The organism is Mucilaginibacter panaciglaebae (assembly GCF_039539265.1).
Lineage (GTDB): Bacteria > Bacteroidota > Bacteroidia > Sphingobacteriales > Sphingobacteriaceae > Mucilaginibacter > Mucilaginibacter panaciglaebae.
This window is the reverse complement of sequence record NZ_BAABCV010000017.1, coordinates 1-53630: the sequence shown is the minus strand read 5'-3', so window position 1 is coordinate 53630 and position 53630 is coordinate 1. Positions and strand designations below refer to the sequence as shown.

The 53630-nt window shown below is 41.8% G+C and carries 37 protein-coding genes and 1 riboswitch; of the genes, 8 read left to right on the top strand and 29 right to left on the bottom strand.

Annotation, left to right across the window (positions count from 1 at the left end):
• Positions 1-202: 202 nt before the first annotated feature.
• Positions 203-1543, bottom strand: coding sequence for a sensor histidine kinase (locus ABD772_RS17315; protein ID WP_345107421.1), 1341 nt, complete (start codon positions 1541-1543; stop codon positions 203-205).
• On the bottom strand, positions 1533-2891 hold the full coding sequence (locus ABD772_RS17310; RefSeq protein ID WP_345107418.1) for a sigma-54-dependent transcriptional regulator: 1359 nt from the start codon (positions 2889-2891) through the stop codon (positions 1533-1535). Before ABD772_RS17310 ends, ABD772_RS17315 begins: the two co-directional genes overlap by 11 nt.
• Before the next feature lie 263 nt (positions 2892-3154).
• Here ABD772_RS17310 and ABD772_RS17305 point away from each other — a divergent pair, with 263 nt between their 5' ends.
• The 5 genes from ABD772_RS17305 to ABD772_RS17285 all read left to right on the top strand — a co-directional run bounded on the left by ABD772_RS17305 (position 3155) and on the right by ABD772_RS17285 (position 9902).
• Positions 3155-4411: an efflux RND transporter periplasmic adaptor subunit gene (locus ABD772_RS17305; protein WP_345107415.1), complete on the top strand. Its 1257-nt coding sequence runs from the start codon at positions 3155-3157 to the stop codon at positions 4409-4411.
• A gap of 39 nt (positions 4412-4450) precedes the next feature.
• Positions 4451-5128 carry an ABC transporter ATP-binding protein gene (locus ABD772_RS17300; protein WP_345107412.1) on the top strand — a complete coding sequence of 226 codons (678 nt, stop codon included), beginning with the start codon at positions 4451-4453 and terminating at the stop codon, positions 5126-5128.
• 101 nt (positions 5129-5229) lie between these two features.
• Positions 5230-7641 carry an ABC transporter permease gene (locus ABD772_RS17295; protein ID WP_345107409.1) on the top strand — a complete coding sequence of 804 codons (2412 nt, stop codon included), beginning with the start codon at positions 5230-5232 and terminating at the stop codon, positions 7639-7641.
• A gap of 138 nt (positions 7642-7779) precedes the next feature.
• Positions 7780-8457, top strand: a complete 678-nt coding sequence (locus ABD772_RS17290) for an ABC transporter ATP-binding protein (RefSeq protein WP_345107406.1) — start codon at positions 7780-7782, stop codon at positions 8455-8457.
• On the top strand, positions 8457-9902 hold the full coding sequence (locus tag ABD772_RS17285) for a TolC family protein (RefSeq protein ID WP_345107403.1): 1446 nt from the start codon (positions 8457-8459) through the stop codon (positions 9900-9902). The genes ABD772_RS17290 and ABD772_RS17285 overlap by 1 nt, the downstream gene beginning before the upstream one ends.
• Positions 9903-9969: 67 nt before the next feature.
• Here the strand turns inward: ABD772_RS17285 and ABD772_RS17280 are convergent, their stop codons facing one another.
• The 13 genes from ABD772_RS17280 to ABD772_RS17220 all read right to left on the bottom strand — a co-directional run bounded on the left by ABD772_RS17280 (position 9970) and on the right by ABD772_RS17220 (position 32275).
• Positions 9970-11550, bottom strand: a complete 1581-nt coding sequence (locus ABD772_RS17280) for a CotH kinase family protein (protein WP_345107400.1) — start codon at positions 11548-11550, stop codon at positions 9970-9972.
• A gap of 282 nt (positions 11551-11832) precedes the next feature.
• Positions 11833-13038: a DUF4185 domain-containing protein gene (locus ABD772_RS17275; protein WP_345107397.1), complete on the bottom strand. Its 1206-nt coding sequence runs from the start codon at positions 13036-13038 to the stop codon at positions 11833-11835.
• Between the two features lie 83 nt (positions 13039-13121).
• The gene (locus tag ABD772_RS17270; RefSeq protein WP_345107395.1) at positions 13122-14204 is read right to left on the bottom strand and encodes a PKD domain-containing protein; all 1083 of its coding nucleotides are present in this window, start codon (positions 14202-14204) and stop codon (positions 13122-13124) included.
• Positions 14205-14243: 39 nt separating this feature from the next.
• Positions 14244-15722, bottom strand: a complete 1479-nt coding sequence (locus ABD772_RS17265) for a carbohydrate-binding protein (protein WP_345107392.1) — start codon at positions 15720-15722, stop codon at positions 14244-14246.
• 75 nt (positions 15723-15797) lie between these two features.
• Positions 15798-17651 (bottom strand): DUF4983 domain-containing protein, encoded by a 1854-nt coding sequence (locus ABD772_RS17260; protein ID WP_345107389.1) that lies wholly within the window; start codon positions 17649-17651, stop codon positions 15798-15800.
• A 105-nt stretch (positions 17652-17756) separates the two neighbouring features.
• Complete coding sequence (locus ABD772_RS17255; RefSeq protein WP_345107386.1) at positions 17757-19379, bottom strand: DUF5008 domain-containing protein; 1623 nt, start codon at positions 19377-19379, stop codon at positions 17757-17759.
• A 54-nt stretch (positions 19380-19433) separates the two neighbouring features.
• Positions 19434-20246 (bottom strand): fasciclin domain-containing protein, encoded by an 813-nt coding sequence (locus ABD772_RS17250; protein WP_345107383.1) that lies wholly within the window; start codon positions 20244-20246, stop codon positions 19434-19436.
• Between the two features lie 13 nt (positions 20247-20259).
• Positions 20260-21888, bottom strand: a complete 1629-nt coding sequence (locus tag ABD772_RS17245) for a RagB/SusD family nutrient uptake outer membrane protein (protein ID WP_345107380.1) — start codon at positions 21886-21888, stop codon at positions 20260-20262.
• A gap of 22 nt (positions 21889-21910) precedes the next feature.
• On the bottom strand, positions 21911-25075 hold the full coding sequence (locus tag ABD772_RS17240; protein WP_345107377.1) for a SusC/RagA family TonB-linked outer membrane protein: 3165 nt from the start codon (positions 25073-25075) through the stop codon (positions 21911-21913).
• Positions 25076-25102: 27 nt separating this feature from the next.
• The gene (locus ABD772_RS17235; protein ID WP_345107374.1) at positions 25103-26293 is read right to left on the bottom strand and encodes a DUF5007 domain-containing protein; all 1191 of its coding nucleotides are present in this window, start codon (positions 26291-26293) and stop codon (positions 25103-25105) included.
• A 5-nt stretch (positions 26294-26298) separates the two neighbouring features.
• Positions 26299-27579 (bottom strand): hypothetical protein, encoded by a 1281-nt coding sequence (locus ABD772_RS17230; protein WP_345107372.1) that lies wholly within the window; start codon positions 27577-27579, stop codon positions 26299-26301.
• Positions 27580-27600: 21 nt separating this feature from the next.
• Complete coding sequence (locus tag ABD772_RS17225) at positions 27601-29196, bottom strand: RagB/SusD family nutrient uptake outer membrane protein (protein ID WP_345107370.1); 1596 nt, start codon at positions 29194-29196, stop codon at positions 27601-27603.
• Positions 29197-29245: 49 nt separating this feature from the next.
• On the bottom strand, positions 29246-32275 hold the full coding sequence (locus tag ABD772_RS17220) for a SusC/RagA family TonB-linked outer membrane protein (RefSeq protein ID WP_345107367.1): 3030 nt from the start codon (positions 32273-32275) through the stop codon (positions 29246-29248).
• A gap of 843 nt (positions 32276-33118) precedes the next feature.
• Between ABD772_RS17220 and ABD772_RS17215 the strand changes: the two genes are divergently transcribed.
• Positions 33119-35863 (top strand): carboxypeptidase regulatory-like domain-containing protein, encoded by a 2745-nt coding sequence (locus ABD772_RS17215; RefSeq protein ID WP_345107363.1) that lies wholly within the window; start codon positions 33119-33121, stop codon positions 35861-35863.
• Between the two features lie 56 nt (positions 35864-35919).
• Here the strand turns inward: ABD772_RS17215 and ABD772_RS17210 are convergent, their stop codons facing one another.
• The 12 genes from ABD772_RS17210 to ABD772_RS17155 all read right to left on the bottom strand — a co-directional run bounded on the left by ABD772_RS17210 (position 35920) and on the right by ABD772_RS17155 (position 49604).
• Positions 35920-36096: a hypothetical protein gene (locus ABD772_RS17210; protein WP_345107360.1), complete on the bottom strand. Its 177-nt coding sequence runs from the start codon at positions 36094-36096 to the stop codon at positions 35920-35922.
• A gap of 93 nt (positions 36097-36189) precedes the next feature.
• A complete protein-coding gene (locus tag ABD772_RS17205; protein ID WP_345107357.1) occupies positions 36190-36417 on the bottom strand; it encodes a hypothetical protein in 228 nt (75 codons plus the stop codon).
• 70 nt (positions 36418-36487) lie between these two features.
• Positions 36488-37909: a glycoside hydrolase family 125 protein gene (locus ABD772_RS17200; protein ID WP_345107354.1), complete on the bottom strand. Its 1422-nt coding sequence runs from the start codon at positions 37907-37909 to the stop codon at positions 36488-36490.
• A 343-nt stretch (positions 37910-38252) separates the two neighbouring features.
• A complete protein-coding gene (locus tag ABD772_RS17195; protein WP_345107351.1) occupies positions 38253-40397 on the bottom strand; it encodes a glycoside hydrolase family 31 protein in 2145 nt (714 codons plus the stop codon).
• Between the two features lie 296 nt (positions 40398-40693).
• Positions 40694-42040 carry an alkaline phosphatase family protein gene (locus ABD772_RS17190; RefSeq protein WP_345107349.1) on the bottom strand — a complete coding sequence of 449 codons (1347 nt, stop codon included), beginning with the start codon at positions 42038-42040 and terminating at the stop codon, positions 40694-40696.
• Positions 42041-42052: 12 nt separating this feature from the next.
• Positions 42053-43258 (bottom strand): metabolite traffic protein EboE, encoded by a 1206-nt coding sequence (gene eboE, locus ABD772_RS17185; protein WP_345107346.1) that lies wholly within the window; start codon positions 43256-43258, stop codon positions 42053-42055.
• 191 nt (positions 43259-43449) lie between these two features.
• Positions 43450-44616: a 3-dehydroquinate synthase gene (locus tag ABD772_RS17180; RefSeq protein WP_345107343.1), complete on the bottom strand. Its 1167-nt coding sequence runs from the start codon at positions 44614-44616 to the stop codon at positions 43450-43452.
• 336 nt (positions 44617-44952) lie between these two features.
• A complete protein-coding gene (eboC, locus tag ABD772_RS17175) occupies positions 44953-45843 on the bottom strand; it encodes a UbiA-like protein EboC (protein WP_345107340.1) in 891 nt (296 codons plus the stop codon).
• A gap of 3 nt (positions 45844-45846) precedes the next feature.
• Positions 45847-46833, bottom strand: a complete 987-nt coding sequence (locus ABD772_RS17170) for a TatD family hydrolase (RefSeq protein WP_345107337.1) — start codon at positions 46831-46833, stop codon at positions 45847-45849.
• A gap of 14 nt (positions 46834-46847) precedes the next feature.
• Positions 46848-47678 (bottom strand): EboA domain-containing protein, encoded by an 831-nt coding sequence (locus ABD772_RS17165; RefSeq protein WP_345107333.1) that lies wholly within the window; start codon positions 47676-47678, stop codon positions 46848-46850.
• A gap of 9 nt (positions 47679-47687) precedes the next feature.
• Entirely contained in the window at positions 47688-48065 is a 378-nt protein-coding gene (locus tag ABD772_RS17160) for a transmembrane 220 family protein (protein WP_345107330.1), read from the bottom strand.
• Positions 48066-48215: 150 nt separating this feature from the next.
• Positions 48216-49604, bottom strand: coding sequence for a voltage-gated chloride channel family protein (locus tag ABD772_RS17155; RefSeq protein WP_345107327.1), 1389 nt, complete (start codon positions 49602-49604; stop codon positions 48216-48218).
• Between the two features lie 53 nt (positions 49605-49657).
• Positions 49658-49724: riboswitch (Fluoride riboswitch) on the bottom strand.
• 110 nt (positions 49725-49834) lie between these two features.
• On the opposite strand from ABD772_RS17155, the gene ABD772_RS17150 reads away from it, so the two are divergent.
• Positions 49835-50812 (top strand): alpha/beta fold hydrolase, encoded by a 978-nt coding sequence (locus ABD772_RS17150; protein WP_345107323.1) that lies wholly within the window; start codon positions 49835-49837, stop codon positions 50810-50812.
• Between the two features lie 84 nt (positions 50813-50896).
• Here ABD772_RS17150 and ABD772_RS17145 read toward each other — a convergent pair whose 3' ends face one another.
• Positions 50897-51664: a GDSL-type esterase/lipase family protein gene (locus ABD772_RS17145; RefSeq protein WP_345107320.1), complete on the bottom strand. Its 768-nt coding sequence runs from the start codon at positions 51662-51664 to the stop codon at positions 50897-50899.
• A 198-nt stretch (positions 51665-51862) separates the two neighbouring features.
• Positions 51863-52846 carry a pyruvate dehydrogenase complex E1 component subunit beta gene (locus tag ABD772_RS17140; protein WP_345107318.1) on the bottom strand — a complete coding sequence of 328 codons (984 nt, stop codon included), beginning with the start codon at positions 52844-52846 and terminating at the stop codon, positions 51863-51865.
• 123 nt (positions 52847-52969) lie between these two features.
• On the opposite strand from ABD772_RS17140, the gene ABD772_RS17135 reads away from it, so the two are divergent.
• A complete protein-coding gene (locus tag ABD772_RS17135; protein ID WP_345107315.1) occupies positions 52970-53488 on the top strand; it encodes a hypothetical protein in 519 nt (172 codons plus the stop codon).
• Positions 53489-53630: the final 142 nt, after the last annotated feature.

The following is a 53630-nucleotide window of genomic DNA, read 5'->3' as shown; positions in this document are numbered from 1 at the left end:
AAAACTGGCTTTAATCGCAGTAGCAAACAAGTTAATTAAACAGGCTTTTGCTATCGCTACACAAAAAACAAAATACAACGAAAATTATTCAAATTATATTTGCTTTTAAACACAGTTCATTGCGAGCGTAGCGTGGCAATCGCAAGGAGGACAATACGCGTGCGATTGCTTCGTCGTACCACCTCGCAGGTTCTTGTCTTATTTAAAAAGACAGTATAAACACTGACCCCTCACTCTCTACCGACTGCACCTGGATATTCCCCTTATGCAGCATCATGATCTGTTTACAAAGGCTCAGGCCTATCCCACTCCCCGATTTACGGGTGCTAAAGAAAGGAATAAATATCTTCTCGATCAGATCAAGTGGCATACCTACACCATTATCCGCAATCTTTAATATGGGTTTGCTATGCGATGACAGCTCGGCGCTCAGGGTAATGGCAGGTTCAGGGCAGTCCTTAACCGCTTCAATGGCGTTAACCAACAGGTTGATCAGCACCTGCTCTATCAAATTCAGATCCACCTCTATAGCCAATTGCATATCGCGCAGCACAACGTTAAGCTCAATATTCTTTTGCGCCAGTGTGGGCTGCATCAGATTGTTGAGGTTCTCGAATAAGTCGCGCACCAATATTTTCTTCAAATTGAGCCGGGTTATTTTATTGAGATTGCGGTAGCTTTCGGTAAACTTCAGCAAACCTTCGCTGCGGCGCTTAATGGTGTCTATACCCAGCTCCAGGTCGTCCAGGTCGGCACTACCGCTGGTTTCAGCACTGTAGGCCTTCAGCCGATTTTTTAGCGTGTCGGCTAACGACGATATTGGCGCCACAGAGTTCATGATCTCGTGGGTCATTACATTCAGCAGCTTTTGCCAGGCTTTTGATTCGGTTTCGTCCAGCGCCTCACTGATGTTCTGGAAAGCCAGCAGGCGATACAATTTATCATCGCTACGGATGACGCTTAACGTTAGCAAAATTTTAACAAGTTGCTTGTTGCGTTGTATAGAAACCACCTTGCTGTCGCCCGGCTTCAGTTTCGTGATTTCATTATACAAGCTCTCGTCGCGTTTTTGTAACGAGTCGATGGTTTTGAGGTAAGGGATACCAAATATCTTTTTAAACGATTCATTCATCCAGCCTATCCGCCCGGTTTCTTCTTCGTACGATAAAATGCCGGTGTCTACCAATTCCAGTATCTTTTGCAGATAGTGGTACTGTGTCTCTCGTTCGCGGCTTATCTCTTTAAAAGTGGTATTGATCTCGTTAAAACCTATACGCAGCGGCTTCAGCTCGGTAGGTGCGCGGCCAACGTCAAAATGCCGCGAAAAATCGCGATAATGTACCGACTCGGCAAATTGCTTAACCTCTGTGTGTGCTTTTTTTTGATAACGTAACAGATCGGCCACAACAAGGCCCACCAGTGGAAGGCCTATTAACAGATACTCATACAAATGCAAAACTATTATGAAGGCAACGGCCAGCAATGTCAAAAACAACAGTGCTATCCTCAGGATAATGCGTAGCTCATAACCTTTAAATATCATACTTACTGAGCCTGCGGTAAAGGGCGGTACGGGTTAATCCAAGTTCTCTGGCGGCGCGGGTGATATTACCGCTATGTTTTTCGATGACCCGCAAGATGGTAGTTTTTTCTAACATGCTCAGCGGCATATCATCCATTGGTTCCAGGGCTGCAGGCGCAGTTTCTATCGACGAAAATATAAGGTCGTTAGCATGCAGCACATTGCTGTCGGCCATAATTACGGCGCGCTCCATGGTATATTGCAGCTCGCGTACATTACCCGGGTAATGATATGTGTTAAGCTTTTGCAAGGCGCTGTCATCAAAAGTTATGGCCGGCTTTAAATACTTGGCACTGTACACCCCGGCGAAATGTCTGGCCAGCAGTTCAATATCATTACCACGTTTGCGCAGCGGGGGCATAGTTACCTCCACAGTATTGACACGGTAGATCAGATCTTTCCGAAAACGGTTATCATTAGCCAACTCCTGCAAAGGCAAATTGGTAGCGCAGATAAGGCGGATATCAATATCCACCGGTTTATTATTGCCCAGGCGTGTTACCTGCCGATTTTGCAGCGCAGTAAGCAGCCTGGCTTGTTGCCTCAGAGAGATGTTGCCTATCTCATCCAAAAACAAAGTGCCGCCGTTAGCATCCTCAAAACGTCCCGGCCTATCCTCGCGGGCGTCTGTAAAAGCCCCCTTTTTATGGCCGAATAACTCGCTTTCAAACAGCGTTTCAGTTAATGAGCCTACATCAACCTTAATAAATGGCTTGCCAGCCCGCAACGAGCGCTCATGTATAGCTTTTGCAATGAGGTCTTTACCGGTACCGTTCTCACCCAATATTAATATGTTGGCATCCGTCGGTGCGATCTTGTTTACTTTCAAAAAGATGTCCTGCATTAAAGGCGAGTCGCCATGTAAGGTGGTTGAAGAGGCGCTGCTTTTTGGTAATGATGATCTGGCCGACCTGTCGGTATCTTTTTTATCCAGCAGATCTTTAATTACCTCTATCAGCTTATCGTTATGCCAGGGTTTTACCATAAAATCGGCCGCGCCTTCTTTTAAAGAGCGCACCGCCAGGTCAATATCGCCGTAAGCTGTGATCATGATCACTATGGCATCCGGCTTCCATTCGCGTACCTTACGCAGCCAGTATAACCCTTCGTTGCCGGTATTAATGGCGCTGTTAAAGTTCATATCCAGCAAAATAATATCAACGGTATTACGCTGCAGCAAGCTGTTCAGGTTCTCCGGGTTTTTCTCGGTAATTACCTCTTGTGCTTCGGTTTTAAGTAGAAGCTTTACAGCCGTCAATACATCCGGATCGTCATCAACAATTAATACAGTGGCTTTTTTCAGTAACATACAATACGTGAAAATACAATTAAATATAATAAGTATATTATGTTGGCTTTTGACAATAATGTAACCATAAACCGTAATCAACTGTAAAACAATTTTTTGCAACCAAACCCCCAAAAATCACTGTATCAAAACCGAACACATGTTGTGTCATAAACGAACGTAAATAGTTTAAAACCGCCTGGCATACAATTGATTTACAGCTATTTATACCATGGCACGTAGTTGTATTGACATAGCATGTATAAAAGAATCTGAATAACACTGTGGATAGAAAAATTGAAAAGAAAAAGTGGAGCACCAAGCGTCTGTTAACCATAGGCGGCATTGCCGGCCTTGTATTGTTAATAGGCGGAAGCATTTATTTTACCTCCGGAAAAAGCAAACTTTCTGTAGATACCGAACGCCTTACTATAAGCGAAGTTACTAAAGGCCCCTTCGTGGTCACCATACCCGTAAACGGTGTGGTGACACCTATAACCACCATATATCTCGACGCTGTTGAGGGGGGATTGGTAGAAGCAAAATATGTTGAAGACGGCGCCAATTTGAAAAAAGGCGACCCGATACTAAAACTATCAAACACCGACCTGGAGCTAAACCTGGCCAACCAGGAAACAGCCGTTTATGCCGCGCAAACCCAGATGCAGATATCGCAAAACAATGCGGTATCAAACACTATCAACAAACTGAACCAGATGGCCGATGTGGACAATGCCTTTAAAGAAGCAGAGCGCATTTATAAACTGGATAAACATTTGTATGAGCAAAAAGCGCTGAGCCAGCAAGATTATCAATCGGCGCTTAATACCTACGAGTATCAATTGAACCGGCGCAAGCTGACGCAACGCATTTTGAAGCAGGATACCGCGCTGGTTAAGCAGCAAAACAAACAGGCTCAGGAGCAATACGCCCAAATGAAAACCACGCTGACCCTGATGCGTAAAAAAGTAGCCGACCTGACTGTCCGCGCGCCTATAGACGGACAGCTAACCTCAATGGATTCGGAAGTTGGACAGAGTAAAAATAAAGGTGATCGCTTAGGACAAATTGATGTCTTGTCGGGATATAAGGTAAGGGTTGATGTGGATGAGCATTATATTTCGCAGGTGTACATCGGCCTTACCGGAACCTTTCAATTTGCCGATAAAACCTATACACTAAAAATTAAAAAGGTATTTCCGCAGATAACTAACAGCAAGTTTCAGGTGGATATGCAGTTTGTGGGCACAGCACCTAAGGGTATTCGCCGCGGACAGACTTTGCAAATATTACTGGCGCTTAGCGACGAAACCAAGCAAGTTCTTTTACCTAAAGGCGGCTTTATTGAAAAAACAGGTGGCAACTGGGTGTTTAAAATGAGCGAAGATGGCAAAACAGCTTATAAAGTTGCCGTGCAGTTGGGCAGGCAAAGCACCGATTATTATGAAATATTGGGCGGACTAAAACCAGGCGATAAAGTGATAACCTCAAGCTATGATACTTTTGGCGACATACAGGAACTCATATTGAACAAAAACTAAACACGAAACTTAAACGCCTTTAATGGGTAGGAGGATAAAATGATAAAGATTACCGATCTGCAAAAATATTACCGCACTGAAGAAGTGGAAACTGTTGCGCTGAACAAACTATCGATCGAGGTTAAAGAAGGCGAGTTTGTGGCCATCATGGGGCCATCGGGCTGCGGCAAGTCAACCTTGTTAAACATCCTGGGGTTGCTTGACGACCCGGACGGCGGCAGCTACCTTTTTAACGGCATCGAGGTGGCCGGTTTTAACGAACGCAAACGCGCCGACCTGCGTAAGCATAATATCGGTTTTGTGTTCCAAAGTTTTAACCTGATTGACGAGCTGACGGTTTTTGAAAACGTGGAGCTTCCGTTGATCTACACCGGCGTCCCTGCCTCAGAACGTGTTAGCCGCGTAGAAAAGGTGCTGGACAAAATGCAGATCATGCACCGACGCAATCACTATCCGCAGCAACTGTCGGGCGGCCAGCAACAGCGCGTGGCGGTGGCCCGAGCCGTGGTTAATAACCCTAAGCTCATCCTTGCGGATGAGCCCACCGGCAACCTGGACTCAAGCAATGGTAACGAGGTTATGGAGTTGTTGACAGACCTCAATGAGCAGGGCACTACCATTATCATGGTAACACACTCTGAGCATGATGCCCGTTACAGTCACCGTATCATCCGCCTGTTAGACGGGCAAACTGTAATGGAAAATATTATGATATAAGACCTTACCATACCTATTTACAATTAGTTAGTTAAGTGCTCTTCCCGGTTCTTTCCCTTTATTGGGACGGAACCACCGGAAGGGTTTAAAAGCAACCTGTCATGATAAAGAATTATTTTAAAATTGCGTGGCGGAACCTTTGGAAGAACAAAGTATTCTCGGCCCTGAACATTGTGGGGCTGGCTGTGGGTATGGCTGCCTGCATCGTGATCATGCTGTTTGTGTTTTATGAGAAAAGCTTCGATAACTTTCATACCAAAAATATTTACCGCTTAAATGAAGTACAAAGCTTCCCAGGTATGGCGGCTCAAAAGGTTGGCTTAAGTATGCCGGTAATGGGGCCAACGTTAAAGCATGAGTTTCCGCAAGTAAAAAACTTTACGCGTGTAAGATGGCGCAATAAATACACCTTTACCCATAACAATAAAAGATTGTATCTGCCGCAGGTTTTTGCAGTCGATTCAACGTTCCTTCAAATATTTGATTTTGCCTTATTGAGCGGCGACCGGAAATCGGCTTTAGAAAAACCAAACAGCGTTTTGTTAACCGAATCTACCGCTAGAAAGATCTTCGGCACTACAAATATTGTGGGCAAAACTATTCCGCATTACGGCGACAATAAGGGTGATACGATCAATTTTGTGATTACTGGTATTTTAAAAGATGCGCCCAAAAACTCGCAAATGCAATTTGACGCAGTTTACTCATTAAGTACAAATTATAAACCCACCGATTTGCAGGCCTGGGGCAGCAACTGGATCGATACCTATCTCGAACTGGCGCCCGGCACCAATGTAAAAGCGCTGGAAAGCAAGTTACCCGCATACCTGGTTAAATATTCAGGCAACCAGGATATGAATAAGTATTACGCTTTATTTTTGCTGCCTTTAAAAGAAATTCATGCAGGCGCTTCTGATATCGGGTTGGATTATATCAACTTCAGAAAGTTCGATCAAAAATCAACAAATCTGTTTGCCATTATTGCAGTCATTGTTTTGGCTATTGCCTGTATCAACTTCATGAATCTATCCACTGCACGCTCGGGCGAGCGTGCCAAAGAGGTTGGCGTACGTAAATCTATCGGTGCCGAACGCCATGAATTGGCCATACAATTTTTAGGCGAAACCGTTATGTTGGCGCTTATTGCTATGGTTATAAGCCTAATGCTGGTTTGGGTATCGTTACCTTATATTAATCAGCTAAGCGACCGCGAACTCAGCCTTAACTTTATCCAAAACCCTATGCAGGCCGTGGCTGTAGTTGGGTTCACCATTTTGGTTGGCTTAATTTCGGGCATTTATCCGGCCGTTTATTTGTCGTCCTTCCAACCTATTAAAGTATTGAAAGGCAGCATTGAAAGCGGTAAGAACAAAGGCCGTTTTAGAAACGTGCTGGTAGTTGGCCAATTTACCAGTGCCATTTTCTTGATGATAGCTACCATTTTTGTGGTTAAGCAATTGCATTTTATGCAAAAGCAAGATCCCGGCTTTACGCGCGAGCAGATAGTCACCGTACCAATGAATGGCAACACCGATGCTAAGTATGACCTGCTTAAGCAAGAATTAATGGCTAATTTATTAATAAAAGATGTCACCGCTTCGCAAGATGTATTAGGGAGCCACCTGGATCAAACCGGAGCCAGCTTCAGGCCGTCAAACGGGCCGGCTAAAGACTTTGGATTAACGCGTTTAATAGTTGACAATAACTACTTGAAACTATTCAATATTAAAGTATTGGAAGGCCGCAATTTTTCGCCTGAAACAGGTGCTGCCGGTCGCGAGTACATCATCAATGAACAGTTAGCACACGAGTTATTGAAAGACATGCCCAAAAACACACCAATGTCGGTATTGATTGGTCAACGGTTTGGTATGGACTCATTAGGAACTATTACAGGTATTTGCAAAAATTTCAACTTCAATTCGCTGCATTATAAGATAGAAACTTTGTTTATAAACTATAGGCGTGACTGGGGTTATAACCAGCTATCGGTAAAAATAAATGGCAACAAAGCCAGCGAGGCTGTAGCTTTCATTAAATCGATATGGGATAAAAATTTCCCTGACCGGCCATTTGAATACCAATTCCTGGACGACCACTTTAACGATGTTTACAAAGCAGATAATCAGGTAAGTAAAATTGTGGGCATACTGACCGGCCTGGCCATTATGATATCATGTTTGGGCTTGTTTGGGCTGGCCTCCTACTCGGCCGAGCAGCGGGTTAAAGAAATCGGCGTGCGTAAGGTATTAGGGGCGTCGGTGCAAAATATTGTAGTGCTTTTATCCGGTAGGTTTGTGAAACTTGTGCTGATTGCCAATCTGCTGGCCTGGCCATTGGCCTGGTATGCTATGCATAAATGGTTAGAGAATTTTGCTTACAGAACAGATATCAGGCTTAATGTATTTGTGTTTACTGCGGTGTTGTCTATAGTCATCGCATTAATGACAATCAGCTTTCAATCTGTCAAAGCAGCCATTAGTAACCCGGTTAAAAGTTTAAGAAGTGAGTAATAAAATCAAATAAAAAATATTGTATCGAAACCGAACACCTACAGTGCAATAGCGAACGAGCAATTGGTTTTATACCTCGAAAACAAACTACAAATCAACAACTTAGCTAATTGGTACGCTAATTAATATATTGGCATCATGTTATCACTTAAAAATATATCTAAACATTATAAGGCCGGCAACCTTAAAACCAGCATACTTAATAACATTGATCTGGATGTTGATGCCGGCGAATTCGTGTCCATTATGGGCCCTTCCGGTTCGGGCAAATCAACCTTGCTTAATATAATAGGTATGCTTGATGAGCCATCAGAAGGATATCAGTATTTCCTGAATGAACCTATCCATCAGTTAAAAGAAAAACAACGCCAGGCGTTATACAAACAAAACATTGGGTTTGTGTTTCAGGCTTATCATTTGATTGATGAACTGAATGTATATGAAAACATTGAAACCCCATTACTTTATCACGATATTAAAGGAGCCGAGCGTAAGGCTCTGGTAGCTGATATGCTGGATCGTTTCCAGATTGTGGGTAAGAAAGATCTGTTTCCGTCGCAATTATCGGGCGGGCAGCAGCAGTTGGTAGGTATAGCGCGGGCGCTAATTGTAAGCCCTAAATTATTGTTGGCCGACGAGCCTACCGGCAATCTAAACTCAAAACAAGGCGACGAGATCATGGAGCTATTCAGAAAGCTAAATAAAGAAGAGGGCATGACCATTATACAGGTAACGCACTCCGAGAAGAATGCCGGCTATGGCACGCGTATTATCAATTTGTTAGATGGCAGGATAGAATCATCTAAAAATATTTAATGATGAAGCGGCTATTTAAATGGTTTTTGGTGCTTACCGTTATGCTGTTGATACGTGAGATGGCGAGCGCGCAACAAGTAGTTACCGACACAGTACTTACGTTGCAGCAATGCCTCGACATCGGTATCAAAAACAACTTACAGATTAAAAGAACCGAGGCGCAGATGGAGGCCAGCCGTATTTACTGGCAACAGGCCCGCGAACATTTATTGCCCGCAATAAATGGATCTGTGAATCACAGTCTCAGCGAAGGACGCAGTTTGAATCCGTTTACCAATGGCTATTTAAATCAGCCTATAACATCAGCTAACTATAACTTGTCGGGTAGCCTCATATTATCAAGTGGGCTGACACTTCAAAACAGTATACGCCAAACCGCCCTGGACTATCAAGCCGGACAGATGGATTTTGAACAGGCAAAAAATGATATCACATTAAACCTTATTATCGCTTATCTGACGGTATTAAGTAACGAAGATCAGTTAACACAAGCTAATACTCAGGCGTTATTAACACAAAAACAAGAAGAACTTACCGAAACAAAGAGTAAAGACGGCGCTGTGCCACCATCGCAATTATATGATCTGAAAGGCCAACTGGCTAACGATCAGATCGGGGTGATAAACGCGCAAACCGCATTAACGGTAGCCAAACTTGATTTGCTGCAAATAATGAATGTTAATTACCGTAAAGATATACGCTTTCAGCGTCAGGCCGCCGACGCAGCAACTACCGTTTATTCGCAAAGCATCGAGGATGTTTATAACACCTCATTAAATAATTTTGCCTTCGTCAAGGCCGGAACTTTACGTCGTCAAAGCGCAGAAAAGAGTTTGCAGGTAGCTAAAGGAGCATTGTTACCTACGTTATCATTATCGGGCGGGTTAAGTACTAACTACTCAAGTGCCGCACAACGCTCGCTGTTTGTTGACTCAACCGCAGTTCTAACCAATCAGTTTATCCAGACCACATCGGGGCGGCAAGCGGTATATACGGTTCAGCCAAACTATACTAACCAAAATATAGGTTATAGCGAGCAGTTCCGGAACAACTATAGTACTGTAATAAGCTTGGGTTTAAATATCCCTATACTGAACTACTTTCAAAATCGTAACAGGGTAAAGCTGGCTAAGATCGATTTGCAGACCACGCGCTATGAAGAACAAGCTAATCAGGTACAGCTAAAAGTAAATGTAGATCAAGCTTATGCTAACATGACGGCCGCCTACAACCGATACCAGTTACTTACCAAGCAGGTTGACGCTTATGCTGAATCATATCGAATAGCTGAGATACGTTTTGAAGCCGGCGCCTTAACTTCTGTAGAGTTTATAATTGTAAAGGGCAATTTAGATAAGGCCAAAGTAAACCTTATAAATGCCCGCTATGATTACCTGGTACGCACCAAGATACTGGATTATTATCAGGGTAAGCTGTCGTTGTAGCTGCCCTTTTTGTTAGCAGATCGGTCAATATTAGTTCAGGAGCAGCCTGTACTGGTTATTGAACAGCTTACAGGCTATTCACGTAGTTGTCAAATTGGTCGTACTGTGCACTATACCAATTGGTCATATAGGCCGCTTCTGTATTAACATCCTGAGTAATGTTGGTCCAGATCTGGCGCTCGCGGGTAAACGCATTGGTATTATTTAATAATTTACGATAAACATCTATACGCGCTTCAACGGTAGCCTTACTTAATTGATTGTCCTTTAACCTGTTCCACCGGGCCTTAATCAGCCCTTTAAAATCAGCCGTATTTAAATTCATCAAACGCTGGAATAAATTGTTATTTGCAGCGCCGATTATCTCATTTGATGTCACGGTACCTCCGGCACTGCGGCCCATGGTGCCATCCAGGTCCCAGGGCGAGTAAAAAAAGTAACTGGCACTGCGGATATCATAAAAACTAAAAAAAGTGTTTTTATTCTCGTTATCCATTGCTTTGAGGATATTGATAAAAATAAAGTAATCAACCATATTATTAATATCCACTTTCGAGGTTATTTGCCTGTTAAAATCAGCATCGGTTGAAGCAGAAATAAAGTTGACCTCATTGTACAAATAATTCCAATCGGGCGCAGGCGTATCGCCCAGGCCGGGGTATTCCAGTTCCCACCCACCCCAGGTACTGCTGTTGTTGTCAAATGGCGATATGCCTTGAAAGGCCGTTTCATTGGTCCAATAGTCAGCCTTATACATATCGCCATATTGCTTATTAATTTTTAATTGTTTGCGGTCAAGCTTCTCTGTCAGGCAATAAATACCATGGTACTTACCGTTTAAAAACACTTCGGTCATATAACCACGGGTGCCATTTAAAGCGGTAGGTTCCTGGTCGATGTAGGGTACGTTATTAAAGGTATTCCAAAGGTCAGTACAAAGACGGTTGCGCATACGTGACTGATCGATATACATAGCATCCAATATCCAGCTGTTATCGCTGCGCAAACCTAAAAGTGAAACGTTAGAGTCATTATTAGAGTCGTCAACCAAATGCACTTTAAAGCTCTTTTTGGGATAAGCTCGTGATGTACCGCCTCGTATAGCTATGTTTATATTAGACGCTATTTCAAGTTGGCTGTGTTGCGCCAGGTAATCAGGATCAACCAAATCAAACTTTGCGCCGATATCATTATCGCCAATCTCGCCGCCGGTAGTAAGCATTACTATAGGCATACCGGTAACTATCAAATGATAGGTGGTGGTAATATTCACTGCATTAACAGCTGTTATAACTAAATCGTCATTGGTGGCTATTACGGCATTTACCACTTCTCCATTTTTAATACGCACATTGTTAATGTAAATGGCTGTTGTTGCCGTTGTATCGTAATTAACAGTAAAACCTGTTAATGGTGTACCTGCAGCAACGGGGTAATAGTAAGAAACGCTTAGCGAATCGTATGCACAGGGTGCTCCATTTATTTTGAAGTTAAGCAGTTGAGGGGCGGTAGTCGGCAATATTGGGTTTGATTTGCCATTGCCATTTTTCAATGTGGTTTTTACACCATTCTGGCCAATATCATTCTTTTTGCAACCGGCTACCAGCAGCATAAAAATTGATACGTAAACCAGGCAAGACAGCTTCATATATAAGGATTTATGTACTTTATTTATTGACACGAATTATTGCAGATTGATTAATAAACGTTTTTTTTATGCTAAAATGTTACAAGCATAGGGGCTTTGCTTACAACTATCGTTGGTAACATGTTAAGATGCAAATTATCTGACTATCAAATATTAAAGTCAGATTAGAAAGCAGCTAAGAGGCAAGCTCTAAAAAGTTCTTCTTAATCAGGGAGATTGGTACAAAGTTAACTACCAAACAGTTACAGATTTGAATTAGCACAAAAACGTTACTGTAACAAATTAGTGCTTATTAAATTTAAGTTTGATAAAGCGCGGACGATAAAGATTAGGGTCTGTCGCAAGGTCTTTCAAAAACTGGGTAGAGTTTATATTATAAGAGATAAGAAGCTCATCAGCGGCCGACAAGCTGGGATGGGCTTTGGCATTATAAACCATATAGGTTTTCTTTAACAGGTCTTTACTACAATCCCATATCTTAATTGCCGGGCCAAAAGGGCCATAAGGCGTTTCACCTATTCGTAAGCCTATATCCCTGGTTATAGTACCAATTTGAAATATCAAAGCATACCTGCCGTCAGGCATTGGGCTAACGCTTAATTCGTTAGATACCCAATCGGCTATTTTTGCCGCCTTTGTTATATTACGGCTCCATCCCTTACCGTCCCAGTAGGCCCATTTATTGTAGTTTTCGAAATCTGTCGGTTTAACGCGGGCAACCAGCAAATTCTTGTATTTGCCTACAACGCCATAAACATAAATATAACCGTCTGGATTCGGCGCAGATGCCCACCTGGTATTAACATATATCCCAGCGCCAAAAGAGCCTGTATTGCCGTCTTTACCGTCTATATAAAAAGGTGTATCATATTGCTGTTGCAATTTGTAGGGCGGTTTATCGTGAGCCGGAATTTTAATCAGAACATTACCAACTTCTTTGAACCCAAAAGCAACAGTGTCGATATTATGGATACGATAACCAAATATATAGAGGCTATTATTAAGTTCGCGATTTACAAAACCATCGCCTAACCAAAAGTAATCACCCGTTTTTGTTTTGGGCGTTTGAGGTATAAACAATGATACCGGTTTACCCGACTGAGTGGTATCCCAAGAAAACCTCATTTTATCCTTATTGGGCTTATTACCGGTTAAAATGGCCGCTGAATTATGGATCATCTCTGATCCCGGCATCAAAACATTGTCCTTAATATTGCCAATCATAGTGTCACTAAAAATAAAAAGGATTTTGTCCTTAGCAGTAGTCGGCCTGTGTTCTACGCCATTAAGTGGTATGGTAAATATGCCGTCGCCACCAAACCAACCGGCAGAGCGTTTAAGCAATGCGGTCCATTCGGGAGCAAGTTCCACGGTATAATTTAGGGTGGTTAGATCCGTAGATGGCAATGCCATAGGGCTTTGGGCATAACCATAAGAAGCTATACTCAGCAGTATTGATATTGCTATTATTTTATTTACGGCCGTCATGAGGCTAAGCCTAAATCTGCTTAAAATAAAAAGGCAATTTTCAATATTGAAAATTGCCTTTTTATAAATATTCAGTTTGGAAATTATTTATACAATCTAAACTCCTCTATCTGGAAAGCGGTTTGGAAAGTACTAATAATATGCCATCTGTACCAAGAATATGGTTTTGGATTAGCTATCGGATAGTAGAAAAATCTCTTATACTTGGTAGCGCCTTGACCTATTGAGTTCAGGTAATCAGCAAAACCAATCGTAAGTAACTGGTGATCAATTATATCCCAAGTTTGTCCGTCTTGCGATGCTTCCAAATTCCACTCTTTAGGGTCACGAGAACTATTCGAGTCATTACCGTTTTCAATTGCGTATAATTTCACAGTAACCGCTGAAGCAAATTGCAAAGTGAAAATCTCAGGAACCGGGAATGCTGAATAAAATCCGAATTTAGTATCCGGGTTACCATCAATCAGCTTAGCAGCACCTTCGTTTGGACCTTGAACTGTGTTTTCGTTAGTTGAGTTCCACGCTATACGAGACTGGGTAATATCGGTAGCGATACCGTCAGGAGTAATGTTACGTGAAATAGTAGCAGTTGAACCTTTATCTGAGGTAACAGTTACGCTGAAACTGTTAAAACTACCGTACAAAAAGGTACGGGTAACAGTTTGCTGATCTGTATATGTCACCTTGGTAGTTTTGCTATTGGTTGGATCCACATCATTAAATGTCCAAGTAGAATGTGCAGCGGTACCTTTAAAAACAAATGACACTTTAAGCTCCAGGGGATTCCCTGTTTTTTCCGCAGTTACTTTAAGTACGCTATCAGGTACAATGTTGATATCAACGTACTTGTGCGAAAAAGTACCTGTGCTTGAAAAAACTTTCAAGTCGGTTGTAAACTTTCCGGTAGTCAGGAAAGTATGCGTAGGGCTATCTGTTGTATTTAAAGTATCGTCACCAAATCTCCACTCTAATTTACTAAAGTTTTTAGACAGATTATTGTATTTAAAGGTAAAGCCGTCATTAGCATCCGGAGTAACTGTGTAGTCGGCAAGCGGGTTTACAATAGTCGTCTCTTGTTGCACGGGATCAACCTTTTTTGAACAAGATGCCAACACAAGCGCTCCCATGCAAAATAAAAGTCCAAAAGGGTTTGATAATTTTCTCATAATACCAATAGTTTAAATATAATTAGGATTTTAAATTTATTAGTTGGCTAATCTGGTAAATATCATACCACGAACGTCATAATCGGCATTATCCCAATATAATTTAATAATGTGATAGCCTTTAGTCAGCTGGATAGTGGTGTAATTTGGTCCCTGGTTGTTATAGTTAGTGGTATAAGTCACCGGGTATGGCGTTTGGTTATAACGCACACCATCAACAAACACTGAATACGTACGATTTTGTGAGTTACCACCAATCACGGTATTCAATTGATATGTACCGGTTTGCTCAACATTAACACTATAGCTTAACCACTCGCCGCTTGAAGTCCAACCAACTACCGATCTTGGGGTGTAGTCTGGATTTACGTCAACATAGTCAGGAGTTCTCCAACCGCCATCACCACTCTTACTGTTATCGTCATGGTAAGCAACACCTTCGCCACCAAAGTCGTAGTAAGCACAATAAATAGGATCTGATACCGCACCTACGGTACCTTTAATCAAGAAAGGTGTACCGTAATATGGTCTGAAGTAATTCGGTTCTATTACAACATAAACGGTTCTGATCTTGGTTGTAGTAATTTGATATTTAGAAGAGCTTGTTAATGTTAACGCTATAGTTGGCGATTTAACTGAAGGCGTAGCAGGTGCAGGTTGCTGAGCTAACAAGTCGTTGATTTTCAAATTCACAGTAAGCAAAGCCGTATTTGTACCGTTTTGGATAGTTACTGTTGGCGTTACAACAGAAATTTTAGAATCCGGATACAATACCGAGTTAGGCAATAAACCACTGGCAATACCATTAGTTACACTATCTTGTACCGAAGCCACATTAACATTAAATTCTGAACCTGGCTCGCCATTAAGCACCACCGGAATGCTTACAGTAAGGTATAATGAACCCAAACTATAATACGTTGAACCCGCAAGGTTTACAATTTTATTTGTCACACCAAACGAAATATCATGTATTGACTCTGCAGTTATAACATCAGCTGTTTTCACCGTAACAATCATCGCTGCTTTAGCATTGTCAATTTTATTTCCTTTGGTTGGTGTAGTAGCCTTGATTACAGCAGCTAAAGTTTTGCCAAATCCTAGTTCCAGCGCAGAACGGCTGATAACAACATTAAAGCTAAAAGAAGTAACACCTGCAGGAATAGTAATTTGCGGCGTAACAGCAGCAGCGCCAGTTGCAAACGCAACGGTACCAGGTGCTAACACACCCGAATTTACCAGGCTAGCAACGGTATCGGTATTAGTCGCTAAATCAATAGTAAACGCACTACTGGTAGCTGACGAAAAATTAATGGTTGCAGGTACAGTTAACTCAGCACCCGTAAGGGTGTAAGTGCTGCCTTGTGCAACATCTATCCTGGCAGGCAGTGTTGCCTTCACCGTTGCAAAAGACTGCTCTTTTACAACTTCATTCAGCTTTTCGTGCTGACAAGAAGTGGCACAAATAGCAATTAGTCCAACAAATGCTATTTGTAGGGGAGTAAAAATTCTTTTCATTTCTTTCTTTGAAATTAATAATATTTTATGAGCAAGAGTCGGTACATCACATTCCAACTCTTGCTTATCTTTTCTTTAGTTTGTAATCCAAACTTTGCCATCTAAGCCCCATGCAGACTGGCGAGGGATATTCAACCAGCTCAAAATTTGGGTAGGGATGTCAGAGTTTTTAGGAACTAATAACGCCAGGTTACTTGAAACAGGCGAACAGATCAAATCTGAGAACGTTTGCCATGAATAACCACCTGCTTGAGCTTGACTTAAAGTAAAGTCAGCAGCAAGAGGGCCTTTATCAGCGATGGTAGTACCAGAACCTTCATCCATTGGCCAATATCCAATTAAGTAAGCGTAGTATGGATGGCTTTGGTCGATAGATTGGTCGCAAGCATATTCTTTAACGATAGCATCAGGTATTGCGGTTTTAAAGATTTTTAACTCCTTAAGTTCTACGTCAATTTTACCAAATGTATGTAATGTGTTATCGCCATCCATCTGGCCAGGAACATAGCCTATACGCAACGGTGAGGCGTTATCCAGATTAACATCTGTGCCGGTTGTAGCTAAAGTGTATGGCGTCGTTGAATAAGGACCCGTGGTTATAGCGCCGCTCCCATTGTTGTTGCCAAAAGCCATGACACCGTCTGTATATACCCTTACTACTTTACTGCCATCCGGCTTTCTTTCAACCACAGCAGTCAAATCATGCCAGGTGTCACCAGTAAAGTTAAGCCCTGCCATCTCTTTACCACCTTTAAAACTACCTACACCAGATAAAAAGAATCTCCATCCATTTTGGAACAAGGCAAAATCCCAACCGGGACCGTTATCGTTACCCCAACCAGTCGCAGGAGTCGAATTGGTAAGACTTGTACCTTTTTTACCTACAAATGCAGGCCATTGATAGTAATAATCGCCACGCGACACGTTAATCGGATTCTTGTGTTTTTTAACTTTAACAGAGATTGTAAAACCAGAAGTATCGCCAAAATTAAAGAAGGTAGATTTTGCAGGACTTACCTGGCCTATACCTTTTTGAGGGTCACCAATAAATCTGATAGCCTTACCAGCATACTGATTGCCCAAAAATGGCTTAGCTAAAAAAGTTTGATTGTAAGTGTCTGCAGCAATTATGGTAAACGTATTAGAGTTTGCATTACTAAAAATTGTTCTGTCGTCTTCAGCAAGAGGAATTGTATATGCACCACCTCTGTTAGAGGTTACTATGATCATCCAATTCTCTTTTCCATAAGTTGGCCTTGATTTAATTGCAGTTAAAATAGCGCCTACTTGCGTATCAAAAGTCTCTATAGCTGCTTTATAGGCAGGATATTGATTATCAAAACCTACTGCTTTACCTGCTGCCTCAATACCTGCAAATTCGCCAACCACCACTTGAGCAGTATCTGTTTTCAGGAAATCAACCATACGGCTTTTTAAAGCGTCGTCGCTTGAAAAGCCTTCTGAAACAGCTGCGCCGGTAGACAAATTATTTTTAAACGCAGCAGATGCTGAAAATACTGCTGTGCGGAAATTTGGTCTTACTGATTTTATCCGCTGGAATATCGGAGGATAACTTGCCAAAGCATTACCTGCAAAATCTTCAGTTAATACGTTGTGTTTTTCTTTCTTAACACCAGTAATCATATCAGCCCAGTTAGACGCGTCAGTCTGAATAGTATCAGACAGTGACGTCCAGCTGTAAATAGCATGAGGAAGCAGGCTCTTAAGATTTGGAATATTCGCGTCTCTAACTGATACACCTCTCGCCCCATCTGCGATAATGTATAATACCTTCGGTGTTTTATACACCACTTTGGCTGTATCTGGCTTCAGTGGTGGTACCATTTTGCCGTAGTCATGCTTACATGACGAAGCAAAAGCCAATAGAAAAAGTGATGCACCAAATAATTTGGTTTTAAAATTTTTCATATTTTATATTCTAAATTAAGTTCGTTCGGTTTATAAAGGGTTATCTATACTCTTGCAGCACAATAACTTACTAATATTACTAACACAAATGTAACAATATTATTATTATTCAAATGTAACTCTAACAATATTATTTTTTGGCTGGTTATCAAACAATGAAAACGATCCCATAATTAACAAAGCTCGTTTGTTATCTGCCGATTTTGTTTCGTAAATATCTAATATTACACCATCTACGTTACCAGTATTATTATATAATTCTTGCAGTCCACCAGTGGAATTGAGTACGGCAAAGCCATTACGTATTACACCATCATATGATCTGAAGCTACCGTTAATTACTGCTAAGCCATCATCCAACAATTTAGCAAAAACCGGGATACCGCCACCAAACACTTTAGCCGTGAAAGTATCGTCAATAGATCCGTCATAATTTAAACGAACCATATATTGGCTGGCTTTGCCATTAAAATTATTAAACGCACCAACAACAAGATATTTATTTAAAACAGCATTGTAGCTAACGAATGCGATTGGCTGATCTGGGCCCGTACCTATATTAAAGGAATTATCCCTTGTTTTTCCGTCAGGGTTTAATCTGATCATAGCGGGAGCTGCTGCATCATCGAAAGTAGTAAATCGGCCATATACCAAGATCTTACCATCAGCGTGCATTATCGTGTTAATAGGACCATTTGCCCCAGATAAACTTGCGCCAGGATGATTTTTATAACCAGGTTTGTTTTCATCAAATCTCCAGGTTTTATCTAAAGTACCGTCATCATTAAGACGGGCCAACTGGCGAACTGCCGTACTATCAACTACAGTACTATCTTTAGCATCATAGGTGTTAGCGGCATAATTACGCGTAGTAAGGTATTCAAAATTACCGGTGACAACCATTTTGTTTGTACCTACCGGATATATGTGTGTAACCGTACCACCAGTAAAGCCAACGTTAAATGTTGGAACGTATTTGGTTCTCAACAAATAAGTTGTAACCTGCATAGTATCAATCAAACCATTGGTTTGAATTTTTGCTATACGGCTAACGTTACCGCTTTGCTGTGCATAGGCAGTAAAGTCGCCAACTACATAATAATAAGGGCCAACCTGCGCTATGTCGTAAATAGGAGCGTTTGCACCAGCACCTACCTGGAATGATCTATCCCAAGAACCGTCAGCAAATGTTCTAACAATACGGTTTGTCTTAATTACTAAGCCTTGATTATTATAGTTATCAAAGTTGCCGACTATTATCATCTGAGTTGTATTTGGAACCGGGAATGCTTTTACTACGAAAGCGTTTGCTCCTGTTGCTCCGGTCGGGTTGTTATAAGTAGGGTCAAGATTAACCTTCCCTAATACTGTAAACCTCGGGCCGAAAACCAATTGACCATCAACAACAAACGCAGTAATACCAGAGCTTGCATTGCCAGGAACCTCCACCTTAATACCGGTAGATGTTATTTCTTTTATTGTTCCCTTCTGTCCGTTAAACAAGAAATCCAATTTGCCTTTGTATGCTTCTAAGCCGGTTGCAGCTATGCTTACTATAGTGCCGGGGCTGCCAGATGAAGGTACCGGAATTTGTTGAGGGTCTGTTGATATCCCAAGTGGAGCCTTCGCATCAGCATATGGATTGTTAAAAATCTGCTGTGGTTTTTTACAGCTGCTAACAAACAAGCCCGCAGCGATCATCAATAAACCTGTATATTTAAGTTTCATATTTTTTATTTTAATTTCAAAACATCTTAAAATAGGACTTTCTTCTTCCTCCTCTTATCTGCTCAAAATAACCTCATCCGAAAAGTCAAAGGACATTCCAAACTGATCCATCATAGTCTCATTCATTCTAAGTTCACCGGTGGTATTAGGGTTCGACTTAGGATCGCTGGCTCCCGGATACCAAACCGCCAAAGTGTGTACAACACCATTGGTAGGATGTATATCTGATGACGCAACGGCAGCTGCACCACCATAAAAATATGATGGGTTTGATGGATCTGTCACACTTGTTATACATAATTGACGATATCCGGAATATTTCACCGTGTTTGCGGTATAGAATACAACGCCAATATTAGACAAATCTGACCCGTTGTAGCCATAATAATAGCCACCAGGATATAACGGACGCAAGTTAAAGTCCAACTGGGGATAATCTTTCAGATAATATGACCCCTTAAACATATAACGCATCAAATATTTTTTCCAGATCGGGCCGGGAATATCTGACAACTGTTTAATTGTATCCTTATGCAAAGTAAACAGCATCTCATTTAAACCAAATGCCAAGTATTGGTCTGTGCTGTTAACTAAACCGATAGTTCTTCTTATAACCTCATCTGTCGGTGCAAAAAAGGTTATATTTTCTTTGGAAAATACGTCTTCCATACCCGCTAACTTTACAATTTGAGCAATGGTATCAAACTGCGGCTTTGATTGCAGATATTGAAGCATTGTTCCATTAAAGTTAGGGTTTGCAAGCCCGCCGTCTTTATAATACTTATCTTTTGAACAAGATGATACCGTTACGATCAGCATCGCTGAACAAACTATCGGTACAATGTATTTTCTAATAATAGTTTTCATGCGCATAATTAAATTATTCGATACCAGTTCCTCTCCAATATGCATTCAATGTCATATACGGATTGTTAGTTAAAGCAGATTGGTCAATTGGCCATGTCCAGCCACCTCTTGAAAATTTATCTTGAGTAAGCGGGTTATCTGTATATTGCTTGCTCATAATTCTTTTAGTACGAACCAAATCGAAATAATGAGAACCTTCACCCATTAACTCTTTAGCACGTTCCCAGAAAATGGCATCTTTTAAACCTTTAGGGCTATCGTCATCGCCTACAGCAGAAGGATATAGCGTTGCTGACCATCTACCTCTAACAATATTTAACTCACTAACAGCCTCCGCGTGTCCAAGTTCAGCAGACGCCTCAGCATGCAATAGTATCGCATCAGCATATCGCATAATCAAGAATGTAGCATCAGGTATAGCGTTGTTTAACGGATTAGTTGAGTCAAGAAACGTATTACCTGCGAACTTTTTCATTTGGAATGTCTCGGCATTTTGATTAAATGGATCATCAAACCAAACATTCAACCTGTGATCTTGTGCATCTGGGTAAAGTTTCTGCATATAAGCAGCGGTAAATACACATGGGCTTGTACGCCAGTCGTATTCTGGCAATCTGTATGGGAAGTGAATAAAGCTTTCCCCAAAAGGAGCGTAAGAGAATACCTGGCTACCGTTATAGTTAACAGTAGTATACAACTCGAATAAACTTTCTTCTGAGCGACCTTTAGTTACGGTATTCCACTCAGCTTCTGGAAGCAAGCGGAAAGCATTACTAGCTTCTAATTCTTTACCCAGATCCTCAGTAGCTTGATAATATTTCAATTTGTTAGATGGATCGAACCCAGCGTTCCACATATACATATTCATCAATAAGCCGTAAACTGCGCCTCTTGATGCACGAACACCTCTTAAAGACGGGTTGGTTACAGCCCATGGCAAATCAGCCTTACCTGAAACTAAATCACCTATACACTTATTAACAACAGAAACCATATTTTCTCTTGGAAGAGGATCTTTTTGGTAAGGTGTTGTATAGTATGCCACATCCCCATATAATCTCACCATGAAGAAGTAGCAATAACAACGTATGAATTTGGCTTCTTCAATATACGCTTTAGTTTGCTCAGCGTTTACACCTGGGATACCGTCATTTAACTTGCTCACTAATATATTGGCTTGCTGAATTACTTTGTAGTATTCATTCCAAGTAGTAAGGTTATTAAATTTGTATTGATTGGTTACACCATTATAACTCGGTTGCAACGCATTAAGCAAAAAACGATCATTTACTGCAGTTGACGGAATAGTTTGAAAACCGGTTGTTGTACCAGAGAAAGCAACTAATCTGGTATGGCCACCAAGCTGTCCAACGTCTAACCTTAATTGTCTGGTACCTACAGTATTGCTCGACGGAATCACCTCGCCTGAGCGGAATTCGCCTGTTGCGCCGGCAGTATTAGTTTGCGCATATTTATCAAATAGCGAACCGTACATGTCGGTTATATTTGTCTCGACATCATTAGCCGACTGGTAATAATTGTTACCAGTAAGCTTATCAATAGGCGTGATGTCAAGGAATTTCTTACAGCTATATTGAGATGCAATCATCACCATCAATAAGCCAATAACAATCTTTTTCATATCTTATCTTCTCTAATTTGAATTAAAATGTAACGTTAAATCCAAAAGTATAGGTACGTGGGTTTGGATATGCTCCATTAACGTCTTTACCTAAAGCATTCACGTTTTCAACGTTAGGGCCTGAATATGGTGAAAATACTGCCATATTAGATGCTGACACATAGGTTCTTACGGTATTAAGGCCAATACGCTTAACAAAGTTTTTAGGTAATACGTAAGCTAATGTAACTTGGTTGATTTTAAAATAGCTACCATTTTCCTGAAACAATGTTTGTTCAGATCTAAAGTTGTTCATATACGACTCATGTGCGTAGTTATAAACATTAGCATATCTGGCACTCGCGTCGCCTGTTCCACGCCAGATATTTAGATCATTAGCTGTAGGAACCGCAGTTGTACCGTATGGGTTACTCAATTGTAATAACCGTTGAGCTAATGAAGCATTTATAACCGACCTTACAGCTGTATAAGATGAATAAATATTTAACGAGAACTGTCCATAACTAATTGTGTTGCTAACACCACCTGTTAATAATGGTTGAGTGTTACCGCTAACTTGTCTGTCTCTCGCATCGATTACATAATCATGGTTATAGTCAACTAACCTGGCATCACCACCTTGGTAAGAATATCGCGGACCTTGATTACTATTTCCGTTTCTTAATCTTAAACCTGTAACCGGATCTACTGGTACATCAGCCGTAGTTGCGTAGACACCATTATTAGTAAACAAATAGTTAGATAATGAGTTTCTACCTACGCGTTTTGCAAGATATTGGCCGCTGATAAATAGCGCGTTATTCTGGCTTGTGTTAATATCAATGTATTGACCATTATACTGAGGCGGCAATTTCACCAACACGTCATAGTTCAACATTAAGGTCCATTGTAGTTTACTGCTCTTACGTAAAGGGCGAATAGTCAATGACAACTCATAACCATAGTTAGTCAATGCCGCATCATTACTTACGTAAGTACCGAAACCTAAAACGTTAGGTAACTGGCTTGTGAACAAATCCTGAGATACCGCTCTATAATAGGTATCGAAGATCAAATCCAACTTGCCGTTAAACATACCTGCATCAAAACCAAGGTTGTATTGAGTTACGTTTTTCGATTTCAAATAAGGATTTGGAATTTGGCCAAAGTCAATACCTACACGAGGAAGGTTATTGTAGAAACCATTTGGATTATATTTACCATAAATATCCTGTAAAGCTCCAACCGGATAAATGTTCAGACCCGCAGTTAACCTTAAGTCAGCATAATCTAACCATTTAGATGTTTTGTTGGCAATCCAATCTTCTTTAGTGATATTCCATTTAAAACCAGCAGAAGGATCTTTAGTATATGGATCTGCCGGACCGTTAGCTGAAGAACCATCTAAACGATAGGTAATATCAAGGATATATTTCTTCTTATAGTCGTAGGTAAACGCAGCAGCAAGCGCAGCTGTCCTTAAATTTTGGAAAGTATTTAATACCCCGCCACCTTTTGTCAGTTTACCATCGTATCCTGTAGGCCCCTCATACTGGTCATTCGGAGTACCATAGATACGAGTATAATTAGCTTGGAAATTAGTTATATAAACCTCATCAAATACGTTAAGGAACAAGTTGTGTTGACCAAGCGATTTGGTATAAGAAATATTATTACGGTTATATAATACAGCAGTAGTTTGATACTCATTATCTATTTGCGCATACTGTGCATTTGCAGCAGCAGGCAAAAATTTATCTGTATTATCTATTGTATAATCATAACTACCAGATGTTTGTAATTGCAAGCCTGGGACTAACTCGTAGTTAGCGTTCATGTTTACAAAAATCTCTTTAGGGCCTGCGCTTTGTCTAACATCTAAGGTGCTTAATACATCGCTGGTAGCCAATAAGAATGAGGGGCCCGGGCTTAACGAAGAGTTATTTACGCTATTTGCAACTATATTTTGCAACACGCCGGTACCACTACCTGTTCTGATCTTACCCAATGACGCTCTAACCGAACCAAAGAAACCTAATTTCGTAGTCGGTTTAAACTGCATATTCATATCCAAACTGTAATTTTCAAACCCTGTATTTTGTACGATACCGGTTCTTGAAAAATACTTTAAATTGGCCTTATAATTGAATTTATCATCACCACCATCTAACTCAACGTTTTGGGTTGTGTTAAACTGATCTGAATAAAAAATAGATTGCCAATTAGTTGAGTTGTTATAAAAAGCATTCAAACTATCTGCAAGAAATGGAGTATTAGTTAGTTGATATCTATCATTATTTATAGCATATTGATTGATTTGAGCAATTCTAAATGCACGTTCTGAATCACCACCTAAGGTTGAACGCAGTTTAGGCACTTTTGATACGGTAAAATTTGAAGTCAATTTTACTTGCGGTATTTTAGATCTACCCCTTATGGTGGTAATCAAAATTACACCATAAGCACCCCTTGAACCATATAATGCCGTAGCTGTTGCGTCCTTTAACACCTCCATGCTCTGTATATCTTCTTGAGCAATCAATGACAATGGGCTTACACCTGAGCCTTGTTGATCGAAACCATACTGTGATGCCTGATCAGCTGTCAACGGAATACCATCAATAATATATAATGGTGACGTTGGTTGCAAGAAGGTGTTATCACCGCTACCTGTAGTAGAAATCGTAGATAAACCACGAATATTAACTGAACCACGTAAACCAGGAGCACCTGTGTTATTTTGAATATTCAAACCCGCAACTTTACCTTGTAACAATTCCTCAACGTTACCTACCGGGTTATCCTGAACTTCTTTACCGGTAATGATATAAGAAGAACCAGTTGTTTGGTCACGTGTACGTTTTACGTAACCACGGATTACGACGTCGTTGGTTATTCTTGTATCGGTTTCCAAAGTAATATTTAACAGCACCTGACCAGGTTTTAACTTAATGGTTTGTGCTGCATAACCTACGATAGAAAATGTTAGTGTTGCCCCATCATCAACAACTACAGAATATTTACCATCTAAATCAACTTGTGCTATACCCTTGCCGCCTACAGATACCGTAGCACCTGTCATTGGCTCTTTGGTTGCCTTATCCGTAACGGTACCTTTCACCGTTACCTTTCTAGTTTGTGCTATCAGATTCTGGCAAAGAAATAAGCAACAGAAAAAGATGAACGGCCAAATAATTTGTTTTCTCATTGTATATTAGTTTTAGTCATTAGGGTTCTAATCATTGTCAAACTTAGGGTTAACTGTTTTAAAGTGGAATACGATTTCCCAATCACCCTGTTCAAAAATTCTGAAATTCTGGGTAATACCTCCCACTAATGTTATGTTACCAGAAGCTACACGACTGTAAGTCAAATTAATTTGAGCCATATCGCCGCCGGTTAAGTTAGTAACACCACCCGCTGTAAACTTGGTCGGGATTTTTGCCAACGGTATTGGATATGCGACGTTGTATTCTACATATTCCGGGTAAACATCCCCACCAGGTGTACCATCTTTCTTAAATCCATGAATCTGATCCTGCCATTTAGTCAGGTTGAATTTGGTTGGGCTGATCGCTACCGAATCTTTATTTAAAACCTTGATCCGCAACCTGTGGCCTTTAGCTGCATCGTTGGTCGGATCACCTGGTTTGTCAACAAATTTCCTAATATATAAATAAACCAAACCTGTGTTCTGGTTTCTCGGGTCGGTCATATATTGGTTGGTTGTTTCGCCTTTAATGTTGTATAACGCATCCGGATAGTTATAGGTAAGTATATGACCTCCCGGAGTAGTTGTGTTACGCTCACCGGTAATAGTATTATAATCGGCCACCGGATAATAAGGCTGGTCAACTCCCGGAGTGAGTGTCAAGTTAGTGATTGTTCTTGTACCACCACTATTGGTTATCTTAATATCAAAGAATCTTTGATCTTGCGGATAAACTACCGAGTCGGACGGTTTGATATTGTTCCTGTTAGCTGTATACCAAAGTACCAGGTCACCGTTACCCCTAACCTCTAACATCGGGTGATTTTCCAGATGTCTTTTAGCTTCTATTTGAGCCAGGCTGGTTTCTTTACCGGTATACTCCTGTGTCCAAACTAAGGTAGGTTTTACAGCAAGCATATCGCTCGCGTCACGGCCATCCCCGAATCTCGGATTTTTAATCGTGAAAGTTATCGGGAAGCTCGAGTTGTCCGAGTTAAATATATTTCCACCACCCAATACAGTGGTCCTTCCTAATGTGGGTGTAAATGACTTAGTGGTATAATCAGCCTGTGTACTCAGGTAATTTTTCTCGTCCGGAAGGTTGTACAGTTTTCTACATCCTCCAGAAAAAGCAACTACAGCTGCTAACAATACAAAAGCTTTATATTTTATTGTGTTTTGCATAACGTTGTTTACTTTAAACTTTTTCTTCATCTTGATTAATTAGACCGTAAGTTCATTGTCCATTCAGATATCTGGAACAGCGTCTGACTTGAGCTACCTGTACCTACTTGTAATATCACCAGACGGTAACCTGTATAAGCCACGTTATTAGTGAAATCAAATCTTTTTTGTTGATAATTGGTAGTCCAATCCTGGTCTTGACGAACATCTAATTGTACCCAAACAGCATTTGGATTTGGTCCATATTTATCATTAAATAATGGATTTGTCAATAATACCCATGGGTTAGGATCTAAAGTCGCTTCTATCTTAAATGCTCTAGGGTCACGATCTCGGTAAAGTTTAGAGTCGTTCGCTGTTGTCATGGTATAAGCATTAGCTACTGCCGGATGCGCAGGAATCCAATATAAACTTGGGTAGTAGTTACTACCAGCATTAACGTTTGAAATAAACTTGGTTAACACAGAACCGTCAAGAGCTTTTTTGAAAGTCTCACCTGCAGACACCTGACCATCATAATATTGTGAAGCAGTTGGCCAGTATGGAAACAATAAGTCTGTCGACAAATTCCAGGCAACCGGCGGAGGTGGCACAAGAGTCATTCTTGCTACATACTCGTCGAATCCAAAAGTATGATCTGGTTTCAACAAGTGTACAATGCCATTCTTTGTTTTGATGTTAACTGATGTTGTTTGGGTTTTAGACCATTTAGCAACAAATAAACTTCTTTTAGTGTCAGAATATTCAATTGCCTCAACACCTCCGTTCTGGAAACCTTCTGCATCAGCAAAAATACGCTGCCCATGCATCGGAAAACCACCACGCACACTGTTTACAGTTTGTCCATCACCTATCGCGAAATCACTAGCTCTATATTCATTTCTGATAATATACATTGAAACTAATGTGTCTAACGCAGCACTATCACGTTTTGCTTTTTCGATATTCTTAGACCCTACCACGCCAGTTGTACCTGCGGCCAATTGGCTTAGATAAACCGGACCTTGCCCGCGAGATTTGCGCAAATCGTTTAAGGTTTGCACTGCTATCTGGAAGCTTGAATTTGACGGAGCAAATAAGGTAACTGTACTGTCAGTTAATATTTGTTTCATCCCTGCAAACTTGTTAACAAGCATTAGCAATGAATCGTAAACCCCCGTTTTACTTTTCAGGTATTCATAAGTAGTTAAGTTGGTGGTATTTACAACCGGTACTGCATCATGCATACCCTTTTCAGGTTTACATCCAGTTTGAAATATTGTCGCAGCAAAAACAATTGCTACTAAATATTTTCCGAATAAAATTGATCTTTTCATGTCTCTATGCTCTTTCTGTTATTACTTCCAATATGAATTTTGTGTTAACAAAGAATTCTGCGCAAGTATGTCGCGAGATATAGGCCAGAATATACCACCTGAATTGATCAGTTGCATAAACTGCGGATTATTCTGCTTGATCTTCTCATATCTGATCTTATCATACCAGTGGTCGCCTTCACCCATAAATTCTTTTTGGCGTTCTTTAAAAATAGCCTCTATTAAGCTTCCGTGAACATTTGGGTTATAAGCCACATAGTCAGATGCACTGCTATTGGTCAAACCTTGTTGGTCAACATTATATCTTAATTGTCTTATTCTGTTTAAATCGGTTGTTGCTAAGGTATTTTCGCCTAATACGGCATATGCCTCAGCACGTAATAAGGTAACATCTTCCAAACGCGTTAATAAAATAGCGCTTGAAAATATTCTGAATGAAGAAGAAGCAGGATCGCTTGCTCCACCCTGAATAACCCTTATTTTAGCAAAGATCGGGTACTTACCAAGAAAATTGGCGAAGTAACCTTTTGTAGTACCGGTTAGCGCGTCTGAGTGGACAGTACCGGTAGTATCAATATTGAAACGGGCATCGTTCGTTTCTTTAAAGATAGATAAGATTGAATCCTTTGGTACATAAATATCAGGTACGTTTTTGTTAACTACCGGCTGAGCTAAAGTCAACGACTCAATGTTGCCGGTAAAGGAAGCATCCTGATTATTCCAAGTGAAACTAAGCGCAAATAGCTGGTTATCGTTAGTGCTGTTTGTATTTGTATAAAACAAACCATTAGGAGCACATAACGTCGCCGTGTTAGTATATGACATGTCATATTTAGTATTGTACTCTGTTAACACTTTCTTAGTGTATCTAACAACGTCGACATACTTACCTTGCCAAGCAGCAACATGACCTAACATTGCGTAAGCTCCTAATTTAGTAATTAAGGCTCCGCTCCATCTGTTTCTGTCTTGATTGTAGTATAAGCCGGGCTGTTGCAAATCGTTATTGCTGTAATAATATGGCAAATCAAGTGCAGCAGCTTCCATTTCTGATTGAACAAAAGTTAGGACAGCGTTTTGGTCAGTCCGTGGACGGTTTTCAAAGCTTCCATCACGTGAAGTTAGGATCAATGGAACATCACCCCAGATTCTTGCCATATAGAAGTATGCAAAAGCTCTTAAAAACCGAACCTGGGCAATGTCTACAGTCATGTTATTTGCGGTATATCTAAGGTCTTTAGCTTTAACCTCAGGTATACGTTCTAAAAATGTATTAGCAGCATTAACTACAGCGTAGAATCTTCTCCAGTTTGATAAATTATTCAATAACGGATAAGACGCATTCAGGTTATTGGCGATAACTGCTTTCAAATCCTGACGGATAGGGCTCGCAAAATTACCCATGCGTACATCACCATATATCCAATGACCATTATTTTCTGCAAGTGCTGCTCTGGTTAACCCGTATACACCCATGATACCAGCGCGGGCATCCTCTAATGTATTCCAATAATTGGTCTCACTTACAACACGTGATGAGGTCACATCTAATGTCTTCTTACAGCTATTTGCGATAACAGTAAGACAGATAAGACTCAGCAAAATTATTTTTTTCATTTCATCTCTGTTTTAACGGTATTCAATATTATTTGTCTACGACTATGAATTAAAAATCTACCTTAACTCCCAATGTATATATTCTAGGGATTCGTATTCCGTAGCCAGTATCATAACCGGTGTAATCTACCAACTCAGGATCTTGACCGGTATAGTTAGTTAATGTGAACACATTGTTTACACTACCGTATACATAGAACCTGTTAACATTTGGAGATTTTTTCTTCATTACACTCGTTAAGTCATAGCCCAACTGTAAAGTACGCAGTTTAATAAATGAAGCGTTCTCTAAGAATAGGTCTTGATTAACCTGGTATGGAGCAACTGCACTTGCAGGGTTATAAATTGGATATTTTGAATAATCGCCTCTTTTTTCCCAGAAAGTGATCTCTTTTACCGAGTTGATATTATTTAAACCTTCGCGGTTATAGAAATCAAATCTGTTAGCCATATCCTGGTTTAATAATTGACGGCCCAGGTTATAATAGAAATCTAAGCTTAACGACCATTTTTTATAACCAAAAGTATTTGACCAACCACCTGCAACAGTTGGTAATGCATGTCCTTTTAAAGTTCTGTCGGCATTAGTGATTTCGTTATCGCCGTTAATATCTGCCCATCTTGGATCACCAGTTCTCATAACGATACCGTTATAGGTCATAGCTTTACCACTAGCAACCGGAACTTCAGCGTCAGTATTGTAAATGCCGCGGTTAGTCAATAACCAGTAACTATCAACTGATTTACCTACTTGAAGTAATCTGTCATTACCATATGCATCACTAATAGCAACTTGGTTTAAACCACCAGGCAATGCGGTTAAAGCATTGTGGTTAAAGTTCATATTGATGCTGGTAGTCCATGAGAATTTATTTTCAGCTGGGAAAATAACTCCGGTAATGCTAGCGTCAAAACCAGTGTTACGGATAGCCATACCGTTTTGGATAATTGAGGTATAACCATATTCAGCTGCCGATGGAACACCTAACAACATGTTTTTATCATGTTTGTAATATGCCTCTACGCTTACCGATAAACGTTTGTTTAAGAAAGTTGCGTCAAGGCCTAAATTTGCCTGATCTGTATATGCCCATTTAAGGTTATATGGGACATAGCCTGATGAGTACGGACGGGTTAAGGTACCCAAGCCGTCATATCCAGGAGTAATAAGGTTGCCTGCAAAACCGATGAAGGCGGTGTATTGAGGGCCCTGTGAGTAATTATCAAAATACTCGTATTTGCCCATTCTGCCGGCACTGGCGTGTAATCTAAACTCAGATATGCTGCTTTGATCCTCAAATAATTCTTTTTTCAAATCCCAACCTGCACCTATAACTGGTGAATAATACCAGCGGTTAGTAGGCTGTTGAGTTGAAGCACCATCAGCCCTCAATGTTACTGAGAAAGTATATTTGTTTTTCAGCAAATAATCAACTTTACCATAAAATGCAAGTTGGTTGTTTCTGGTATGATCCAAAAATTTGTAAACCAATTGGCTCTGGAATACGGTTGGGGTAAGATAGTCATCTCTATTTGGGTCCGAGTTTAACAAGTTTAACTTGATAAAGTCGTTACTTCCTTTATATGCATAAGCATACGTATATCTTGAGAAGTCATACTGGAACATATTACCAGCAGTGAACTCAAATTTATTATCATCGTTTGGTGCGTACTCATAAGTAGCTACGTTGTCGATTGTTGTACGATCATTGTAACCAAAATAGTTAGACGCGTAGTTTGTTGTTTGCAGTAAAGTTCTTGGATAGAAAATATCGCGGTAACCTTCGTTATAATCTATATTGTAAGTAGTTACAAACTTGAATTTACCCAAGTCTATTGCAAACTTAGCATAACCGTTTACAACGTTGGTTGTATTATTGTCAAAACCATCATCAAACTGGGCTAAGTAGTTAGCATAGTTAGCTTTGTTTGGAGCTATTGGCGTACTCAAGTCTGGTATATAATTAACCTGGGCAAGCCTGTCACGGATATTTTTGTTCCGACTGCGTAGTATATGATTCGCGTTAACTACAGAGCTAAAAGTAAACCAGTCTAATGGTTTCATATTTAACAAGAAACGCGCATTATAACGGTCAAGGCTGGTATTGTCTGCAGCACCCCCGCTTTTGGTATCACCTAACTGGAAGTTGAAGTTTGCTCTTTCGTCGCCACCACTGATGCTAGCGTTTACACTGTAAATGCCCGTGCTTTTGTAGTAAAGGTCATTCCAGTTAGAAGGGCCATAAAAAGCGTTATTTAACGAGTCGCTCAAAAACAGTGGATAACTGTCATCAGGTGAGAAAGCTCCGTTAGCAGCATATTTCTTATAAAACTGCTGTCTAAAAGCATTTTCAAAAGCACCGTTAACGGTAGTAACAGCATGAGGAGTTGCTACACCAGCATAACTATCAAAAGTGATTCTTCTTTTAAGAGAAGCTCCCTTGCTGGTGATAAGGATAACACCATTTGCACCTTTAGGGCCGTAAATTGCGGTTGCGTCTATACCTTTCAATACCCTGATTGACTCAATGTTCGGCATATTGATGATAGACAGCAGATTAGTAGCAGGACCAATCCTGTCATACTTGTATTGCTGAATATCAAATGCATAAGGGTGGTCACCAACTAATTGAACACCATCAAGCACAACAAGAGGCTGTGTCTGGTAAGTTTCACGCGCAGACAGTAAGGGCTGCGAAGTGCCATGGATAAACATGTTTTGAATGGTTCCCGGCTCGCCGCTTGGTTCATTAACATATACACCCGCAGCATTACCTTTTAAATACTGCTGCAAAGAAATTGCAGGGAATGTAGACAGCGATACGGGATCTAGCTCATTCGTTTTAGACTCAAGCCTTCTTCCAATAGCATTCTTTGGCGGCTTAATGGCCACATTCGAATCCATCGTTGTCGTATCTTTACGAGTAGTATCGCGTCCCACTCTGGCGGCACCCCTTAGATGGATACCCCCTTTTGTTTTGGTGTGATTTGAGACACGTGCAGGCATGGCCGGATCGCCAAAGGAGTACGTTGTTGTACATAACACACCCAGGAAAGTTATAATTGCAATAATGCGCATAACAGATAATTAAGTATTAACTGATTAAAAAAACTGGTTATTAATTGATTGTTGTAATGGAATATATTTAATATCAACGCCTTGACCATCAACCTTCTTTAAGGGTTAATATCGTAGCGCGAATATTGAAATACCGATAAAATCGTCTGGTTCGCCAGGGCCCATCAAAATTTCCCTGAAAAATCAACACAGACACACGTCAGTTGATTATTCAGAAAATAATGGTAAGCAGCGCCGGAAGGATTTGCTCCAAGGGGTTTTTGTAAAATTTTGATCATAGCTGGTTTATAATAGTAAATAAATCGATTGTTAGGGTAATAATTAAAATTGGTTATTATAATTGGTCGCGAAAAGCCCCAAATCCTGCTGTGGGTGACTATTCACTTTGACAATGATACAATAATAATTTAATATGTTCAAAATTAATTTTAAAATATTCTGATTTTTTAGGACAAAGCTTATAAAAGAGCTAATTTATTACCTAAAAGCGTGATTTTGAGCACAAAACTAGCCTAAAAACTCGGCAAATAAACGGTTGTCTTTGCGCAAAAATGCTATTGTTTGGCAAAGATTTTCCACATTTTATTACCTGTGCCGATTATTATATTAGATATTTTGTTAATAAGTATAAACTCTATTATCATTAGTCGTTTAAACAATTGCAGCGTCTATCCAAGCATCTGAAAGTCAGCTTTATATGCATCTAGGTATTATATTGTGTCATTTTCATACCAGCATTAACTTATCATTCGCCTTATTTTCTTCGGTAACAAAATAAGTTGCTAAAAAGTCAGGCTTTTTATATTAACTTTCCGCAATAAATAAACCTAACCACAATATATAATGATATCAAAAAAACTTCTTATTAAACTGGGACTGTTATGTTCAGCTATTCTGTTGTTTTCTTTTGTTCCAAAGGCTGATGACCCCATAGACAAACTAGTTGCAGCATTGCAAAAGTGGTCAGATGCCAATCCGCAAGAAAAAGTTTACCTGCATACAGATAAACCATATTATGCTGTAGGCGATACTATTTGGTTTAAAGGCTATGTAACCGTCGGCAGCAGGCACCAGCTATCTGCTTTAAGCCATGCTTTGTATGTTGACCTTATCACCCAGAACGACTCGCTGGTACGTACCCTAAAGTTACCCGTTACAACTGGAATGGTAATAGGAGACTTTGTTTTAGGCGACGACCTTATGCCAGGTAACTATCGTATACGTGCGTACACACAATGGATGCGTAATGCCGGTGATGATTACTTTTTTGATAAAACCTTCACCGTTGGCGATCTGGATAACGACAATGTAATCACCAAAGCGAATTATCAATATAAAACAGTTAATAATAAAATGACATTAGCGGCATTGCTGACTTATACAGATGAGGCAGGGAGGGCATTTGCAGATAAAAAAGTTAAATACCAGGTAGTTATTAATAAAGAGGTAGTTGATACTAAGATTGCTCAAACTGACGCATTGGGCAATTTGCTGATCAATATAGACAACGACAAAAAGGCAAGCCTGGCTGGTGCTTATATCCGCACTATCGTAGAAAATAAAAAAAACACATCTATTGTACGAGATTTCCCTATAAAAGCAATATTGTCACAAAGTGATGTGCAGTTCTTTCCCGAAAGTGGCAATATGGTTAATGGTATACCGTGCCGCGTTGCTTTTAAAGCCGTTGGCGTAGACGGATTAGGCACCGACGTAAAAGGCAAGATAGTTGACGACTCGAATAATGAGGTAGCTCAGTTTGAATCAACACATGCAGGCATGGGCAGTTTTATCATCCGGCCCGAGGCTGGAAAACATTACACCGCTGTAATTGCTTTCGCAGATGCTACTACTAAAAATGCACCCTTGCCTGATGCAGTTAATGATGGTTTTATTCTAGGCGTATCTCAACCTAACAAAGACAGTATACTGGTCAGAATCTACGCATCGGCTAATCAGCTGGCTTCCGCGCCGACGCTTAATTTTATCGGGCAAACCAACGGCGAGGTGATTGTAGCTTCACCGATCAAAATCACACGTGCCATCAATTCAATTTGGCTGGAAAAAAAGCTTTTCCCAACGGGCATTGCTCAATTTACCATTTTTACCGCTACAGGCGAGCCTTTAAATGAGCGTATAGCTTTCATTAAAAGCGATGATATGATGAAAGTAAACCTAAAGTCGGCGAAAAGTACGTATAAAAGCAAAGAGCCCATAACTATAAATCTGAACGTGCAAGATAGCAAGGGAAAAGCCCCGCTGGGGGGCAACTTCTCTGTATCAGTAGTTGATGAGACCCGTGTACCGTTTGATGAGAACGCAGAAACCACCATCTATTCAAACATGCTCCTATCGTCTGATCTAAAGGGATATATAGAAAAGCCCAATTATTATTTTGCCAAATCAGACGACGATGTAGATAAGGCGTTAGATAACTTAATGCTTACTCAAGGATATCGCCGATTTACATGGAAAGAAATACTCGGCGGAGCCGATAAGCAACCGGCTTTTGAGGCTGAAAAACTTGGCACTAAAATATCCGGAACGGTTTATACACTCGGTAAAAAACCTTTACCTGGAGCCGAAGTGACCTTAGTGTCCCTAAGAGCCAATATCGCCCAAACTACTACATCAGATGCAAATGGAAGATTTAAGTTTGAAAACATCGTTGTAAAAGACAGCATCAAATTTGCTGTTCAAGCCAGATTGAATAAAAGCGATAAAACTATCATAACGCTTGATACACTTCCAAGAATGCGCGTGAGTAAAAACAAGAATTTGGCCGACATTACTACAAATATAAATGCCACGTTAAAAGACTATTTAGAAACCGCCAAAAAGCAGGACGATTTTTATGAAAAGACCGGACAGATGGATAAAGTGAGACGTTTAAGAGAAGTGAGAATTACCGCGTTTCGGGCCAGGCAAAATTCCAATGTAGCGCCCCAGGGGATGTTTAAACTAATGGATGAACAATCTGCTGATCAGATCATTACATTTCCTGAAGATGAAGCCGAGAGTTGCATAACCCTGGCAATGTGTTTACAAGCCCGCATTCAGGGAGTAATGATTCAGCAGGGCAAAAATGGCAGCGAATTGTATGATATGGTATTAAAAAAAGATCTCAGTTTAATTCTCAACGGGCAGATGATTACTAACGCTGATGAGATCGCCGACATTTTGGATAGCAGTGTGCCGCCGCAGGACGTTGCTAAAATAGAGGTTGTAAGACACAACGTAGCTGCCCGCAATTCATTGGGAAATAATGACGCAGGATATGTTTTGATTTTAACCAAGCTGGGTACATCACGTAAAACATATAACCCAAGCATTGTCAATATTACGCCTAAAGGGTATAATAAAGTCCGTGATTTTTATTCACCTAAATATAAACCGGGTATTAACGACAAAGAGTCCGACCTGCGTACAACGGTGTACTGGAACCCTTATTTAAAAACTGATGAGCAAGGCCAAACTTCATTCAGTTTCTATAATGCTGACGGCCCAGGCACTTATAAAGTCATCATTGAGGGTATTGACGCAGCCGGAGAACTCGGCCGCCAGGTTTATCGCTATACAGTAAAATAGCGGTAATATCAAGAAGAAAAAAAAGCCGTGGGACTGTCCCATGGCTTTTTTTATCATTATTTATGACTGATGATCCGAAATATCTGCTCCGGGGTCTGGTCTGCCTCAATAAAGGGAATGTTCTTCTCTTTAGCCATTTGTTCAAACCAATCTCCCCACGTTATAAAACCATCATCATTTACATCCATTAGTGGTGTAGGCCTGTCGGGACTCGTTAAGCGTTTCTTTTGCAATTCAGCGTCAATCCTGAGGAAATAAACCCTGTCAAACAAATCAAATACACTCCATACATTCCCAGAGCCACCAAAAACATAGACATCATCATACTAATGGATAAACCTGGCCATAGCCCTTTTACTCCATAAAAAAGCATAACGATTTTTTATAACTTCATTGGCGATAGCGGGCTCGGCTACCTTGCACCCATCCTGATCATACCAGTTAGATAGCCCTTCAATATCGGCATCATCAAAGGCATTTATTCCAGATCGTTGCAAAGCTTTAGCCACGTACGTTTTACCCGCACCCGACGGGCCAAAAACTAATACTTTCATGTACCAATAAAATTAAAAAATAATGGCTGCCGGTGTCCACGGCAGCCATTATTATATTTCGATTGACCTGTTAAGCTAGTAATTGAGGCTTGCTTTTATAGGTCTCCCACAAAAACTCGCCAAACAGCGTATTTGCCCAGGCAAACCACGCACGACTGAAGTGTTTGACGTCATCTTTATGAAATGACTCATGCATGAACCCGGTACCTGCATTGCTGTTTTTTAACAAAGCGATACATTTTTTTATCTCGGCATCGCTCTTGCTCGTTAACCCACGCATAATGATTCCTAATGGCCAAATCATATCTTTACCCGCGTGAGGCCCGCCTATCCCTTCGCCTGCTTTACCTTTAAAGAAGAAAGGATTATCAGACGATAACAATAAACGACGGGTATTTTGGTAAATTGGGTCGTTTACCGACACGGCATCTAAATAAGGCAACCCGAGCAAACTTGGCACATTAGCGTCGTCCATTAGGTTATAACTGCCAAATCCATTAACCTCATAGGCATATATTTTACCATAAACCGGATGAGTTATGATGGCAGTTTTCTTTAAAGCGTTTTCAACCTCCAAAGCCAGCGCCTTAAGTTCAGCTGCCAATTTGAGGTCTTTAGTTATTGCGCTTATCATTTCTGCAGCCTGTTTTAAGCTAACTACAGCAAAGAAGTTTGACGGCACCAAATACATGAAAATAGTAGCGTCGTCACTTGGGCGAAAAGCTGAGCAAATCAGGCCATTTGGTTTGACCGGATAGCCGTAACCATTCATTGGCACACCGTCAGTAGCCCAGGCTGTTTTCCGTTGAAAACTGTATGGCCCCTGGCTGGTTTTACGCTGCTGCTCTTTAAACGTTTTCAAAGTTAATTCAATCGCCGATTTCCATTTGGCATCAAAAGGAGTTGTATCACCCGTTACCTTCCAATACCTATAAGCTAAGCGAATTGGATAGCATAAGGAATCAATTTCCCATTTTCGCTCATGTATACCTGGTTGCATTTTAGTTTGATCATGCGCCCATTCGCCCACTTTATTAGGATCGTCATAAAACGCATTTGCATAAGGATCTTTCAACACACAAGTAACCTGATGATTGATGACGCCCGCCACAAGCTGTTGTAACTTTTTATCTTGTTTAATAAAGTGCATGTAAGGATATACCTGGGCACTGCTGTCGCGTAGCCACATAGCATCAATATCTCCGGTAATTACATAAGTGTCGGGTTTTCCGCCTTTCTCTGTAAAAGTCACCGTGGTATCTAAAGTATTAGGAAAGCAGTTATTAAATAACCAAGCCAACTCTTTATCTTTTACATTTTTGCTAAACTCGGCTATAGCGTTCTCAATTGCGCTGCTGGTAAAATTTCTTTTAGCGGTTCTAACCACCGGGTAAGCTGCGTCAGCAGCATTCGCAGCGAATGAAGGTATTTTGGTAAGGACCAAGGTAGCGCCTAACAAACCGCCGTTTTTAATAAAAGTTCTTCTTTGCATATTATTGTTATATTGAAGCTTGCTCAAATGGATACTCCTGCTAGTTTTAGTAAACCGCTATCTGCTATTTATTAATAGATCTATGGGTTATCACTTTTGTGAGGATTTTTGGCTGATGCCAGCTAAAACCCCTTCAATACTAAAAACTTTAAAGCACTTAACCAAATTATATTTAGGCTACATAGCGCCAACAGTTAAAATAGCATCAACTACGCCCGGGCAATTTCTTTATTTTCAACTTCTTTAATTGTGGCCTTACATTATTTTCCTACTTCATTTGTGAAAATTTATTTGCTCTTCTTTAAAAAGGATTTCGTCTGCTCATTTTAATCCCGAATTACTATTAAATTTTTATCCATTTTATAACGGCAAACCGCGGCTTTTTAAGATTGCCTTTTCGGCTTACTTTACCCTTCCCATTTTGCCAGTTTATGATTACCGTATTGGAGATCCCTTTTTCAAAATCAAAGGTTACACCGTCATCTTCAAATAGTTCAGTCGGCTGGGGATTAGCGCCATACACGTAACAAGTAATTTCAAACTTAGTATTAGGTTCTACATGTTCTAAAGGTTTGGCCAGAGGTAATATTGTCCCTTCCTTGATGAAAATCGGTATTTGATCCAAACCGGTCTCTATAGTATAACTTCGTCCGCCCGCATAAATTTTGTTTGTATTATAATCATACCAATTACCTTGAGGAAGGTATACCTTTCTTGACGATGCGCTGTCCACAAGCGGTGCCGCCAAAACGTTGTCGCCAATCATGTATTCGTCCCATGCATTATAAGTAGCCTTATCATCAGGGTAATCCGCCACTAATGCCCTAAAAGGCGGCACACCTTCCTGGTTATATTTGGCAAACGCCGAATACAGGTAAGGGATAAAGCTCATTCTAAAATTCAATAACCTGCGGATTTTACCTTCTACTTCTTTGGCATTGGGTAACATTTCGCCCCGGTTGTTTTTATCGCGGTCATACTGTAGCCAGGGCGGGCTTTTCAAATACCAACTGTCAAACACCGTTTGCGACGACAATATTGATGTTTGTGTCCTGCGACATAGCTCGGTTACAGACGACGACTCCCTGACTTCAGGCGACCACAGCAAGCCTGAAAACCCGGCATTACTGATCATCCGGATGTATTCTTTATGCACATAAGTGTCGCTATATAAAGCGGCCGGAAACGACGAAGCAAACCCATTGAGCGATCGTATATCAAAATATGACCGTTTGTTCGACCGCTTATAGTTGCCATACATTGTCTGAAAATACAGTACACCAAACTCCTGATGCATTTGCTCACCGTCTATTCCCGACGGAAACTGGGATAGCTCAGGGAAGGCCCAAACCGCATTACCCGTTGCAATATTTGAGTTATCGCACTCATCCATTTTGAATGCTGATACTCCTTTATCTACAAAAGTTTTTTGATGGTAGTCAGCAAAGATTTTGCGAGCTTCCTTGCCTGCAAAATCGGGCACCAGTCCGTTCCAGACTTTATAATCACCGGCAGCGCTTGCTAAAGCACCATAGATCGGCGAGGCCGGCGACGTATAGGCATGCTCCCATAAATTCAGTTTAATACCTTCGGCTTTCATTCTGTCAATAAGTTCCTGAGGGGCCGGAAAATATTCGGGGCTCCAAACATACGAGCACGAATAGGAAGCGGTCTGCCATTTAGGCTCCAGGCCAAACACATCAACCGGCATGTGGTTATCGCGGAAGTATGCGGCCATTTTGTAAACGTCCGCTTGCTTGCTGTCGGCTTTCATGCGGTATTGTATACCCAATCCCCACATGGCAGGCAAACATCCGCCACCAGCAAACAGGTTATAGCGCTGCAAGGCGTTCTTTAACGTCGGGCCGTTAAATATGAAGACGTCGCCCCCTTTGGCACCGGGAATATCCACGATCACCTCGCCCGACTGCGTATTAGATTTATTATACAAATCGGCCACCGAAAGAGCTGAGCTATTGCCGGCACCGGTGTTGACATTCTTATCGCCCTTGACCTGTTTATGGGTGCCGCAATAAAAGGTGGTGTACCGCGACGTATTGATGAAAATGCCATAACCCTTAGTAGAAAGGTAAAATGTAGTAGGCGCATGAGTATAACCCAGATCATTTAGCGGGTTATCATTCACTATCGGGCGTCTGCGCAGGCCGCGCTGTCTGAAAGAGTTCATCTGCAAACCAAAGCCATATAACTCTTCACTATTTCCTAACGGGATATGTACTACTGCACCCCGCGCGTTGATCTCGACACGGATGCTTTTAGGATCGACGCTTATTTCAACCGCCGGCAGCTTGTTCATGGCCTCAATCCTGGGCTTCTCTTGCAACAAGTTGTAGGGCGAGAACTGGTCAACTTCGCCAACAGTTACGCGCGTAACGCCAGGGGCCGTTTCTTTGATCTGCTGTGCATTTGCCGCAGTAGTAAAGCACACGGCCAAGGCTATAATTTGGATAGAGAACTTACGAATCATGATGTTATAATTGGAGCCGTAAGTTACAGCAGATTACCTCAATAAACAAACTAATGCAATCGCATTACCATCTGGTTATCGGCTGCAAGTGTTTCACTAAAAAGTGAAACACTTTGAAACAGTTGAAACACTTTTTGTACTTAAGTAATTACAAATGAGTTGATTACGAAAACAGGGTGAAACACTTTGAAACAGTAGCAGAGCTTTAAGTAAAACGGGTTAAATAATTGATATGCAATTATTTAACCCGTTTTTTATTTGATTTGGAAAAATAGAAGTGAAACACCCCGTGTTGGTCACTTTTTCAAACTCTTCCAGATAATATTAAACACATCCGTAGGCTGCATATTACTCTCGGCAGCGTCAGTGATCAATACCGCTTTATATTCGTCAGCAATATTGGTGCGGCCGTGCGAGCCTTTGATGAGCGTAGCATCTAACGGTATCACGTCCATTACGTACCTGAAACCGGTCAGCTTACGGGCCAGCTTATAAGCTGCCCGGACTTTTGACGTCATAAACATTTCGACCGGGTCATAACCGGGCTTTTTGTGAATATCAACGCAGCGGGCATAATCAGGCGCTACGGCGTCGTCCAGCCAGAAATAGTAAGTAAACCAGCTTTTTTCATCAGCCACAACTACTATATCGCCTGCGCGCTCATGCGCTATATGATAGCGTTTTTGTGCTTCCCGATCTAATATCAGTTCAACCCCTTTCATATTTTTTAGCAATGCAGTTACCTTTTCAGTTACAGACGGATCATTGATATAGATGTGCGCTAGCTGATGATCGGCTACGGCAAACGCTTTTGAGGCGCCTGCATCCAGGAGTTCCAGTCCGCGCTCAACACGTATTTGCAACAAGTCGTTTTCGCGGAATAAGCGGTTTAAGTGTATCGGGTTGCTTACCGGCGCTATGCCATATTCAGACAGGATGATGATCCTGGCATCTTTCTTTTTATAAAAGTTGACCAGCTGTTCAACTACCTGGTCAATCTCCATCAGTTCTTTGCTGATCCTTGAAAAATCCGGCCCAAACTTTTGCAGGCAGTAATCTAAATGCGGCAGGTAAATGGTGGTTAAGGTGGGGTTATGCAGATCGTCATTGATCATCGACGCATCGGCAATCCATTGCGTTGATTTGATGCTGGCGCCCGGCCCCCAGAATTGGAACAGCGGAAATTGCCCCAGCTTTTCCTGCAGGATATCTCTCAGTTCGGCAGGTTGCGAATAACAATCGGGCATCTTACGGCCATCGGCTAAATATTGCGGACGAGGGGTCACCGAATAATCGGCACTCGAATACATATTGTACCACCAGAACATATTGGCGCTGGTAAAAGACGGATCTTCTTTTTTAGCCTTATCCCATATTTTTTCGCCGGCAACGAGTTTATTGGATTGTTTCCAAAATTTAACTTCCGAGTCCGCACGATCATACCAGCCATTGCCGACAATGCCATTTTCCGCCGGCCATTTTCCGGTTAAATAGGTGGATTGCACCGAAGTAGTTACCGCCGGCAATACCGGTTCAATGGTAGTGATATGCCTGTCGGCGATATATTTTTGCAAGAACGGCGTATGCTCGCCAATTACCGATTTTGATAAGCCGACAACATCTATTACAACCGTTTTCTTCATAACTATTCTGATTTATAATTGATCTTTAACCCAATTCAGCTCGCGCACAATTGAATCATTAATAGGTAGTTTCTTTTCATCGGGTAAAACGCCCCAGGTATAGGTTTCTACCTCTAAATGGCCGGTAAACCCTTTTGCTTTTTGAATATCTAACACTTTAACGATGTCGGCTTGTGTTGATTGCACCGGGCCATAATCTTCAATAAATATTGGTACATGAAAATGCGCGCGCCACTGCTCAACCAGCGGATTTTCAATGTCGCGTAAAGCCTCGGGCAGATCGGGGTAGCGGATGAATTGGCCATCGGCTTTTTTGGCCACTACCTGATGCAGATAGGTCGACTCATTAAACCGGCTGAAAGCGGCCCTAAGCTCACCGCGCTCATCAACGTCGTGCGGCAGGGTGGCTTTCAATGCGGCGCTGATCTGTATCTTACCTGTTTTAAGCCTTTTTTGGGCCAGCTCTTCAATAACCCGCTCATGCGGTTCATAACCTATTGCAAAATGGCACACATCGTAACATAAATTGATATGCTGCTTGATCAGGTGCTCCGCTTCGTCGGCAGAAATATCGAATTGTTTGGCTATGACATTGCGCCCCTCCGGCAATAAAACATCCTCATACCATTTAATAAATTCCGCGCCGGTTTCCAGTATGCCGTCAGGTTCGGGTTCGATGTCCAGGTGCATGATAACGCCGGCTTCGCGGTACTGCCTGATTAGTTGGGCGGCAACCTGTAAGATATTTTGTGTGGCGATAGCCGTGGCTTCCTGTAATTGTTCTTGGGTTTTATGCCAATGCCTATAGCTCAGCGGCGAAGTCGATATTCCTCCGTCCATGCCTTTTGGCAGCAGCTCCGCCAAAATACGGAACATCCGCAGGGTGTAGTCAACGCGTAACGCGGTTGTCCAGTCGGGTGCATGTACCTGGTCTTTCACCACTGTATCATGGAACTCGCCGTATGGAAAGCCGTTCATCGTAAACACATAGGCATCGTTTTCTGCAAGCCATTGTTTAAACCCGGCCAGGTTTGCTGATGGCTCCAGCTCAAGGCTCGCAACATTGGATAACCGCAGGCCGATACCCATCGGTGCATCGGGCGATAATTGCTGCTTTATCGCCGGAAAATTCTGTTTCAGCGCGGCAAAATGCGACGGCCAGGTTTCGCCGGGATGAATGTTGGTACAATAAGTTAGATGTCCGGTCGATGTTTGCATGCAACAATTTGTTGGTTAATGGCTGCTAATTGGTAATGCAGTCATTGGGTTTTTATAAATGGTAGCGTAACGCTAATAGACTCTGTCATTTCGACCAAAGGGAGAAATCTATACACACGCTAAGCATATCTTAAATGCATGTGTATAGATTTCTCGTTTTCACTCGAAATGACATATTTCAGAAATATATTTTAAACTGCACTTAACGCAGTGTGCTCATTCTTTAAAAGCTCGCTTGCCTTTTTAATCAGCTGCGGGTTCATTTCGTGCACTTCAACACCAACACCAATGCGCTCCAACAGCATGATGGTTAATTCGCCCCCCAGGTGCTCGCGAAATTCCTGCAACCCTATTAATATCGGGCTGTCGTCGCCGGTAATCTCTAACAACGGGTGCGTGATCTCAAACCCTATTTTCTTTATTAAATTAACTACCCGGTTGCTTTCTTCGGCAGATATCCGGCCCGCCAGACTTGAATAAACCGTATCCAGCGCAATGCCCATTGCTACGGCTTCGCCATGAAGCACTTTGAAATTAGTTAGCTGCTCCAGTTTATGCGCGCTCCAATGCCCGAAGTCCAGCGGACGTGATGATCCCTTTTCAAACGGGTCAAGGCTTGCAATATGATTTAAATGCAGCTCGGCGCAGCGTTTGATCAGGTATTTCATGGTCGGCATGTCGCGGGCTACCAGCGCCTCCGCATTGCTTTCCAGCCACTCGAAAAATGTGGCATCTTTAATTAGCGACACTTTAATAGCTTCGGCAATGCCTGAACGATAATCGCGATCGCTCAAGGTCAACAGAAACTGGTCGTCGTTAAAAACAGCTACCGGCGGAACGAACGTCCCAAGGAAATTCTTTTTGCCGAAATAATTGATACTGTTTTTTACACCTACACCAGAGTCGTTTTGCGACAGGACGGTAGTGGGTATGCGGATATGTTTTACACCGCGATGCGCCACCGCCGAGGCATAACCCACCATATCCAGTATTGAGCCCCCACCTATAGCAGCTACATAGCTGTGACGGTCGATAGCGTGTTTATTGATGATGTCCAGTACTTTGCTAAAATGACTTTCGTCGTTTTTTACTATCTCGCCGCCCGGCATTTGTACAATCTCGGGGATGAGCTGCGCAGCTTTATGAATAGCAAAATAGCGACGTATTTTATCAGCCAGCTCAGGTTTAGCCTTCAGCACATCCTGATCAACCACAAACAAGATCTTTTTTATGGAGGCCGACGTTGAATCTGCCGCAATAAAATCATTGAAACCGGTGTTTGACAACTCAAAAAGACCTGAAGTAAAAAAGGTCTTGTACTCAAACCTCACACTAAACGACTGCTGTAAATATTCCATATCAAAAAGCGAATATCTAAAACATTAATTTAAATCAGGTTAGATATCAAAAATTTGACGGAAATATTGACAACATAGAGAGAATATGTAGAGCCGCAACACCTTGCGTCTCCGTGCTGGTGTAAAATTAAACGTATGATTTTAGACGCGAAGTTTGAGACGCGAAGTATCGCGTCTCTACAAGCGGTCAATAATATGAGATGAGAAATCCTGGCCTTCCTGCAGAATGTCTAAATAACCTTTGTAGAGACGCGATGCATATCGTCTTGGTGCAGGATGACGCATTAGAGACCCGGAATATTAGAGACACAAAGCATGGTGTCTCTACCTTTGTAATTATGTTACCGCAAAAACTTTAGCAAACCGTATTGACACCGGCAACAAACAAACAATAAACAATGCTGCCCACATGGCACCAAAAGCCGCAGCCCAGGCAGCATCCATGAGTATCAGGTTGATGACGCCGGCTTTGACAGCCCTGCCAATATTAGGGCCTATGGGATCTTTGATTGCATTAGCCAGGGGCCGATAGATGAGCCAGATAAAAGGGAGCAACACGATAAATGTTTCTGATTTACCCTGTGCAATTGCATAATAAGCTATCGCGCAGATAACAATTGCGTACAATACGCCACCAATATACAGATTGCGCTTGTTGCCGCCATGCACTTCGCCCTGGCTTATCATGGTGATGGAGAATATATAAATGACCGGAAAAATTGCCAGATAATAAAACTCGGTGAGCATAGGCACTGAAATGCTGATGCCCAATAGTAAATTCAATCCCCGGCATATTCCCATATTCAGCGGGCCGACAAAAGAATAATGCTTACTTACTTTATTATATAACAGTGCAAAAAAAGCTATCGCGACAGCTAAAGCTCCTGCGTGGTTACTGTAAGAAAAAGCAAAACCTATGCCCCATAATAATAAAAAGGCGCCCAGAAAAGTGGCTTCGCGCAAAGTAACCGCTCCGCTTGGGATGGCACGTTCAGGGCGTTCAACTTTGTCGAGTTCGGCGTCAAACACATCGTTAAAAACAATACCACCGCCATACAGGCCCATGGTAGACAGGCAAAGCAGTACTACCGGGTAAAAACTGGTGGTATTAAAATTAAGGTGGTAAAAATAACCGGCGATGGCAATGCCCGCCAGCACATCGGCCACCGAGGTGACGATATTAGCCGGGCGCATGAGCCTTAAATAAACGGTTAATTTACGTGCCATAGTTTAGCTGATGATGATGGACGATTTATCAATACGTGGCTGCTGACCGCCGCGCAAAACAGTATTACCTTCAAATTTCTGGCTCTGATCAATAGCGCCGCTTACTGCCGAAAAATCGGCCTCATCAATCTGCCCGCTTTGCGCAAAGGCCGTAATAGCATTACGATAAGTGATCAACTCAATATCGGCATCACTGATACCGCGGATCTTCATCAGCGCTGCAGTTTTTGGTACAGCCAGCGGATCGCTGATACCCCAGTCGGCAGCCGAGTTAACCATGATACGTTCTGAGCCGTATTGTTTAGCTACCTCCACCATACGTTCGTTACCCATTTTGGTAAATGGATAAATGGTGAACGCTGCCCAGAAACCACGGTCCAACACCTCTTTAACAGTCTCTTCATTATTGTGGTCGACGATGACTTTGCAGGGGTCAAGTCCATGCTCTAAAGCGATATCCATACTTCGGCGGGTGCCGCCTTTTTTATCACGGTGCGGGGTGTGGATCTGTACCGGCAGGCCCGCCTCTTTGGCCAGCTCCAATTGCAGCCGGTAATATTTTTCTTCGGCGGCGGTTTGATCGTCAAAACCAATCTCGCCAATGCCTACTACACCTTCTTTGTAGATAAATAGCGGCAGCATTTCCATAACCTGCTCGGCTAAGGCTTCATTATTGGCCTCGCGACTGTTAAGACCGATGGTGCAATAATGCTTAATACCAAACTGCGACGAACGAAAGCGCTCCCAGCCTACCAAACTACTGTAATAATCGCGAAAGCTGTCTATACCCGTGCGCGGCTGGCCCAGCCAGAAGGCAGGCTCAATTAGTGCCACCACACCGGCGTCGGCCATAGCCTGGTAGTCGTCGGTAGTCCGCGAGGTCATGTGCACGTGCGGATCAAAAAACTTCATGCCTTTTATACCGTCCAGACTTACCGGCGGCGAAAGCGGTTCATTCTTAGCTTCATCAAACGAATGGGTACAACACATATCTTTCTCTATTTTTAGCCGGCGATAGTATTCCAGCTTAAGTTCTTTTTTTCTATAGCTTTTTCAAGCTCAGGGTAATTATTTAGTAACGCTCGTGCAGGCGCGTAGTTTGAGGCAGCAATGGCCAGCGCACCAGCCCGGCGATCAGTAAGCTTGCCATCGTCGAACAGGCGTTTAATATCCTCAAATAATTTCTCGTCAATAAATGGGCCAACCAGGCGCCACATATTAGGGTTTAACTCGCGGCCTGCGGCCCAGCGTTCGTGGGCGTAGTCGCTGATGATGTAAGCCAGGTCCTTATTAACCCGTGCATCAATACCAACGATGTTGTTAATGTCCTTATCAGTAAAAAATGCCTTCAGCACCAATTGGTTCCAGGCAGCCTGATCCAGATTTTGTGATGGATAAGGGTTGTTATACATAATGGCCTCTAATACAATACCGATATTGCTGCGGATACCTTCAGAACAGCGCTTAACCCAAAGTTCTGGATGCGCCAGCAACGGTAAGCTCGAATACAGTGCTACCTGCTCACTCATCTCGGCGGCCATGAACAGGCTTTCTATCTTACGGAAATATTCTTCTTTATTTGAACTGTCCAGGTTCATCAGCAGATAAGCGCGGCCCAGATGATCGACCGTCCAGGCATCCACAGAAAAACCCGGCATGGCTGTGCTGATTGCCTCACTTTGCCCGGCGATAAGTTTTAACGGCGCTTTACCGGTTTTGCGTGGCAGCAGCATGAACGCATTATTGAGCGGGCGGTCTTCTTCTATCCAGCCAAAGACATCAGGAGAAGTGTTGGCCTGCAGTATTTGTTTTATGGTAGATCTGATGTCTGACATGGCCAGTTATTAAACGTGAATCACCACAAAATAGTCGATGATCAGCGCTGCCGATATGATCAACAAACCGAAAAATTCACGGGTGTTTTCGATGAATGGCTTTTCGGCCTGCATGGTTTCAACCAGGCTTGGGCTGCGGTATTTAACTATCCAGTCGCGCACACCATCTTTTTCGAAGAAAAGTTTGACGGCATAGATCAGGTAAAAAGCGGTTAGCCCAAGGTATACTTTCGGGTAATACATACCGAAACAAGCCAGGCCGCAGCAGGCCGCAACGGCTACATAGATAGGCACCCACAGATACCAGTCGATATCATTCAAATTCAAGTAAGCAAATACCAGGAACGACAGGCAGAAGATCACATTTATAATAATGAAAGCAATCATGGTTTATGTTTATAAAGATATAACAGGTTTGAGTGACAATCTATGACTATCGCCACAATTTGTAAAATTACAGTACTAACGGCTAATTATGCCAATAAAATGCAAAGCTTTTGTAAAAAAGCAATTACGCGCTAACCGGTTGGATATCCGCTATTCTTTCTTTCGGTTGATGCGATATTTAGCGATCTTCTTGCGCACATATTTCTGGCGCCGATGTTCTGCCTCGGCAATGCTTTCAATGGGGTCGTCCTCGTCGTCAAAAATCTTAGGCACTGCAATGCGTTGTGAACTGTAAATGCCCGACTCGCCGCTGAACAGGTACGCTGTAAAACAAGCCACTGCAAAAAACAAAGCATATTCGCTGCCAAATAGCTCAATACCCATGACGGTGCTGGCTAATGGGGTATTGGTTGCCCCCGCAAATACAGCGATAAAGCCTAGTGCTGCGAATAAACTAACCGGGGCATTCATTAGCGTTGATAAGGTATTGCCCAGCGTAGAGCCGATATAGAACAATGGTGTCACCTCGCCACCTTTAAACCCGGTACCTAAAGTAATGGTGGTATATATAGTTTTCCATAGCCAACTCATCGGGTGCGCCCCGCCCGAATTAAACGCAGACGATATAGTGATGGCTCCGGGATAAGGAGCCCTGACACCTAAACCCAGGTAGTCGGGTTTGCCAATAATTAAAGTAAGGCAAATAACGACCAAGCCGCCCATAAAAGGAATAAGCCACTTTTGTCCGAAAAAACGGTTAAAGACTGATTTAACGCCATGAACAGCCTCGGCAAACAAATAGCTTGACAAACCGAAAGCTATAGATGCAACAATAACTTTCGACAGCAACACCACATCTAATGGCAAATAAGCTGACAGGATATTGACGCCCTGCGGTACTATAGCAATATGATAAGTTTCGTGATGCACACCCCAAGACAGCACGGTTACGTCGCCAACTATAGCGGCAACCAGACACGGTATTAAAGCGGTATACTGTATGCGACCAACAGTTAAAACCTCCATAGCGAAAATAGCGCCCGTTAACGGGGTACCGAATACAGCGCCGAAACCGGCGGCAATGCCAGCGGTCAAAATCACGCGGTTATCTTCTGTATTCAATCTGAATATTTTACTGAACATTTGCGCCAAACTGCCGCCAATTTGCACTGCCGAGCCTTCGCGCCCGACAGAACCGCCGAATAACTGAGTAACGACGGTGGTAATCAAAATTAGCGGAGCCATGCTTTTGGGCACGCCGCCACCCGGATTGTGGATCTCGTCCATAATGAGGTTATTACCTCCTGCTGCGTTACTGCCCCACCATTTATAAGAAAAATATATGGCGATACCGGCCAGTGGCAAGAAGTAAAGTATCCACTGATGAGCAAAGCGAAAAGTAATTGCCAGGTTAAGCAACCACAAAAATAGCGCAATCATCGAGCCTATTACAAAAGCAATGGGCACGGTGATCGTCGTCCAACGGATTAAATGCCTAAGGGTAAGAAATTGGGTAGACTTAAAAAGTTTGTTTCTCATGATATATCCTACAAAAATAAAACGCAGCAGCTTATTACTGCCCATTTATCTCAGTTTTTGCAGGCGCCATCAGCCCCGGAGAGCGGTTTGATTGCGGAAGACACCATTTCCGTTTTAATATACGCCAAAGTTAATGATTTCAGCCTTAGTTAGAGCATCGAGGGGCTGCATTATAAATTTTTTATAGCCAGACAGCCAAAACCATTAGCCAGCGGGACTGTAGTTGAAATATGAAGCGATTAGTTTTAATTATAACGACCTTTTTTGCAGGGATACTAAACAGTTCGGCACAGGACAGCTTATCCATTACTTTAAGTAATTTAAAATATCCCTATCCCGTTAATTTTTTGATGGTTAAGGCCGAAGGGCAAAACATCCGCATGGCGTATATGGATGTTAAGCCGGCAAAACCTAATGGCAAGACGATAATGCTTTTTCATGGCAAAAACTTTGGCGGTTATTACTGGACCAACGTCATCAAAGCCCTTTCAGCAAAAGGTTACAGGGTGGTAGTGCCCGATCAGGTAGGGTTTGGCAAATCGGACAAATCACTGATCCACTACAGCTTTCATTTGCTGGCGCAGTTTAATAAGCAATTGCTTGGCCGGTTAGGCATAGTACATATTACCCTCATGGGACATTCCATGGGCGGCATGCTGGCTACACGTTTTACACTGATGTATCCCAATGTCGTAGATAAACTTCTGTTGGAAGACCCTATCGGCTTAGAAGACTACAGAACATTTGTGCCTTATGTCAACATAGATCAGGAATATCAAACCGAATTAAAAGCCAACTATCAAAGCATAAAGAAATACTACAGCGGATCTTATTTTACAACGTGGAAACCTGACTATGACTATTTGGTCAATATAGCATCAGGCCCGGGCAAAAGCCGCAATTTTGCCCGTTATGCCAAGGTTGCAGCACTTACTCATGCAATGATCTACGAGCAGCCGGTTTGTTATGAGTTTGGCAGAATTAAAGTGCCGGCAGTGTTGTTTATTGGCAAGGAAGATAATACCATTGTCGGAAAGGCATTGTTGAGTGCTGATGAAAAAGCGAAGCATGGCCAATACAAAGTTTTAGGGCCTCAAACCGCCCATAAAATACCAAACTGTAAATTGGTAGAGTTTGACCATTGTAAACATATTCCGCATATTGAAGTTGCAGGAAGGTTCCTGGAGGCGTTGTCGAAGGAGATGTGATATCAGATTGTCATTCGGAACGATACAAAGAGTCTTATACGCACTTGGCAGATCCTTCGTTATTGCTCAGGATGACAAATGGGCCTACCTCATCACCTTTGCAATCGCCTTACCCCAGTATTCGCCTAAAACAACTGCACCTTTTGGATTAGGATGCAGGTAGAAAACACCCTGATGCCCGTTTTCATGCTGCAAATCGGTCTCTGCGTTTTTTTTAAAATAGTTGAACGCTTTGGTGTCACCTACAAAAACCTGTTTCGGATTAGTCTCTTTATAGGTTTTCACCAAATCGTCTATTGCCGGAATGTAACTTTCCAGGCGGGTTAAGCCTTCCTGTAGATACATGGAGCCATTGTAGGTATTCGGGCTATACCATATTGGATGCTGAATGATCACTTTGCAACCGGGAAAATCTTTTAATAACTGATCGATAATAACTTTCAGGTTTGTGCGATAGTCTGCAAGGGCTACCGGGGCGCCGTGGGTACCTTTCATGGCGCTGTCGTTGGTACCAATCTTGATCGAAAATATCAATTGGGCGTTTTGGTTGGTAAACGCTTTGGCAGCTGCTTCCGCTTTTACAAAAGCGGGGGTTCCGGGCAGCCAATCAAGTGTGGTATAACCGCTGTGTCCCTGGTTTGAAAAATCAACATTGCCAAAGCGGCCCTCTGTACGCAGATAGCTGGCACAGATTGCCGGTGGTGCCTGGGTGTTTCTGTCAGGCAGGCCTGCACCGTAAGTGATGCTGTCGCCGATAAAGACGATATTAAGATCGTGTTTGTCTTTAAAGATGGTAAAGCTGCTTAGTAAAAATGATGCCAGAAGTAGCAATGATGCCTTGTTGATTTTCATGGTGATGATAATTGGTTAGGCAAGATAACAACTAGTATTGTCATTTTACAACGCTGCTACTGTTCATTGCGAGCGTAGCGTAGCAATCGCGAACTTTGCTTCCTTGCGATTGCTACGCTACGCTCGCAATGACAATCTTTAAACAAAAAAAGCCTCCACGATAAATCAGGAGGCTTTCAAAATATCAGGTGTTACAAATTACCTGGTAACGTACATTACTTCTTTAACGGCTTTAATTACGCGTTCCGCATTGGGCAGGTACTCCTGGATCAAGGTTGGTGCGTAAGGCAGCGGAACGTCGCCACCCATGATACGCAGTATCGGCGCGTCTAAGAAATCAAAAGCATCTTTTTGTACTTTAAAGGCAATTTCTGTTGCGATAGAGCCTAATGGCCAGCTTTCTTCAACCAATACCAAACGGTTGGTCTTTTTAACCGAGTTGATCACGGTGTCGTAATCAATAGGGCGCACCGTGCGCAGGTCGATCACTTCGGCGCTGATGCCTTCTTTTTCAAGTTCGGCAGCCGCAGCGTTGACCACTTTCATGATCTTGCCAAAACCAACCAAAGTAACATCAGTACCTTGTTTAGTTACGGCGGCTTTACCAATTTCTATATAATAAGTTTCCTCAGGGACTTCGCCTTTGTCGCCATACATTAATTCTGACTCCATGAATATCACCGGATCAGGATCTATAATGGCTGATTTTAATAAACCTTTGGCGTCGGCAGGGTTTGACGGTACAACTACTTTCAGGCCGGGGCAGTTGGCATACCAGTTTTCAAAGCACTGGCTATGCTGCGAACTTAACATACCTGCGTTACCGGTTGGGCCGCGAAATACGATAGGCACCGAAAACTGACCACCACTCATGGACATGATCTTGGCAGCGCCGTTGATCACCTGGTCTATAGCTACCAGCGAGAAGTTGAAGGTCATGAACTCGATGATCGGTTTCAAGCCGTTCATGGCCGAACCGATACCTATACCGGCGAAGCCCAACTCAGAGATCGGCGTATCAATAACTCGTTTGGCTCCAAACTCATCTAACATACCCTGGCTTACTTTGTAGGCACCGTTATATTCGGCAACTTCTTCGCCCATCAGGTATATAGTTTCGTCGGCGCGCATCTCTTCCTGCATTGCTTCGCGAAGCGCTTCTCTGAATTGTATTTCTCTCATCGTTATGTTTAAATAAATGATGCTTTAGCAGGCGCAAATATAAGCACTAATGTGTGATTTGCAATTGTGCCTATATAACACATAGGGTTTTTACAATTCAAACTTCAATTTTCATATCTTGTGTTGCTAAAACTTAAACCTGAACGATGCAAAAAATTGTCTTATTTACTTATGTTAATACCGGGCATTGCCTGTGCTCAACAGTCAGTTTTGTATAATAGTCATCGGCAGCTTATTGCCGATACTTCTTTTGTTATAGATAAAAAATCTTTCAGCAACCTGCCATTATTTGAAAAAGAGATATTGCCAAGAATCTATAACAACGTAAAGTATCCCGCACGATTAAGATATAATGGCGTAAATGGCAGTGTGGTAGCTAAATTGGTGATTAGCGGCGATAGTTTAAGCTTTCGAATCATGAAGTCATCCTACGACGACTTTAACCTTCCCGTTTCAACATGTCTTAAAAATTTATCGAGATATATTCAAAGCGGGCTATTTCCTAAAAAAGAAATGCTATCTTTTTATGTGCCAATAAAATTCGAAGTAATTTTAAATCGGTACCAGGAAACACTGAAAAAAAACAAGATGATTACGATAGAAGCATATGAAGAGGCACCGGTTATATACGAAGTTAATTAACTCAAAATGATTACCTTGAGTCGTCCTAAAATAGGTTGACAGAAATTAATGGTTAAAGATAGTCCTTGTTGGGTAAAACCGGCAAGGATTTTTTATTATGTACGATTTGAGGTGTTTGATAGTTCAATGCCAAATGTGGTCT

Coding starts and splice junctions, on each gene's coding strand:
- ABD772_RS17315 (WP_345107421.1), bottom strand. CDS start 1,543: ATGATATTTAAAGGTTATGAGCTACGCATTATCCTGAGGATAGCACTG.
- ABD772_RS17310 (WP_345107418.1), bottom strand. CDS start 2,891: ATGTTACTGAAAAAAGCCACTGTATTAATTGTTGATGACGATCCGGAT.
- ABD772_RS17300 (WP_345107412.1), top strand. CDS start 4,451: ATGATAAAGATTACCGATCTGCAAAAATATTACCGCACTGAAGAAGTG.
- ABD772_RS17295 (WP_345107409.1), top strand. CDS start 5,230: ATGATAAAGAATTATTTTAAAATTGCGTGGCGGAACCTTTGGAAGAAC.
- ABD772_RS17290 (WP_345107406.1), top strand. CDS start 7,780: ATGTTATCACTTAAAAATATATCTAAACATTATAAGGCCGGCAACCTT.
- ABD772_RS17285 (WP_345107403.1), top strand. CDS start 8,457: ATGATGAAGCGGCTATTTAAATGGTTTTTGGTGCTTACCGTTATGCTG.
- ABD772_RS17280 (WP_345107400.1), bottom strand. CDS start 11,550: ATGAAGCTGTCTTGCCTGGTTTACGTATCAATTTTTATGCTGCTGGTA.
- ABD772_RS17275 (WP_345107397.1), bottom strand. CDS start 13,038: ATGACGGCCGTAAATAAAATAATAGCAATATCAATACTGCTGAGTATA.
- ABD772_RS17270 (WP_345107395.1), bottom strand. CDS start 14,204: ATGAGAAAATTATCAAACCCTTTTGGACTTTTATTTTGCATGGGAGCG.
- ABD772_RS17265 (WP_345107392.1), bottom strand. CDS start 15,722: ATGAAAAGAATTTTTACTCCCCTACAAATAGCATTTGTTGGACTAATT.
- ABD772_RS17260 (WP_345107389.1), bottom strand. CDS start 17,651: ATGAAAAATTTTAAAACCAAATTATTTGGTGCATCACTTTTTCTATTG.
- ABD772_RS17255 (WP_345107386.1), bottom strand. CDS start 19,379: ATGAAACTTAAATATACAGGTTTATTGATGATCGCTGCGGGCTTGTTT.
- ABD772_RS17250 (WP_345107383.1), bottom strand. CDS start 20,246: ATGAAAACTATTATTAGAAAATACATTGTACCGATAGTTTGTTCAGCG.
- ABD772_RS17245 (WP_345107380.1), bottom strand. CDS start 21,888: ATGAAAAAGATTGTTATTGGCTTATTGATGGTGATGATTGCATCTCAA.
- ABD772_RS17240 (WP_345107377.1), bottom strand. CDS start 25,075: ATGAGAAAACAAATTATTTGGCCGTTCATCTTTTTCTGTTGCTTATTT.
- ABD772_RS17235 (WP_345107374.1), bottom strand. CDS start 26,293: ATGAAGAAAAAGTTTAAAGTAAACAACGTTATGCAAAACACAATAAAA.
- ABD772_RS17230 (WP_345107372.1), bottom strand. CDS start 27,579: ATGAAAAGATCAATTTTATTCGGAAAATATTTAGTAGCAATTGTTTTT.
- ABD772_RS17225 (WP_345107370.1), bottom strand. CDS start 29,196: ATGAAAAAAATAATTTTGCTGAGTCTTATCTGTCTTACTGTTATCGCA.
- ABD772_RS17220 (WP_345107367.1), bottom strand. CDS start 32,275: ATGCGCATTATTGCAATTATAACTTTCCTGGGTGTGTTATGTACAACA.
- ABD772_RS17215 (WP_345107363.1), top strand. CDS start 33,119: ATGATATCAAAAAAACTTCTTATTAAACTGGGACTGTTATGTTCAGCT.
- ABD772_RS17205 (WP_345107357.1), bottom strand. CDS start 36,417: ATGAAAGTATTAGTTTTTGGCCCGTCGGGTGCGGGTAAAACGTACGTG.
- ABD772_RS17200 (WP_345107354.1), bottom strand. CDS start 37,909: ATGCAAAGAAGAACTTTTATTAAAAACGGCGGTTTGTTAGGCGCTACC.
- ABD772_RS17195 (WP_345107351.1), bottom strand. CDS start 40,397: ATGATTCGTAAGTTCTCTATCCAAATTATAGCCTTGGCCGTGTGCTTT.
- ABD772_RS17190 (WP_345107349.1), bottom strand. CDS start 42,040: ATGAAGAAAACGGTTGTAATAGATGTTGTCGGCTTATCAAAATCGGTA.
- eboE (WP_345107346.1), bottom strand. CDS start 43,258: ATGCAAACATCGACCGGACATCTAACTTATTGTACCAACATTCATCCC.
- ABD772_RS17180 (WP_345107343.1), bottom strand. CDS start 44,616: ATGGAATATTTACAGCAGTCGTTTAGTGTGAGGTTTGAGTACAAGACC.
- eboC (WP_345107340.1), bottom strand. CDS start 45,843: ATGGCACGTAAATTAACCGTTTATTTAAGGCTCATGCGCCCGGCTAAT.
- ABD772_RS17170 (WP_345107337.1), bottom strand. CDS start 46,833: ATGTGTTGTACCCATTCGTTTGATGAAGCTAAGAATGAACCGCTTTCG.
- ABD772_RS17165 (WP_345107333.1), bottom strand. CDS start 47,678: ATGTCAGACATCAGATCTACCATAAAACAAATACTGCAGGCCAACACT.
- ABD772_RS17160 (WP_345107330.1), bottom strand. CDS start 48,065: ATGATTGCTTTCATTATTATAAATGTGATCTTCTGCCTGTCGTTCCTG.
- ABD772_RS17155 (WP_345107327.1), bottom strand. CDS start 49,604: ATGAGAAACAAACTTTTTAAGTCTACCCAATTTCTTACCCTTAGGCAT.
- ABD772_RS17150 (WP_345107323.1), top strand. CDS start 49,835: ATGAAGCGATTAGTTTTAATTATAACGACCTTTTTTGCAGGGATACTA.
- ABD772_RS17145 (WP_345107320.1), bottom strand. CDS start 51,664: ATGAAAATCAACAAGGCATCATTGCTACTTCTGGCATCATTTTTACTA.
- ABD772_RS17140 (WP_345107318.1), bottom strand. CDS start 52,846: ATGAGAGAAATACAATTCAGAGAAGCGCTTCGCGAAGCAATGCAGGAA.